Origin of the sequence: Erwinia sp. S43 (assembly GCF_016624745.1) — a bacterium.
In the GTDB taxonomy this organism is placed as follows: domain Bacteria; phylum Pseudomonadota; class Gammaproteobacteria; order Enterobacterales; family Enterobacteriaceae; genus Erwinia; species Erwinia coffeiphila.
Window position 1 is genome coordinate 1 of the sequence record NZ_JACVTX010000016.1, and the last position, 57,671, is coordinate 57,671.

48 protein-coding genes (1 of these 48 running past the window's edge) are annotated in these 57,671 nt (G+C 53.6%); 20 read left to right on the plus strand and 28 right to left on the minus strand.

Translation table 11 applies throughout. The annotated features are described in order from the left end of the window. Positions 1-455: 455 nt before the first annotated feature. The 16 genes from IBT47_RS17530 to IBT47_RS17605 form a co-directional block, all read right to left on the minus strand. Positions 456-1,217, minus strand: coding sequence for an amino acid ABC transporter ATP-binding protein (locus IBT47_RS17530; protein ID WP_105592870.1), 762 nt, complete (start codon positions 1,215-1,217; stop codon positions 456-458). A gap of 10 nt (positions 1,218-1,227) precedes the next feature. Next, entirely contained in the window at positions 1,228-2,328 is a 1,101-nt protein-coding gene (locus IBT47_RS17535; RefSeq protein WP_105592871.1) for an amino acid ABC transporter permease, read from the minus strand. 14 nt (positions 2,329-2,342) lie between these two features. Further along, positions 2,343-3,521 carry an amino acid ABC transporter permease gene (locus IBT47_RS17540; protein WP_105592872.1) on the minus strand — a complete coding sequence of 393 codons (1,179 nt, stop codon included), beginning with the start codon at positions 3,519-3,521 and terminating at the stop codon, positions 2,343-2,345. Positions 3,522-3,588: 67 nt separating this feature from the next. Continuing rightward, on the minus strand, positions 3,589-4,614 hold the full coding sequence (locus IBT47_RS17545) for an amino acid ABC transporter substrate-binding protein (RefSeq protein WP_105592873.1): 1,026 nt from the start codon (positions 4,612-4,614) through the stop codon (positions 3,589-3,591). 335 nt (positions 4,615-4,949) lie between these two features. Further along, positions 4,950-5,870, minus strand: a complete 921-nt coding sequence (gene lpxP / locus IBT47_RS17550) for a kdo(2)-lipid IV(A) palmitoleoyltransferase (RefSeq protein ID WP_105592874.1) — start codon at positions 5,868-5,870, stop codon at positions 4,950-4,952. A 438-nt stretch (positions 5,871-6,308) separates the two neighbouring features. After that, positions 6,309-6,605, minus strand: coding sequence for a DNA-binding transcriptional regulator Fis (gene fis, locus IBT47_RS17555; protein WP_000462905.1), 297 nt, complete (start codon positions 6,603-6,605; stop codon positions 6,309-6,311). Between the two features lie 25 nt (positions 6,606-6,630). Next, positions 6,631-7,596 (minus strand): tRNA dihydrouridine synthase DusB, encoded by a 966-nt coding sequence (dusB, locus tag IBT47_RS17560; RefSeq protein ID WP_105592875.1) that lies wholly within the window; start codon positions 7,594-7,596, stop codon positions 6,631-6,633. Between the two features lie 305 nt (positions 7,597-7,901). Next, a complete protein-coding gene (prmA, locus tag IBT47_RS17565; protein WP_200561796.1) occupies positions 7,902-8,783 on the minus strand; it encodes a 50S ribosomal protein L11 methyltransferase in 882 nt (293 codons plus the stop codon). 10 nt (positions 8,784-8,793) lie between these two features. Then, entirely contained in the window at positions 8,794-10,248 is a 1,455-nt protein-coding gene (gene panF, locus IBT47_RS17570) for a sodium/pantothenate symporter (protein WP_200561798.1), read from the minus strand. After that, positions 10,238-10,480, minus strand: coding sequence for a YhdT family protein (locus tag IBT47_RS17575; protein WP_200561800.1), 243 nt, complete (start codon positions 10,478-10,480; stop codon positions 10,238-10,240). Before IBT47_RS17575 ends, panF begins: the two co-directional genes overlap by 11 nt. A 140-nt stretch (positions 10,481-10,620) precedes the next feature. Continuing rightward, entirely contained in the window at positions 10,621-11,970 is a 1,350-nt protein-coding gene (gene accC, locus IBT47_RS17580; RefSeq protein WP_200561802.1) for an acetyl-CoA carboxylase biotin carboxylase subunit, read from the minus strand. An 11-nt stretch (positions 11,971-11,981) separates the two neighbouring features. Continuing rightward, a complete protein-coding gene (accB, locus tag IBT47_RS17585; RefSeq protein WP_200546516.1) occupies positions 11,982-12,458 on the minus strand; it encodes an acetyl-CoA carboxylase biotin carboxyl carrier protein in 477 nt (158 codons plus the stop codon). Between the two features lie 21 nt (positions 12,459-12,479). Beyond that, positions 12,480-12,932 carry a type II 3-dehydroquinate dehydratase gene (gene aroQ / locus IBT47_RS17590; RefSeq protein ID WP_105592881.1) on the minus strand — a complete coding sequence of 151 codons (453 nt, stop codon included), beginning with the start codon at positions 12,930-12,932 and terminating at the stop codon, positions 12,480-12,482. Positions 12,933-13,179: 247 nt separating this feature from the next. Next, entirely contained in the window at positions 13,180-13,782 is a 603-nt protein-coding gene (gene msrQ / locus IBT47_RS17595; protein ID WP_200561961.1) for a protein-methionine-sulfoxide reductase heme-binding subunit MsrQ, read from the minus strand. 3 nt (positions 13,783-13,785) lie between these two features. After that, positions 13,786-14,790: a protein-methionine-sulfoxide reductase catalytic subunit MsrP gene (gene msrP / locus IBT47_RS17600; protein WP_105592883.1), complete on the minus strand. Its 1,005-nt coding sequence runs from the start codon at positions 14,788-14,790 to the stop codon at positions 13,786-13,788. A 126-nt stretch (positions 14,791-14,916) separates the two neighbouring features. Next, positions 14,917-15,894 carry an MDR family oxidoreductase gene (locus tag IBT47_RS17605; RefSeq protein ID WP_200561804.1) on the minus strand — a complete coding sequence of 326 codons (978 nt, stop codon included), beginning with the start codon at positions 15,892-15,894 and terminating at the stop codon, positions 14,917-14,919. Positions 15,895-16,120: 226 nt separating this feature from the next. Here IBT47_RS17605 and csrD point away from each other — a divergent pair, with 226 nt between their 5' ends. From csrD to tldD, 8 genes are all read left to right on the plus strand, one after another. Next, complete coding sequence (csrD, locus tag IBT47_RS17610) at positions 16,121-18,070, plus strand: RNase E specificity factor CsrD (RefSeq protein WP_200561806.1); 1,950 nt, start codon at positions 16,121-16,123, stop codon at positions 18,068-18,070. 314 nt (positions 18,071-18,384) lie between these two features. Beyond that, a complete protein-coding gene (gene mreB, locus IBT47_RS17615; RefSeq protein WP_105592886.1) occupies positions 18,385-19,428 on the plus strand; it encodes a rod shape-determining protein MreB in 1,044 nt (347 codons plus the stop codon). A 70-nt stretch (positions 19,429-19,498) separates the two neighbouring features. Beyond that, entirely contained in the window at positions 19,499-20,551 is a 1,053-nt protein-coding gene (gene mreC / locus IBT47_RS17620; protein ID WP_234471967.1) for a rod shape-determining protein MreC, read from the plus strand. Then, positions 20,548-21,036, plus strand: coding sequence for a rod shape-determining protein MreD (mreD, locus tag IBT47_RS17625; RefSeq protein ID WP_105592888.1), 489 nt, complete (start codon positions 20,548-20,550; stop codon positions 21,034-21,036). Before mreC ends, mreD begins: the two co-directional genes overlap by 4 nt. Before the next feature lie 9 nt (positions 21,037-21,045). Next, positions 21,046-21,639 (plus strand): nucleoside triphosphate pyrophosphatase, encoded by a 594-nt coding sequence (locus IBT47_RS17630; protein ID WP_200546519.1) that lies wholly within the window; start codon positions 21,046-21,048, stop codon positions 21,637-21,639. Next, positions 21,629-23,098, plus strand: coding sequence for a ribonuclease G (gene rng, locus IBT47_RS17635; protein WP_105592890.1), 1,470 nt, complete (start codon positions 21,629-21,631; stop codon positions 23,096-23,098). The genes IBT47_RS17630 and rng overlap by 11 nt, the downstream gene beginning before the upstream one ends. 40 nt (positions 23,099-23,138) lie before the next feature. Then, on the plus strand, positions 23,139-26,933 hold the full coding sequence (gene yhdP / locus IBT47_RS17640; protein WP_200561808.1) for an AsmA2 domain-containing protein YhdP: 3,795 nt from the start codon (positions 23,139-23,141) through the stop codon (positions 26,931-26,933). A gap of 102 nt (positions 26,934-27,035) precedes the next feature. Beyond that, positions 27,036-28,481 carry a metalloprotease TldD gene (gene tldD, locus IBT47_RS17645; protein ID WP_200561810.1) on the plus strand — a complete coding sequence of 482 codons (1,446 nt, stop codon included), beginning with the start codon at positions 27,036-27,038 and terminating at the stop codon, positions 28,479-28,481. Positions 28,482-28,562: 81 nt separating this feature from the next. Here the strand turns inward: tldD and aaeR are convergent, their stop codons facing one another. Continuing rightward, positions 28,563-29,480 (minus strand): HTH-type transcriptional activator AaeR, encoded by a 918-nt coding sequence (gene aaeR / locus IBT47_RS17650; RefSeq protein WP_105592893.1) that lies wholly within the window; start codon positions 29,478-29,480, stop codon positions 28,563-28,565. 267 nt (positions 29,481-29,747) lie between these two features. Between aaeR and aaeX the strand changes: the two genes are divergently transcribed. The 4 genes from aaeX to IBT47_RS17670 all read left to right on the plus strand — a co-directional run bounded on the left by aaeX (position 29,748) and on the right by IBT47_RS17670 (position 33,491). After that, positions 29,748-29,951, plus strand: a complete 204-nt coding sequence (aaeX, locus tag IBT47_RS17655; protein ID WP_105592894.1) for a p-hydroxybenzoic acid efflux pump operon protein AaeX — start codon at positions 29,748-29,750, stop codon at positions 29,949-29,951. 7 nt (positions 29,952-29,958) lie between these two features. Then, on the plus strand, positions 29,959-30,891 hold the full coding sequence (aaeA, locus tag IBT47_RS17660) for a p-hydroxybenzoic acid efflux pump subunit AaeA (RefSeq protein ID WP_200561812.1): 933 nt from the start codon (positions 29,959-29,961) through the stop codon (positions 30,889-30,891). 13 nt (positions 30,892-30,904) lie between these two features. Further along, on the plus strand, positions 30,905-32,863 hold the full coding sequence (gene aaeB / locus IBT47_RS17665) for a p-hydroxybenzoic acid efflux pump subunit AaeB (RefSeq protein WP_370569484.1): 1,959 nt from the start codon (positions 30,905-30,907) through the stop codon (positions 32,861-32,863). A 358-nt stretch (positions 32,864-33,221) separates the two neighbouring features. Beyond that, a complete protein-coding gene (locus IBT47_RS17670) occupies positions 33,222-33,491 on the plus strand; it encodes a hypothetical protein (protein WP_200561814.1) in 270 nt (89 codons plus the stop codon). A 257-nt stretch (positions 33,492-33,748) separates the two neighbouring features. On the opposite strand, the gene yhcN (IBT47_RS17675) is transcribed toward IBT47_RS17670, so the two are convergent. From yhcN (IBT47_RS17675) to argR, 3 genes are all read right to left on the minus strand, one after another. After that, entirely contained in the window at positions 33,749-34,018 is a 270-nt protein-coding gene (gene yhcN / locus IBT47_RS17675) for a peroxide/acid stress response protein YhcN (protein WP_105592900.1), read from the minus strand. Positions 34,019-34,129: 111 nt separating this feature from the next. Next, positions 34,130-34,393 carry a peroxide/acid stress response protein YhcN gene (gene yhcN / locus IBT47_RS17680; RefSeq protein WP_200561816.1) on the minus strand — a complete coding sequence of 88 codons (264 nt, stop codon included), beginning with the start codon at positions 34,391-34,393 and terminating at the stop codon, positions 34,130-34,132. Positions 34,394-34,845: 452 nt separating this feature from the next. Further along, complete coding sequence (gene argR / locus IBT47_RS17685; RefSeq protein WP_105592902.1) at positions 34,846-35,316, minus strand: transcriptional regulator ArgR; 471 nt, start codon at positions 35,314-35,316, stop codon at positions 34,846-34,848. Positions 35,317-35,766: 450 nt separating this feature from the next. Between argR and mdh the strand changes: the two genes are divergently transcribed. Then, positions 35,767-36,702, plus strand: a complete 936-nt coding sequence (gene mdh, locus IBT47_RS17690; protein ID WP_200561818.1) for a malate dehydrogenase — start codon at positions 35,767-35,769, stop codon at positions 36,700-36,702. A gap of 48 nt (positions 36,703-36,750) precedes the next feature. Here the strand turns inward: mdh and degS are convergent, their stop codons facing one another. The 3 genes from degS to zapG all read right to left on the minus strand — a co-directional run bounded on the left by degS (position 36,751) and on the right by zapG (position 39,783). After that, on the minus strand, positions 36,751-37,806 hold the full coding sequence (gene degS / locus IBT47_RS17695; protein WP_200561820.1) for an outer membrane-stress sensor serine endopeptidase DegS: 1,056 nt from the start codon (positions 37,804-37,806) through the stop codon (positions 36,751-36,753). 81 nt (positions 37,807-37,887) lie between these two features. Then, complete coding sequence (gene degQ, locus IBT47_RS17700; RefSeq protein WP_200561822.1) at positions 37,888-39,261, minus strand: serine endoprotease DegQ; 1,374 nt, start codon at positions 39,259-39,261, stop codon at positions 37,888-37,890. Between the two features lie 120 nt (positions 39,262-39,381). Beyond that, entirely contained in the window at positions 39,382-39,783 is a 402-nt protein-coding gene (gene zapG, locus IBT47_RS17705; protein WP_105592906.1) for a Z-ring associated protein ZapG, read from the minus strand. 177 nt (positions 39,784-39,960) lie between these two features. On the opposite strand from zapG, the gene zapE reads away from it, so the two are divergent. From zapE to sspB, 5 genes are all read left to right on the plus strand, one after another. After that, positions 39,961-41,088, plus strand: coding sequence for a cell division protein ZapE (zapE, locus tag IBT47_RS17710; RefSeq protein ID WP_200561824.1), 1,128 nt, complete (start codon positions 39,961-39,963; stop codon positions 41,086-41,088). 243 nt (positions 41,089-41,331) lie between these two features. Continuing rightward, a complete protein-coding gene (gene rplM, locus IBT47_RS17715; RefSeq protein WP_105592908.1) occupies positions 41,332-41,760 on the plus strand; it encodes a 50S ribosomal protein L13 in 429 nt (142 codons plus the stop codon). Positions 41,761-41,775: 15 nt separating this feature from the next. Next, positions 41,776-42,168, plus strand: coding sequence for a 30S ribosomal protein S9 (rpsI, locus tag IBT47_RS17720; protein WP_056231096.1), 393 nt, complete (start codon positions 41,776-41,778; stop codon positions 42,166-42,168). A gap of 311 nt (positions 42,169-42,479) precedes the next feature. Beyond that, entirely contained in the window at positions 42,480-43,121 is a 642-nt protein-coding gene (gene sspA, locus IBT47_RS17725) for a stringent starvation protein SspA (RefSeq protein ID WP_200561826.1), read from the plus strand. A gap of 5 nt (positions 43,122-43,126) precedes the next feature. Continuing rightward, positions 43,127-43,621 (plus strand): ClpXP protease specificity-enhancing factor, encoded by a 495-nt coding sequence (sspB, locus tag IBT47_RS17730; RefSeq protein ID WP_200546533.1) that lies wholly within the window; start codon positions 43,127-43,129, stop codon positions 43,619-43,621. Positions 43,622-43,717: 96 nt separating this feature from the next. Here sspB and IBT47_RS17735 read toward each other — a convergent pair whose 3' ends face one another. Both IBT47_RS17735 and IBT47_RS17740 read right to left on the minus strand, forming a co-directional pair. After that, complete coding sequence (locus tag IBT47_RS17735) at positions 43,718-45,475, minus strand: sulfite reductase subunit alpha (protein ID WP_200561828.1); 1,758 nt, start codon at positions 45,473-45,475, stop codon at positions 43,718-43,720. Positions 45,476-45,580: 105 nt separating this feature from the next. Next, positions 45,581-51,103, minus strand: coding sequence for a glutamate synthase-related protein (locus IBT47_RS17740; protein WP_200561830.1), 5,523 nt, complete (start codon positions 51,101-51,103; stop codon positions 45,581-45,583). A gap of 1,134 nt (positions 51,104-52,237) precedes the next feature. Here IBT47_RS17740 and arcB point away from each other — a divergent pair. Together arcB and mtgA are read left to right on the plus strand one after the other, a co-directional pair. Beyond that, positions 52,238-54,580, plus strand: coding sequence for an aerobic respiration two-component sensor histidine kinase ArcB (gene arcB, locus IBT47_RS17745; RefSeq protein ID WP_200561832.1), 2,343 nt, complete (start codon positions 52,238-52,240; stop codon positions 54,578-54,580). Between the two features lie 808 nt (positions 54,581-55,388). After that, positions 55,389-56,081: a monofunctional biosynthetic peptidoglycan transglycosylase gene (mtgA, locus tag IBT47_RS17750; protein WP_370569915.1), complete on the plus strand. Its 693-nt coding sequence runs from the start codon at positions 55,389-55,391 to the stop codon at positions 56,079-56,081. Between the two features lie 25 nt (positions 56,082-56,106). On the opposite strand, the gene npr is transcribed toward mtgA, so the two are convergent. From npr to ptsN, 3 genes are all read right to left on the minus strand, one after another. Next, positions 56,107-56,379 carry a PTS phosphocarrier protein NPr gene (gene npr / locus IBT47_RS17755; RefSeq protein WP_105592915.1) on the minus strand — a complete coding sequence of 91 codons (273 nt, stop codon included), beginning with the start codon at positions 56,377-56,379 and terminating at the stop codon, positions 56,107-56,109. Beyond that, positions 56,376-57,230 carry an RNase adapter RapZ gene (rapZ, locus tag IBT47_RS17760; protein ID WP_105592916.1) on the minus strand — a complete coding sequence of 285 codons (855 nt, stop codon included), beginning with the start codon at positions 57,228-57,230 and terminating at the stop codon, positions 56,376-56,378. Before rapZ ends, npr begins: the two co-directional genes overlap by 4 nt. Before the next feature lie 61 nt (positions 57,231-57,291). Next, a protein-coding gene (gene ptsN, locus IBT47_RS17765; RefSeq protein ID WP_105592917.1) for a PTS IIA-like nitrogen regulatory protein PtsN crosses the window boundary here: on the minus strand, positions 57,292-57,671 show its 3' portion. Its footprint extends 97 nt past the window's final position; the window shows 380 of its 477 coding nt (coding positions 98-477); its start codon lies off the right edge, out of view; its stop codon occupies positions 57,292-57,294.

The following is a 57,671-nucleotide window of genomic DNA, read 5'->3' on the forward strand; positions in this document are numbered from 1 at the left end:
GTGGGGTCTCCCCATGCGAGAGTAGGGAACTGCCAGGCATCAAATAAAGCAAAAGGCCCAGTCGAAAGACTGGGCATTTTGCTTTATTTGTTATTTGTCGGTGAGCGCTTTTCAAAGTAGGACAATTTCGTCGGGAACGAATTTGCACAGCGCGAAGTTCTGCCTGGGGGCCGGGCAGGGAGCGCGGCATACAACTACCGGGCCATCAAATAGAGACGAAGCCCTCTGCGAAAGCAAAAATTGAACTGTTGAATCTGAATTGTGATGACCTGAGTCTGCTGAAGCAGCCGCTCTTACTGCATACCCAATATAATAAAAGGGCCACCCAACCGGGTGGCCCTTTTATTATGGCGATGATTCTATTTCTTAAAAGGCTATTGAAACTATCCCTTAAGTCATCATGGCGTTATACGGGCTAATTTAGAACGGCCCTAAAATAGACTAAAATAATAAAATCAGTGGATTACCTGTGAAAGGAATGCACGGGTTCTCTCAGATTTAGGATTAGAGAAAAACTCTTGTGGCGGTGCCTGTTCGACGATCTCACCGCGATCCATAAAGATCACCCGATCCGCAACGGTGCGAGCAAAGCCCATTTCATGGGTAACACACAGCATTGTCATCCCGTCTTCAGCCAGACCAATCATCGTGTCCAGCACCTCTTTCACCATTTCTGGGTCCAGTGCGGAAGTTGGTTCATCAAACAGCATGATCTTCGGCTTCATACACAGCGATCGCGCAATCGCTACGCGCTGCTGCTGACCACCCGACAGCTGACCGGGAAATTTATGCGCATGTTCAGCAATACGAACACGTTCCAGATAATGCATGGCCAGCTCTTCCGCCTCTTTCTTCGGTGTTTTACGAACCCAGATCGGTGCAAGCGTGCAGTTCTGCAGCACGCTAAGATGAGGGAATAAATTAAAATGCTGGAAAACCATGCCAACTTCAGTCCGAACACGCTCAATATTGCGGAGATCGTCGTTAAGCAGAGTTCCATCAACCACAATACGCCCCTGCTGATGTTCCTCCAGATGGTTGATACAGCGGATCGTGGTGGATTTACCGGATCCCGAAGGACCGCACAGAACGATTCGCTCGCGTGGTTTGACTGCCAGATTAATATTCTTCAGCACGTGGAACTGCCCGTACCATTTATTAACATTTTCGAGCGTAATCATCATCGCATCGTCAGAAGGGGTAATAATTTGAGTCATTTAATTAACCTCAGTGCGGCGTACGCCCGGTGTGAAAGCGCTTTTCCAGATGCTGGCTGTAGCGCGACATGCTAAAACAGAAAATCCAGTAGACCAGTGCAGCAAAAACGTATCCTTCGGTCGACATACCCAACCAGGTGGGGTCGACGGTCGCCTGCTGCACGCTACTAAACAGATCGAACAATCCGATGATGATCACCAGACTGGTATCTTTGAACAGGGCAATAATGGTATTTACCAGCCCCGGAATCACCAGTTTCAACGCCTGAGGCAGGATAACCAGCCCCTGCGTTTTCCAGTATCCCAGCCCCAGCGATTCTGCGGCTTCGTACTGACCCTTTGGCAGCGCCTGCAGGCCACCGCGAACCACTTCCGCCACATAGGCCGACTGAAACAGGATCACCCCAACCAGGGCACGGATAAGCTTATCAATGGTGCTGCCTTCCGCCATAAACAGCGGCAACATCACTGAGGACATAAACAGCACGGTGATGAGAGGAACTCCCCGCCAGAACTCAATAAACAGGATGCACAGCGTACGGACAACCGGCATGGTTGAGCGACGACCCAATGCCAGCAGGACCCCCAGCGGTAGCGCCCCTGCAATCCCCACTGACGCAATAATCAACGTCAGCGTCAATCCTCCCCACTGACGAGTTTCAACCCGATCCAGGCCGAAATAGCCACCATACATCAGCAGCCAGACGACTATCGGATAGGCAATTGCCCAGGCGGCAATATAGCGGCCTCTGCGCGGTAATCTGCTGACGAACATAGGCACGATCGATATCAGCCCGATAATAAGGGCCAGATTGATGCGCCAGCGCAGTTCATGCGGATACAGGCCATACATAAACTGGCCGAAGCGCGCATGGATAAATATCCAACACGCCCCTTCCTTAGTACAGTCTGCCCGGGTGGTGCCAAACCAGTTAGCCTGGAAGACCAGCCAGTTCAGGGCCGGTGGGATAACCGACCACATCACCCACAGACAAAACAGAGTCAGCAGCGAATTACTCCAGCTGGAAAACAGATTCTTCCTGGCCCAGGTCACCGCACGCGCAAGCGCGTTGTGAGCAGCGGGCGACGTTTCATGAGTGGCAACAGTCATAATTATCCGTTCTCTTAGCGCTCAATGAGGGCGATCTTGCGGTTATAAATATTCATGAGCAGCGATATCGACAGGCTGATAATGAGGTAAACCCCCATCGTAATGGCGATCGTTTCGATGGCCTGACCTGTCTGATTCAGTACCGTTCCGGCAAACAGCGACACCATATCCGGGTAGCCAATCGCCGCAGCCAGAGAAGAGTTCTTCACGATATTGAGGTACTGACTGGTCAACGGCGGAACGATGACCCGCATGGCCTGCGGAATAATTACCTGACGCAGTGTGACCGGGTTTGGCAGGCCCAGCGAACGTGCAGCTTCGTGCTGTCCATGGGGTACCGACTGAATACCCGAGCGGATAACTTCTGCGATAAAGGAAGAGGTGTAAATTGACAGTGCCAGCGTTAACGCCGCCAGTTCCGGTATCAGCACAAAACCACCGCGGAAGTTGAAGCCGCGCAGCTCAGGGACATCCCAGTGCATTGGACGGCCTGCAAACAGCGATGTCACAAGCGGAAACAGGATCAGCATAGCGATAGCGGCAGGCCAGGTACGGCGCAGTTGGCCGGTCTTCAGCTGATGCATTCTGTTGTAGCGGAAGAGAGCGACGGTGACCACGGCAGCCAGCAAAATCGCGATCAGGAACGGCCAAGTTCCCGGCGCATACTCAGGCCAGGGAATGTACAGTCCGCGATTGCTGACAAACGCGAGGTCGAAGGCGCTAAGTGCCTGGCGAGGGCCGGGTAAATTACGCAATACGGCAAAGTACCAGAAGAAAATCTGTAACAGCGGCGGGATATTGCGGAACGTCTCAATATAGATATTAGAGATTTTACGCAACAGCCAGTTGTCAGATAACCGCGCCAGTCCAATAAAGAAGCCGAGAAACGAGGCAAACACAATACAGAGTGCGGAAACCAGCAGCGTATTGGTCAGGCCGACCAGAAAAACGCGAGCATAGGTATCGCCTTCACTGTAATCAATCAGATGCTGAACAATACCAAAGCCTGCACTGCGTTCCAGGAAGCCAAAACCGGAGGTAATTCCCCGGCTTGCAAGGTTGATGATGGTGTTATGGATCAGGTAGCCAGCAACGATAAGTACCGCGGCGATCGCAGCGATCTGATAAAACCATGCGCGAACCGCAGGATTACTGAATGAAAAATCCCTTTTTACGGTTGGGCGTTGAGACATGTTGAAACCTCAGTAACGAAAATTCTGATGTGGGCACCGCTGGAGCGGTGCCCGGTATTCGGAGGAATTAACGTACTGGCGGTGCGTACTGAATGCCGCCATTGTTCCATAGCGCATTCTGACCACGGGCAATTTTCAGCTGGCTGTCTTTACCGACGTTACGGTCAAAGACTTCCTGATAGTTACCGACCTGCTTAACGATGTTGTAAGCCCATTTGTTGTCGAGCTTCAGATCTTTACCAAAATCACCTTCGGCACCCAGCAGGTGAGCCATATCAGGCGTCGTAGGCTTCGCAGCCATCTGGTCAACATTTTTAGAGGTGATACCCATCTCTTCGGCATTCAGCATGGCGAACAGTGACCATTTCACAATCGTGAACCAGTCATCATCGCCGCGGCGTACCACTGGTCCCAGAGGCTCTTTCGAGATGACTTCCGGAAGAACGATAAATTCATCAGGCTTGCCCAGCTTGATACGCAGGGCATACAGCTGGGACTGGTCGGAGGCCAGGGTATCGCAGCGGCCGGTATCCAGCGCCTTAGCGGATTCGTCTGAACGGTCAAAGGTGACCGGCGTGTACTGCATTTTGTTCGCTTTAAAGTAATCCGCCACGTTCAGTTCGGTATCGGTACCGGCCTGAATACAAACCGTTGCGCCATCCAGCTCTTTTGCGCTTTTCAGGCCTGCTTTCTGGTGGGTCAGGAAGCCGATGCCGTCGTAATAGTTAACGCCGGCGAAAATAAAGCCCATACCACCGTCGCGTGCAGAGGTCCAGGTGGTATTACGCGACAGAATATCAACCTCACCGGATTGCAGTGCGGTAAAACGCTCTTTCGCAGTCAGCGGGGTATATTTCACTTTTTCCGCATCACCAAACACCGCTGCGGCTGCAGCACGACATACATCCACATCAATACCGGTAAACTTGCCGCTGGCATCCGCATAGGAGAAGCCCGGCAAACCATCACTGATACCACATTGAATGAAGCCTTTCTTTTTAATGGCATCCAGAGTGGTGCCCGCGTGGGCCTGATTGGCAACGGCAAACAGTGTTGCAGCGGCAATCAACGTGGAGAGCATCATTTTTTTCATAAAGCATCCTGTGTGGCGGGATCATATTGTTATGTTTTAACGCACGCTTTGGTGCGCTTGCCTGTCTGGCTATTCACTGCTTTGCAAACACGGTGCCAGGTTTGCATTGCGCTGAATTCCTTGGAAAGCTTTACTAATAATCAGAAGGGAATTGAAAGTTTTATTAATATCGCGCACTGGGGCGGGGCAAAAATAGATGGCTTGGTCACAGATGGTGCAAACAGTTTCACTATATGGAAACGCTGTGAGAAAGGTAACAGTTTTGTAAGGGTTTTGTAGGGAAATAGATAAAAGCCAGCGAGGATACGCTGGCTTTCAGAATTCAGAGAGGGCTATTAGTAGAGAGAAGTCGCCCCTGCCGGGCGAGTTTTAAAGCGGCGATGCAGCCACATATACTGGTTTGGCGCGCGCATGATCTCGCGCTCAATCACGCGGTTCATATAGGCTGCTGCCTGCTGCTCGTCATCGATCGGATAATCTTTCAGTTCTGGCTGGATGACCAGTTCATAACCGCTGCCATCCTCTTTGCGGATCAGCACGACGGTCACCATCGCCGGTTTTGCCATACGGGCCAGCATCCATGTACCGCTGGTGGTGGCGGCCTGGGGGACGGCGAACAGCGGCGCAAACACGCTGCCTTTCGGGCCGTAATCCTGGTCTGGAGCAAACCAAACGGCTTCACCCTGTTTTAGGGCCTGGACCATGCCACGTAAATCACGGCGGTTGATCATCGCCTTGTTAGAACGCATACGTCCTTTGGTCTGAACCCATTCCATCAGCTTGTTATTGTGCGGGCGGTACATGGCCATCATCGGCTGGCAGAGGCCCATCGCCCGGCCACCCAGCTCAAGCGACATGAAGTGCACGCCAATCACTAAGGCGCCACGGCCCTCGCTCTGCGCGGCCTGAAGATTATGCAGGCCATTAACATTGAACCAGCGCTTAACGCGACGATCTGACCAAAACCATGCCATTCCAGTTTCAATCAACCCCATCCCAAGGGATTCAAAGTTTCCGACGATGCGGTGCTCCAACTGCTCCCGATCCATATCCGGGAAACAGAGTTCCAGGTTACGGCGGGCAATCGAGACGCGGCGCTTCATAAAGCGCATTGAAGTACGCCCCATCCAGCTGCCAAGTCGGTGTAATAACGGATACGGCAGCTGTACCAGCAAAAACAGTACGCTGACGCCAAACCAGGTAAGCCAGTAACGCGGGTGCAGATAGCCCCTCTGGAACTTAGGTGAATGCTTCATAATTACTCGTATAGCGTTAAGGGATGGTGAATCTGTATTGCATTAATGAAACGGCTTAGCTGCGGTACAGTAACTCAGACACCCGATCAGGACGATGGTTTAACCGGGTTCCGCTACCGGCAAAAACTTTACATTCGTGGGGCGTTACGCACTGCGGTCAGAAAGGTGAGGGCGGCGGGCCTGCGAAGGCATTTCCATTGGCGCTGAGTGTACACAGGTTACAGGCCATCCAGGAAGGGGGTAAGCCGAATAATCTGAGAAGAATTTCAAGAGCGAAAACCGTCAAGTCAGAGTCATTGAATTATCGAAATAAAATGCACTATCAGATTGACTCAATTTCTTCTGCCGAACGGAGCGTTTAAGCAATTTATCAGGCCATTAAAAAAGGCGCTTCCCATGCCGAGGAGCGCCTTTTATCAAACACATAACTGATTAGTATCAGTTCATGCCGTATTTTTTCAGTTTCTTACGCAGTGTTCCGCGGTTGATACCCATCATCAGGGCTGCACGGGTCTGGTTGCCACGGGTGTATTGCATCACCATGTCCAACAGAGGCTGTTCTACTTCAGCCAGTACCAGCTCATACAGGTCATTCACATCCTGACCATTCAGTTGAGCAAAATAGTTCTTCAGTGCCTGCTTGACCGAATCACGAAGTGGCTTTTGGGTCACCTGATCCTGTGAGTTCACGGTAGATACGGTCAGTACGTCAGAATTTACGCGTTGTTCGAACATAGTTCTGTCAGCTCTTTATTTCTAATTACGCAAGATTTTCGAAGTATGCCTCCAACGCCTCCAGCTGTTCGCTGGCATCCTCAATGGCGTTGAATGTGCGCCGAAACTGGTCGTTTGGGGCATGCTCCTGGAGATACCAGGAGACGTGCTTTCGGGCAATACGGTATCCTTTGCGGTGACCATAAAAGTCGTGCAGTTCCCGTAAGTGCTCGATGAGCAAGCGCTTTACTTCAGCCAGTGGCATCGGTGCCAGCAGCTCCCCAGTGTCCAGATAATGCTGGATTTCCCGGAAGATCCACGGTCTTCCCTGAGCCGCGCGTCCTATCATCAGGGCATCAGCCCCCGTATAGTCAAGCACAGCTCTGGCTTTATGCGGGTCAGTAATGTCTCCATTCGCGATAATCGGAATGGATACGTTCTGCTTAACTGTCCGAATGCTGTCGTACTCAGCTTCGCCGTTGAACAAACAGGCGCGTGTGCGTCCATGAATTGTCAGGGCCTGAATACCGCAGCGTTCAGCCAATTGGGCAATCTCTACGCAGTTGCGGTTGTCGCTGTCCCAGCCGGTGCGAATCTTTAACGTTACCGGTACGTCAACTGCATTGACCACCGCCGAGAGGATAGACTTCACCAGCTCAGGGTGCTGCAGCAGTGCCGAACCTGCCATTTTCCGATTCACTTTTTTGGCCGGACATCCCATGTTGATGTCAATGACCTGCGCACCTGATGCTGCATTGATACGCGCGGCTTGTGCCATCTCTTCCGGGTCACAACCTGCAATTTGCACGGTACGAATACCTGGCTCATCACTGTGTACCATACGCAACCGTGATTTATCGCTGGCCCAAACTTCAGGGTTAGACGACAACATCTCGGATACAGTCATTCCAGCGCCCATTGAATAGCAAAGGGTCCTGAACGGCCTGTCGGTGATCCCGGCCATCGGGGCTGCAATCAATCGATTACGAAGCTGGTGATTTCCTATGCGCATGAAAAAAAAGTGACCATAGTGTGTCCGCAAGGCGGCGTATATTACGCATTTTTTCAGGAAGATGAAAGGCCAAACTTTGAACAATCTAACGCTAGCGGTCAATGTCGTGCGTAGCTCAGCCCATGTTGTATATTTTAATTCATATAAAACAATAAATTAAAAAAATATGCTGAAATTGTGTACAAAGATTTTTCTTTTTTTGTGACCAATATAACAACATTTTTCACGTCAGATTGGGTGTTATTTGGCACATGTGACGCAAAGAACGCGCTGGCACAGTTCTAATGACCTGTACCAGCGAAATTTTAGTGGCGGATACCGGTAATACGGCACCACTCCTCTTTCTCGGCGACCGGGTCGAGGGTAAAGGTGTCTGCGTAGGCTTCACAGACGCTTTCTGCCTGGCTCGCCAGTACGCCGGAAAGTCCCAAATGACCACCACTTTTTGGTAACACGCTAATCAGCGGTGCCAGCTCGCGCAGCGGGCCTGCAAGAATATTGGCGACCACCACATCGGCACTCAGGTTGTCCGGCTGCTGGTGGGGCAGGTACAGCGACAGGCGTTCAGAAACACCGTTACGTTCAGCGTTGTCACGGCTTGCCTGAATGGCCTGAGGATCGATATCAATGCCAATCGCCTGTGCTGCACCCAGCTTCAGCGCCGCAATGGCCAGAATGCCGGAGCCGCAGCCAAAATCGATTACTGTTTTACCCACCAGGTCCAGGCCATCCAGCCATGCGAGGCAGAGCGCTGTGGTGGGATGGGTGCCGGTGCCAAAGGCTAGCCCCGGATCGAGCATCACGTTAACCGCCTCAGGATCGGGCACATCACGCCAGCTTGGGCAGATCCACAGACGCTGACCAAAACGCATCGGGTGGAAATTGTCCATCCACTCACGTTCCCAGTCCTTATCTTCGATCTGCTCGATCTTATGGTGGAAGCCCGATCCCAACAGCGGATGTTGTTCCAGTCCGGCGATCACGTCCGGCATCTCGGTTTCGGCGTCAAACAGGCCGATCACATCGGTGTCGCCCCACAGGCGGGTTTCGCCCGGCAGCGGTTCGAAAACCGGATTATCGTGCGTATCCTGGAAGGTTACCGATACCGCGCCATTTTCAATCAGTGCGTCACCGAGTTCTTCAGCCTGAGCGCCGGTCGTATTAATCTTCATCTGTATCCAGGGCATAGCAATTCTCTTATTCAAACAGGGTGGAGGTCTTCTGCGGTTCAGCGGCAGAGTGACCAAAACGGTTACCGGCAATAAATGCCAGCAGGCTGAGCAGCAGCGCGGGCACAATCGGGTGGAAACCCATCGGTTCAACGTGCAGGCTGGCCAGCAGTGTGTAGCAGGCAGCACCGCTAATCATGCTGCTCAGTGCACCGGCGGCATTCGCCTTTTCCCAGTACAGCCCCAGCACCAACGGCCAGAGGAACACGGCTTCAAGCCCCCCGAAGGCCAGCAAATTAAGCCAGATGATCATATCGGGCGGATTCCACGCCGCCAGCAGCAGCAGCAAACCCAACACCAGCGTTACCAGACTGGAGAAGCGTTTAAGCAGGCGCTCGTTCGCCATATGCTCAGGTCGTACACGCAGGTAGAGATCTTTCACGATCGTTGCCGATGATTGTAGCAGCTGGGCATTGATCGTTGACATGATCGCCGCCATCGGTGCGGCAAGAAAGATCCCGGCAGCCAGCGGCGGTAATACCTGGATCATTAGCGTTGGGATCACCTGGTCGGGGATCGCCAGATCCGGCAGCACAGCGCGGCCAAGTGCACCGGCCAGATGCATACCCAGCATCAGCACAACGACCACGATAGTACCGAGGACGATCGCCATATGTACCGCTTTGCTATCTTTATAAGAAATGCAGCGTACGGCGGTATGCGGCAGGCCAATCACGCCAAAACAGACCAGAACCGAGAAAGAGGCGAGGAACGTTGGCGTCAGAATATTATCCACACCGGAAGGCGTAATCAGCCGGGGATCGATTGCTTCCAGTTTGGCAACAGCACTGTGCATTCCACCTGCCGCGTGGATCACCGCATACAGCAGCAAAAACGTTCCCAGCAGCATCACCAGGCCCTGCATTGCATCGTTCAGCACGCTGGCGCGGAAGCCGCCAAAGGCGGTATACAGGGCAATACTGCCGCCGAAGATCAGCAGGCCGGTATCGTAAGGGATACCCGCTGCCGTCTCCAGCAGGCGCGCACCGCCGATAAACTGCACTGTCATCGCGCCGATAAAAGCAACCAGCAGACTCAGGCTCGCCAGCCATACCAGCAGCGGGCTGCGGTAGCGGGCATACAGCATATCGTTGAGCGTGACGGCGTTATAGCGACGGGCAAGAATCGCGAACTTTTTCCCCAATACGCCCAGCGCCAGCCAGACAGCGGGAACCTGTACCATCGACAGCAGCACCCAGCCGAGGCCGTATTTATAGGCGGCACCTGGCCCACCAATAAAGGAACTGGCGCTGATATAGGTGGTGGTCAGGGTCATTGCCAGTACAAAGCCGCCCATTGAACGGCTGCCGAGGAAATACTCGGTAAGGAAGCTGCCTTCACGGCGCTTGCGTATGGCAAACACCGACAGACCGGCGACCAGCAGTAAATAGCCAATCAGCGGTAAAATAATCTCAAGCTTCACTGTCATCCTCCAGAGGAATATCGCGGAAAACCACGCGAACCATCAGCCAGCAGAGAAATATAAACAGGCCGGGCACCAGCAGGCAGGAGAGCTCAAACCAGTGTGGCAGCCCGGTGATACCGGGCCTGTCGTCCCACAACCAGGCCGTCAGCACCCAGCAGGCAAGATAGGCTACAGCCAGCCAGAACGACCAGCGGGCCTCTTTATTTGCCTGTAGAAAACGCGTATCCATCCGTATCTCCTCAGAGTGACGGCAAAGGTTCATTTATGCAGGGATGGCAGAGTTAAGGCTCATGACCCGGCAATACCTTTAGAAGTGACTTACGGGGAAGGAGAATGGGCCTGACGATGCAGGCCCACGAGCAGGCAGGATTACTTCTCTTGCAGGCCGAGTTTTTTCTCCAGGTAGTGGATGTTGGTTCCACCGTGCTGGAAGTTCTCGTCAGACATGATTTTCATCTGCAGTTCGATATTGGTTTTGATCCCGTCAATAATCAGCTCCGCCAGCGCATTTTTCATGCGGGAGATAGCAACATCGCGGGTTTCACCGTAGGTGATCAGCTTACCAATCATTGAATCATAGTACGGCGGCACGCTGTAACCGGCGTAGATATGTGATTCCCAGCGCACGCCAAAACCACCAGGCGCATGGAAGCGGGTGATCTTGCCAGGGCTTGGCAGGAAGGTGTTCGGGTCTTCGGCGTTAATACGGCATTCCACCGCATGGCCGCGAACGGTCACTTCTTCCTGTTTGATTGACAGCGGTTGACCGGCAGCGATACGCAGCTGCTCTTTGATCAGATCCACGCCGGTGATCATTTCAGTAACCGGGTGCTCAACCTGAATACGGGTGTTCATTTCAATGAAGTAGAACTCACCGTTTTCAAACAGGAACTCGAAAGTACCCGCACCGCGATAGCCGATATCCACACAGGCTTTAGAGCAGCGCTCGCCGATATAGCGACGCAGTTCTTCAGTAATGCCCGGTGCTGGCGCTTCTTCCACCACTTTCTGGTGACGACGTTGCATGGAACAGTCGCGCTCGGCCAGATAGATAGCGTTGCCCTGACCATCGGCCATAACCTGGATTTCGATGTGGCGTGGATTTTCCAGGTACTTCTCCATGTACACCATGTCGTTGTTGAAAGCCGCTTTGGCTTCCGCTTTCGTCATAGTGATGGATTGCTCCAGATCTTTGTCGCTGCGCACAACGCGCATACCGCGACCGCCGCCGCCGCCGGAGGCTTTGATAATCACCGGATAACCAATGCGTTTTGCAAAGGCACGGTTTTTATCCATGTCCTCGGTCAGTGGACCGTCTGAACCTGGAACGGTAGGCACACCGGCTTTCTTCATCGCGGTGATAGCGGAAACTTTATCGCCCATCAGGCGGATGGTATCCGCTTTTGGTCCGATAAAGATAAAGCCAGAACGCTCAACCTGCTCGGCAAAGTCCGCGTTCTCGGACAGGAATCCGTAACCCGGGTGGATAGCCACTGCACCGGTGATTTCCGCCGCCGAGATCAGCGCCGGAATATTCAGATAGCTTTTTACCGACTGAGCCGGGCCGATGCAGACGGTTTCGTCTGCCAGCAGCACGTGCTTCAGGTCGCGATCCGCAGTGGAGTGCACGGCAACGGTTTTGATGCCCAGCTCTTTACAGGCACGCAGAATACGCAGCGCAATCTCACCACGGTTAGCAATTACAATTTTATCAAGCATGGTTCGCCTCGTTATTCGATGACTACCAGCGGCTCGTCAAATTCAACTGGCTGACCGCTTTCGACCAGGATCGCTTTCACTACGCCGGATTTATCGGCTTCGATCTGGTTCATCATTTTCATCGCTTCAACGATGCACAGAGTGTCGCCGGCGTTAACTTTCTGGCCAATTTCAATGAAGGCTTTCGCATCCGGGCTAGGAGTGCGGTAGAAGGTGCCTACCATTGGAGAGCGCACGATGTGGCCACTGATTTCAGCTGCAGCTGGTGCTTCCATAGCCGGTGCGCTGGCAGGAGCTACGGCGGCGGCCAGAGCGGGCTGTGGCTGCTGCATCATTGGTGCAGCGTAAGCCTGCTGCATCATTGGATAGCCAACGTTAGCCGGGGAACGGCTGATACGAACTGACTCTTCGCCTTCAGAGATTTCCAGTTCAGCGATACCTGATTCTTCAACCAGTTCGATCAGTTTTTTAATCTTACGAATATCCATAAGTGTGGTTCCGTACTCTGTTTAATTAGATGGTGACAGGCGTTTTACCGCTGTCTGTAAAGCCCAGGAATAACCGTCGACGCCAAGTCCACAGATCACGCCGGCAGAAATATCAGAAAGATATGAATGATGGCGAAAAGGCTCACGGGCATGCACATTTGACAGATGAACTTCGATAAACGGGATGCTAACTGCCAGCAGCGCATCACGCAGTGCTACGCTGGTATGGGTGAATGCCGCCGGGTTGATGACGATATAATCGACATTGCCTTTTGCCTCATGTATGCGATCAATCAACGCATGTTCCGCATTGGACTGGAGATGACTCAGGGTAACGTTCAGCGCTGCGGCCTGTGCCGTCAGATCGCTGACAATCTCGCCCAGCGTCGTGTGGCCATACTTTTCCGGCTCACGCGTACCCAGCAGATTCAGGTTGGGACCGTTCAAAAGGAGTACATGAAACTTATCCGTCATCTTGCTGCTATCTCCTGCGATAATTGAGGCATCGCACAAAATACATCGCCAAAGCCGGTTTGTCACCTCATTCAGATGAAATTTGATGTCGGCTGGCAAACGAAGTCGGGCATTATAACGATATCAACGCAATTAGCAGCTAAATACTGGTCTTATCAGCGAAGATAATCCACAGCGCCCGTGAAAAAGACGCTGAAGATTTATCCCGTTGTGACAGAGAACACGCTATCTGCGGGGGCAGAACCGGTTACCACGGCCACCACTTGCGGAATGTTTTATAACGGAATGCCAGCAGGATCGCGGCAAGTAACGCATAAATCCACGGCTGTGGCGAAAGCACTTTCACCGACCAAAGATAGTGAATGGGTGCCAGAATTGCCACCAGATAGACGGTGTAATGCAGCGTTTGCCAGCGTTTTCCTAATCGACGCTGGGCTTTCTGGAAGGAGGTAGCGGCCAGCAGCAGCAGAATAACCCAGCTGATCAAGCCGAAGGTCAGATATGGCCGGTAAATCAGTTCCGAACCCAGAAGCCCAATATTGTCGAGGCCCAGCTCCAGCAGCGAATAGCTGAGCAGATGCAGGGTCGCCCAGGCAAAGCACCAAAGCCCCAGCAATCGGCGTACGCGGATCAGCAGGGGCTGCTTTCCATAGCGAGCAACAGGTGTGACGGCCAGGCTGGCCAGCAGAAACTTCAGCGCCATTCTGCCGGTAAAATGCTGGATATCCTTCGCCGGATCGGCGCTGAACCAGCCCTGATCGATAGAGAGCAGGAGCCAGAGGAACGGCAGGAAGCCGGCCAGATGCAGCAGAACCTTCAGGACGGTTATTTGTTTCGCATTCAGGCGCATCACTTAAAAATTTTCCCGTAAATCAAGGCCACGGTAGAGCGAAGCCACCTGTTCGGCATAGCCGTTATACAACAGCGTCGGCTGGCGCTTAACATCAAGAATACCGCCTGATCCAATCACGCGCTCGCTGGCCTGCGACCAGCGTGGGTGATCGACGTGTGGATTCACGTTGGCATAGAACCCGTATTCGTTGGGTGCCAGCTGGTTCCAGGTTGTGGGCGGCATATCTTTGACCAGACTGATTTTTACGATGGATTTAATCCCTTTAAAGCCGTATTTCCAGGGTACGGTCAAACGGATCGGCGCGCCGTTTTGCGGCGGCAGCGCTTTGCCATAAACGCCGGTGGTCAGCAGGGTCAGGGGATGCATGGCTTCATCCAGCCGTAATCCTTCTACATAGGGATAATCCAGCCCGCCGCCGATAAAACGATCCTGCTGACCGGGCATTTCATCCGGGGCATAGACCGTCTGGAAGGCGACATAGCGTGCATTGCTGGTGGGTTCAGCGGCTTTTAGCAATTTACCCAGTTCGAAGCCAATCCACGGCACCACCATGGACCAGGCTTCAACGCAGCGCATGCGGTAGATTCGCTGCTCCAGTGGAAAGCGCTTAAAGATATCATCCATATCTAAAGTCAGTGGTTTCGCCACTTCACCGTCGATGGTGATTTTCCAGTCGGTGGTTTTTAGCGTGCCCGCATTGGCGGCAGGATCGGCTTTATCCAGCCCGAATTCGTAGAAGTTATTGTAGCCGGTAACCTTATCTTCCGGCGTTAGCGGCAAATCGGCCTGGTACTGCGCGGGTTTACTGAATTCCAGTGCCTTACCCGGCATCGCTTTTGGGCGATCGTTGCCTTTAAACCATGAAAGCACATCGGCTCTGGCAGCACCGGGTAGGGTGAAAGCCGCAGCCCCAAGTCCTAAGGTTTTTAACAGCGTGCGCCGGCGGGTATTAAACACGCTCTCCGGCGTGACGTCGTTTTCAGACAGTGTGTTTACGGTTTTCATGGGGAATTCTCGACAAAGACTGTGGATATTAGAGCATGGCCTGGCGAAGAATTTTCAGCGAGCATTCAGGTAAAATGGAGCATTTGCGGTTAAATCAGCCCCGGCAAATAAACCGGGGCGAAAGGATTAGCGAACCCGTACCAGCGTCCGGCCGGTTATCTGATTATTTAACAATTTTTCTGCGGCTTCAGGGGCCTGTGACAGCGAAATCTCCGTAGTGGCCTGTTGATAGAACGAGGTAGGTAAAACCTTGACCAGGCGTTTCCAGGCTGCAATACGTCGTACGGTCGGGGCCATCACTGAATCGACCCCCTGCAGGCGCACATTACGTAAAATAAACGGCATTACGCTGGTGGGCAGATCGAAGCCACCGGCAAGGCCGCAGGCGGCTACCACGCCGCCCCAGGAGGTTTGCGCCAGTACGCTGGCCAGCACCTGACCACCTGCGGCATCGATTGCCCCTGCCCAGCGCTGTTTTTCCAGCGGGCGGGAGGCTTCGCTGAACTCACTGCGTGGCAATATGTGGGTGGCGCCCAGCTGTTGTAAATAGTCGTGGGTAGATTCACGCCCGCTGACGGCAGTCACTCGGTAACCCAGCGCGTGCAGCAGTGCAATTGCCGTGCTGCCCACGCCGCCGCTGGCTGCGGTTACCAGTATCTCTCCGCTTTCCGGAGTCACTCCACCTTCTTCAAGCGCCATGACACAAAGCATGGCAGTCAGCCCGGCGGTGCCGATAATCATTGCCTGGCGAGCCTCCAGGCCTTCAGGTAGCGCAACCAGCCAGTCCGCTTTCACCCGCGCCTGTTCGGCCAGGCCGCCCCAGTGGTTCTCGCCAACGCCCCAGCCGGTGAGTACCACCGACTGGCCGCTGTGAAAGCGCGGATCGCTGCTGGTGTATACTTTTCCGGCAAAATCAATGCCGGGAACCATCGGGAACTGGCGAATAATCTTTCCCTTGCCGGTAATCGCCAGCGCATCCTTATAGTTAATGCCTGACCACTCAATATCCACGGTAACGTCGCCGGGAGGGAGATCGCTGCTGTCAACCTGCTGGATGGAGGCCAGTGTCTTGCCGTCTACCTGTTCGAGAACCAGTGCCTGCATGTGAATCTCCTGAAATCGCGTGTTCAATGAAAAAAGTACCTGGGACGACTATACTCGCAGAAACCTCTGATTATCTGACACCAGACAAGCAAACGGCATCCGGGTTATGGTATTTTTCCATTCCGTGTTACTCAGGCTAGGGTGCCTGCTTTCCACCTGCCATTAATCTACGAGCGTACATTACCGTTAATGGCGTATCTGTCACCGCAGTTGAATGGGCACAAGGATGCGATTAACCACCAAACTTTCTGCGATTATCACACTGCTCTGTACATTAGGAATGTTGCTAATGCTGGTGGGCTGTGTGCTGAGCTTCTTCTATATTAGCAACCAGAGAGCAGAATTTCGGGTTGAACGGATGGCTGACGATGTCGATCTCGCCTTGTTAACCCAGTCTCCGCAGCAGATCTCTCCCTGGCTCCATCAGGTCATGAACCCCTTACAGATTGAGCGCATTGAGCTGAATGACGGCAACAGCACCCTGTTGCAGGTCACCCGCCATCAGCAGTCACTGCTTGATGATGAACCGAACCGCTTTCGTCAGACCGATATTCATCTTCGCCAGCATCCGCATTTAACTTTGCGCATCATGTGGATCGATCCGACCAAAACGTGGTTCAGCTCGATGATTGGAGCCTCAACACTATTGGCTATCGTTGCCGTGGTGGCGATCATGACATTTTTGCTGGTGCAGGCCCATCGCTGGCTTTACCGGCAGTTGAAAGGCCTGGAAAAGCTGGAGGTGCGTGCAGAAGCCATCATCAAAGGTGAGCGCGCCAGTGTACGCCCAGGGTCGATACATGAATGGCCGGCAAAAGCGAGTAGCGCAATTGATTTGCTGCTGGCGGATCTGAAAGAGGCGGGAGAGCAGCATTACCGCGTCGACACGCTGATCCGCACCTTCGCCGCTCAGGACCCGCGCACCGGGTTAAATAATCGCCTGTTTTTTGATAATCAATTGACCACGTTACTGGAAGATCCTGAGGCGGTTGGCACGCACGGGATGGTAATGATGATCCGCCTGCCGGATTTTGACACGCTGCGCGAGCGCTGGGGGCATACCGAGGTTCAGGACTATCTGTTTGCGCTGGTCAATCTGCTGTCGACCTTCGTTTTACGTTACCCCGGCGCGCTGTTGGCGCGTTACTTCCGCAGCGACTTTGCCGTGCTGTTGCCGCACCGCAGCGTCAAAGATGCCGATGGCATTGCGTCACAGCTGATTAAGGCGGTGGATACGCTGCCGCCAACGCGCATGCTGGATCGGGAGGATATGATCCATATCGGTATCAGCGGCTGGCGCAGCGGGCAGACTACGCAGCAGGTAATGGAGAATGCCGAACTGGCCACTCGTCAGGCAACGTTACAAGGTGGAAACGGCTGGTCGGTCGGTGAAGGTGCACTTCAGGATCTGGGGCGGGGCAGCGTGAAATGGCGCACGCTACTGGAAAATACCGTTAATCGTGGCGGCCCTCGTCTGTATCAGAAACCGGCGGTAACCAGCGAAGGCAAGGTTCATCACCGTGAGATGATGCCGCGCATATTTGACGGTGAAAAAGAGCTGCTGGCGGCGGAATACCTGCCGCTGGCGCAGCAGCTTGGACTGGCAGAGCGCTACGACCGCCAGATGGTGACGCGGATATTGACGCTGGTCGACCTGTGGCCCGAAGAGACGCTGGCGATTCCCCTGACTCTGGACTCCCTGCTGCAGCGCAGTTTCCTCAACTGGCTGCGCGATAGTTTGCTGCAATGCACTAAATCACAAAGAAAACGTATTTTATTTGAACTTGCAGAAGCGGATGTGTGTCAACACTTCAACCGATTAGACCCGGTGTTTCGTTTGATCTATGGTTTTGGCTGCCGCGTGGCCATCAACCAGGCAGGGTTAACCGTGGTTAGCACCGCTTATATACGGCAGTTTCAGGTGGAGCTGATTAAGCTGCATCCGGGGCTGGTGCGTAATATCGAGCGGCGCACGGAAAATCAGCTGTTTGTACAGAGCCTGATTGAGAGCTGCAAGCACACATCAACACGGGTTTTTGCCGCCGGAGTGCGTTTTAAAGAGGAGTGGCAAACTCTGGTTGAGCTGGGCGTTACCGGTGGTCAGGGGGACTTTTTTGCATCCTCTCAGCCGGTCAACAGCAACGTGAAAAAATATTCGCAAAGATATCGAGTTTAGCCTGCCGTTAGCCGGGTTTTCACGTAGAATAGCCGCGCGGTGTGGTTCGAAGCGGCTTCCTTGCCAGCCGAAGCGAAACTAAAATGTTAAATATTATGTATGTTATGTCCGCTTTATCCGTCTAAACCCCAGGGCAGGATGCCGCGTTATCAGCATTTTTTGCAGAAGATGCTGCTGAAGGTTGTGACACCGGCGCGAGATAGCATGATTTTTCACCGAAGTAGACTGTTTTTGCGCCTTGTCGCTGCTTCGTGTGGTTGGTAAAGTAAGCGGATTTTATTTTCCGCCCCCAGCTTGCAGGATTATCCTTTAGTATGTTTAAAAAATTTCGTGGCATGTTTTCCAACGACTTGTCCATCGACCTGGGTACCGCCAATACCCTGATCTACGTGAAAGGACAGGGCATCGTTCTTAATGAGCCCTCCGTCGTTGCTATTCGTCAGGATCGTGCCGGTTCTCCTAAGAGCGTGGCGGCAGTAGGTCATGATGCAAAACAAATGCTGGGCCGTACGCCTGGCAATATCGCGGCTATTCGTCCAATGAAAGACGGCGTTATCGCTGACTTCTTCGTGACCGAAAAAATGCTGCAACACTTTATTAAACAGGTACACAGCAACAGCTTTATGCGCCCAAGTCCGCGCGTGCTGGTTTGTGTTCCTGTGGGCGCAACGCAGGTTGAACGTCGTGCTATCCGTGAATCTGCCCAGGGGGCAGGCGCGCGTGAAGTGTTCCTGATTGAGGAACCAATGGCGGCGGCAATCGGTGCTGGTCTGCCGGTATCTGAAGCGACCGGTTCGATGGTGGTGGATATCGGTGGCGGTACAACAGAAGTTGCCGTGATTTCCCTCAACGGTGTGGTTTATTCCTCTTCCGTACGTATTGGTGGTGACCGCTTCGATGAAGCCATCATTAATTATGTGCGTCGTAACTACGGTTCACTGATCGGTGAAGCAACCGCAGAACGCATCAAGCACGGTATCGGCTCGGCGTACCCGGGTGATGAAGTGCATGAAATGGAAGTGCGTGGCCGTAACCTGGCTGAAGGGGTTCCACGTGGTTTCACGCTGAACTCAAACGAGATCCTGGAAGCGCTGCAGGAGCCTTTGACCGGTATCGTGAGCGCCGTTATGGTTGCACTGGAACAGTGCCCACCAGAGCTGGCATCTGACATCTCCGAACGCGGCATGGTACTGACCGGTGGTGGTGCGCTGCTGCGTAACCTGGACCGCCTGCTTATGGAAGAGACCGGCATTCCGGTAGTCGTTGCAGAAGATCCGCTGACCTGCGTAGCACGCGGTGGTGGTAAAGCGTTGGAAATGATTGACATGCACGGCGGCGATTTGTTCAGCGAAGAATAATTTGCCTGAAGGGAGTGGCGGGGCGCTGCCCGCACTCCTTTTTCATGTTGTCGAGGAAAACGCCGATTTTATGAAGCCGATGTTCAGCAGGGGGCCTTCCCTGCAGTTACGCTTATTTTTAGCGGTTATAGTGGCAATAGGCGTTATTGTTGCCGATAGTCGTATGGGGGCTTTCACCCAAATACGCACCTATATGGATACCGCCGTTAGTCCATTCTACTTTCTGGCCAATGGGCCGCGTCAAATTCTGGACGATGTTTCTGAAACATTGGCCTCCCGCCAGCAGGTCGAGCTGGAAAATAAAGCCTTACGTCGTGAACTGATCCTGAAGAACAGCGAACTGCTGATGCTGGGACAATTCAAACAGGAAAATGCCCGCCTGCGCGAACTGCTGGGTTCGCCGTTGCGTCAGGATGAACACAAGATGGTGACCCAGGTCATCTCTACTGGCAGCGATCCTTATACCGATCAGGTAGTGATTGATAAAGGCAGCGTAAACGGTGTTTACGAAGGGCAGCCTGTTATCAGCGATAAGGGCGTCGTCGGACAGGTGGTTGCCGTCGGTAAAATCACCAGCCGCGTGCTGCTGATTTGCGATGCTTCCCATGCACTGCCGATCCAGGTACTGCGCAACGATATCCGCGTGATCGCGGCGGGCAACGGCTGCACGGAAGATTTGCAGCTTGAGCATCTGCCGGGCAACACCGATATTCGTGTGGGTGACGTGCTTGTAACGTCGGGCCTCGGTGGACGTTTCCCTGAAGGCTATCCTGTCGGCGTTGTGTCGTCGGTGAAAGTGGATACGCAGCGTGCCTATACGGTGATTCAGGCGCGTCCAACCGCCGGACTGCAGCGTTTGCGCTATCTGCTACTGCTGTGGGGGGCCGATCGTAACGGCACCATGCCAATGGCACCTGATGAAGTTCACCGCGTGGCAAACGAACGTCTGATGCAGATGATGCCTCAGGTACTGCCGCCGGTAAGCGAGATGGGGCCTCCGGCTCCGCCTGCTGTTAGTGACAGTGGTAGCACCGCGCCCGGCACGGCTGCCGTGACGGAACCCGCGCCAGCTCAGGCTGCGCCGGTTCGCCGCCAGTCACCGGTGCGTGGAGGTCAGCCTTGAGTAGCTATCGCAGTCATGGCCGTTGGGTCATCTGGCTCTCATTCCTCGTTGCGTTGGTATTGCAAATCATGCCCTGGCCGGAACAGATTTATATGTTCCGGCCATCCTGGCTGCTGCTGATCTTAATTTACTGGGTGCTGGCGCTGCCGCATCGGGTAAATGTCGGTACGGGATTCGTGATGGGATCTATAATGGACCTCATCTCTGGTTCAACGCTGGGCGTACGCGCGCTGGCATTGAGCATTATCGCGTATCTGGTGGCGTTTAAATTCCAGCTGTTCCGCAATCTGGCGCTGTGGCAGCAGGCACTGATGGTGATGGTGCTGTCGCTGGCGATGGATGTGATCGTCTTCTGGGCCGAATTCTTGGTAATCAACGTTTCGTTCAGACCAGAAATTTTCTGGAGCAGCGTCATCGACGGCATACTCTGGCCCTGGTTGTTCTTACTGATGAGAAAAATTCGCCGCCAGTTTGCCGTACAATAAAGGACAATTATGGTATCCCTGTATCTGGCTTCTGGTTCTCCCCGTCGTCGTGAACTACTGACTCAGCTTGGTTTATCATTTGAGCGCATCTCTACTGAGGTAGAAGAGCAGCGCCGCGATGGTGAACAGGCCGAACACTACGTCCGTCGGCTGGCGCTGGAAAAAGCGCAGGCCGGCGTGGCCGTTGCCCGCCAGGATCTGCCCGTACTTGGGGCCGATACCATAGTCGTATTACATAATGAAGTGCTGGAAAAACCAGCCGATAAAGATGCCGCAGCCGCGATGCTGGCAAAGCTCTCCGGCCAGACCCATCAGGTGATGACTGCCGTAGCGTTTGCCGACAGCCAGCGGTCGCTTGATTGCCTTGTTGTCACCGATGTGACGTTTCGCTCACTGACACCAGATGATATCAGGAACTATATCGCCAGCGGCGAGCCGATGGACAAAGCCGGTGCGTATGGTATTCAGGGACTGGGTGGAAACTTTGTCAGAAAAATTAACGGAAGTTATTACGCAGTGGTGGGATTGCCTCTGGTTGAAACAGCCGAGCTGTTCAGCAGCTTCCTGGCGCTGCGTGAAGTGAGAGGACAAGATGACAGCTGAACTGCTGGTTAATATTACGCCGTCGGAAACCCGCGTAGCCTACATCGATGGCGGCATTTTGCAGGAAATTCATATCGAGCGCGAAGCGCGCCGTGGCATCGTCGGTAATATTTATAAAGGCCGCGTCAGCCGGGTACTGCCTGGGATGCAGGCGGCGTTTGTGGATATCGGTCTGGAGAAGGCCGCTTTTCTTCATGCTTCCGACATCATGCCGCACACCGAATGCGTCGCGGGCGATGAACAGAAAAACTTCTCGGTGCGGGATATCTCCGAGCTGGTTCGTCAGGGGCAGGATCTGATGGTGCAGGTGGTGAAAGATCCGCTGGGCACCAAAGGCGCACGTCTGACCACCGACATTACGCTGCCATCACGCTATCTGGTGTTTATGCCGGGTGCCTCCCACGTCGGCGTTTCACAGCGCATTGACAGCGAAGCCGAACGCGACCGCCTGAAAGCGGTGGTCTCCGGCTACTGCGATGAGCTGGGCGGCTATATTATCCGCACCGCGGCGGAAGGCGTGGGTGAAGAAGAGCTGGCCTCGGATGCTGCGTTTCTCAAGCGCCTGTGGACCAAGGTGATTGAGCGCAAGAAGCGTAATCAAACCCGCTACCGTCTGTACGGCGAGGTGGCGCTTTCACAGCGTATTCTGCGCGACTTTGCCGGCGCGGCGCTGGATCGCATTCGTATCGACTCACGTCAAACTTTCGAACACCTGGTGGAATTCACCAGCGAGTACATCCCGGAAATGACCGCGAAGCTGGAGCTGTATACCGGCAAGCAGCCGATATTCGACCTGTTCGACGTGGAAAATGAAATTCAGCGCTCGCTGGACCGTAAGGTTGAGCTGAAATCCGGTGGTTACCTGATTATCGATCAGACCGAGGCGATGACCACCATCGACATCAATACCGGTGCGTTCGTTGGCCATCGTAATCTTGAAGAAACCATCTTCAATACGAATATCGAGGCCACACAGGCCATCGCCCGGCAGCTGCGGCTGCGTAATCTCGGCGGCATTATTATTATCGACTTTATCGATATGAGTAATGAAGACCACCGCCGCCGGGTGCTGCACTCGCTGGAACAGGCGCTGAGCAAAGATCGGGTGAAGACCGGCATTAACGGTTTCTCTCAGCTCGGCCTGGTGGAAATGACGCGCAAGCGCACCCGCGAAAGTATTGAGCACGTGCTGTGTCAGGACTGCCCGGTATGTAAAGGCCGCGGCACGCTGAAAACGGTAGAAACCGTGTGTTATGAAATTATGCGTGAGATTGTTCGTGTGCATCATGCCTATGACTCCGATCGCTTCCTTGTCTACGCTTCCCCGGCGGTCGGTGAGGCGCTGAAAAGCGATGAATCGCATGCGCTGGCAGAAGTGGAAATCTTCGTCGGCAAGCAGGTTAAAGTACAGATTGAGCCGCTCTATACGCAGGAACAGTTTGACGTAGTGATGATGTAGAGTAAAAACTGTTACCCCGGAACGAAACAAGGAGAGGCATGTGAGGCAACTGCCGAGGATTTTGCTACTGACTGGCGCAACGTTAGTTGTGGTTATTGCGCTGCTGGTTAGTGGCTTACGCCTGGTGATGCCGCATATGAATACCTGGCGCGAGCCGATTCTTGAGCGCGTATCGGCCGCGGCAGGCGGTAAGGTAACGTCCAGTTCGCTGTCTGGAAATTGGGAATCTTTCGGTCCGCGCCTGGAAATTAAGGATATTCAGGCGGCGCTGTCTGACGGCGGCAGCGTCAGCATTCAGCGCGTCACGCTGGCACTGGATGTCTGGCAGTCACTGCTGCATCTGCGCTGGCAGTTTCGCGATCTGACCTTCTGGCAGCTTAATCTGGTTACCAACACCCCGCTAACCGGCGGCGGCGGTCAAACCGATTTACAGGCCGATCGCCTCAACAACCTGTTCCTGCGGCAGTTCGATCACTTCGACCTGCGCGACAGTGAAATCAGCTTCGTTACCCCTTCCGGGCAACGTGCCCAACTGGCAATTCCTCAGCTCACCTGGCTTAACGAAAGTAACCGCCACCGGGCAGAGGGGCTGGTCAGCCTTTCCAGCTTTACTGGCCAGCACGGCGAGGTGCAGGTTCGCCTCGATCTGAGTGACAGCAACGGTTATCTCGATACCGGCCGCGTGTGGATGCAGGCCGATGATGTGGATGTGAAGCCGTGGCTGGGGCAGTGGATGCGCGATAATACCAGCCTGGAAAGCGCAAAATTCAGCCTTGCCGCATGGATGGAAGTGAAAAACGGTGAGGTCTGGGGTGGCGATGTCTGGCTGAAGCGAGGCGGAGCAAAGTGGGAGGGTTCCGATCGGCCGCACCACCTGCGCGTGGATAACCTGACTGCGCATATCAGCCGCTTTAACCGCGGCTGGCTGCTTAACATCCCGCAAACGCGCTTTATCACCGATGACAATCCGTGGCCAAAGGGTCAGCTTTCCATGCTCTGGCTGCCGCAAAGCAGCGAACTGCCGGGGCCGGATAAGCAGGCGGAACTGCGCGTGCGCGCCACGCATCTGGATTTAGGTTCGCTTGACCCGCTGGTTCCGCTATTTGCCAAACTTTCGCCGGAACTGCTGGAAAACTGGCGCGCGCTGCAGCCGCGCGGCGAGATACAGTCGCTGGCCGCCGATGTACCGCTGAACCAGCCCGAACTGACCCGTTTCCAGGCACGCTGGCAAAACCTCAGCTGGCAGCAGTGGAAGCTGCTGCCGGGCATGGAGCACCTTAACGGTTCGCTTTCCGGCAGCGCGGCGGATGGTCAGCTGGTGTTTGCCGTACAGCAGGCGACACTACCCTACGGCGATATGTTCCGCGCTCCGCTGGAAATCAGCCGGGCTTCGGGTGCGCTGAACTGGCAGCATAATGCCGACGGACTGACGCTGTCCGGTGAGCAGCTTGACGTACAGGCCCGTTCGCTCTGGTCCCGCGGTGATTTCCATTACCAACAGCAGAAAGGTCAGTCCCCGCGCCTGGACATCCTGGCCGGTATCAAGCTGACGGATGCCGCCGATGCCTGGCGCTACTTCCCTGAACCGCTAATGGGCACGTCACTGACCAACTACCTCAGCGGCGCGCTAAAAGGCGGGCAGGTGGATAACGCCACGCTGATCTTCGCCGGTGACCCGCATCAGTTCCCGTTTAAACATAACGAAGGCATGTTTGAGGTGGCGGTACCGCTGCGAAAAGCCACCTACGAATTCGAACCCGGCTGGCCGCTGCTGGAAAACCTGGCTATCGATCTCGATTTTGTGAATAACGGCCTGTGGATGAAGGCTGAAGAAACAAAGCTGGGTGAGGTGCAGGGGCGTAACATCTCGGCGGTCATTCCTGATTATCTGGAAGAGAAACTGCTGATTGACGGTGAAATTAGCGGCGGCGGTGACCAGGTTCGCGACTATTTCAACGATTCGCCGTTGAAGTCATCGCTGGGTGCTGCGCTTGATGAACTACAGGTTGGCGGCAATGTGAGCGGTAACTTACATATTGATATCCCGCTGGATGGCAGGCAGGTCCGCGCGACCGGTGACGTTAACTTTAAAAACAACTCTCTGCATATCAAACCGCTGGAAACCACGTTTGAGCAGCTTTCCGGGCGACTCACCTATGATAACGGCGATTTGAAAAGTGACCAGATGCATGCCCGCTGGTTCGGTCAGCCGTTGGCGGTCAGTTTTAGTACGCTGGAAGGTGAGAAAGATTATCAGATTGGTGTAGATCTGCAGGCAGACTGGCAGCCCGGTGAGATCAATGTGATACCGGCAGCGGTAAGGTCGCAGCTGGCGGGGAATCTGCCATGGCAGGGTAAAGTTCAAATCACGCTACCGCACGGCGGTGGTGCAAATTATCAAGTTGATATCGACAGCGACCTGAAAAATGTAAGTAGTCACTTACCTGCACCGTTGGATCTCAGTAAGCCTGCAAATACGCCAGTCAAACTGACGGCGAAAGGTAATCTTAATAGCTTCGATCTCAGTGGCTCGGTCGGCAGTCGTCATCGTTTTAACAGCCGCTGGCTGCTGGGCAAACAGCTGCGCATCGATCGCGGTATTTGGGAGAATGATGCGAAACGCACGCCGCCGCTGCCGGAAACTCAGGGTATGGTGCTGAATCTGCCGCCGCTTGATGGTAGCGCGTGGATGGGGCTTATGGCCGCTGCCGGTTCTGAGAACGAAAAGGCGGGCAGCAGCGCGTTACCGGGCGATATCCGGCTGCATACGCCCGCTCTGACGCTGGCGGGGCAGCGATGGCAGGATCTCAACGTTACGCTAAGTCAGGATGTTGCTGGCGACACGACGGTCGCGGCGAAGGGGAAAGAAGTGGAGGGGACGCTGATGGTGAAGCGCTCGGCCCCCTGGATCGCTCAGCTCAAATATCTCTATTATAACCCGCAGTGGCAGACCTCGGGCGGCGGTGCTCCACTGCCGGCCGATGCTTCCAGCATCGACTTCAGCCGCTGGCCAGCACTGAATCTGAACTGCGCCGAGTGCTGGCTGCGCGGGCAAAAATTTGGCCGCATGCAGGCTTCTCTGACGCCGACGGGCGACACGCTGAAGCTGGAGAACGGGCTGATTGACAGCGGTAATGCACGCCTGACGGTTAACGGTGAGTGGGTAAATCGTCCTGATGGTCAGCGCACCTCATTGAAAGGTGTCCTGAGCGGCAAAAAAATCAACGAGGCGACCAACTGGTTCGGCATTAGCAGCCCGCTGCGCGATGCGCCGTTTAACGTCGACTACGATCTGCACTGGCGTTCTGCGCCGTGGCAGCCTTCGGAAGAAACGTTGAGCGGGGTGCTGAAATCGCATCTTGGCGCGGGGCAGATTACCGACGTCTCAACCGGGCGTGCCGGTCAGCTGCTGCGGCTGGTCAGCTTCGATGCGCTGATCCGCAAGCTGCGTTTTGATTTCAGCGACACCTTTGGTCAGGGCTTCTGGTTTGATTCGATCAACGGCACCGCCTGGATAGAAAATGGCGTGATGCACACGGATAACCTGCTGGTGGATGGGCTGGAAGCGGACATTGCCATGAAGGGCAAAATGGATCTCGTAAGACGGCAGATTGATATGGAAGCAGTGGTCGCGCCGGAGATTTCTACGACGGTCGGGGTTGGTGTGGCCTTTGCCGTTAACCCGGTTGTGGGTGCTGCCGTGTTTGCCGCCAGCAAGGTGCTGGGGCCGCTGTGGAATAAAATTTCAGTACTGCGCTATCACATCACCGGGCCAATTGATAAGCCTGAAATCAATGAGGTACTGCGCAAGCCGCGAGAAAACGACGATAAGTGAATTTGACGTGGCTATGGAATTGCCTCACGCTGTAAACATAGCGAACCTAAATGAATATTGAGGGCCAGTCGCATCTGGCTCATCCATACTGAGTGAGAATTCATGAGTCTGAATTTGGTGAGTGAGCAGCTACTGGCTGCCAATAACATTAGTCATAACGATCTGTTTGCCATTCTCGGCCAGCTCTCCGAGCGTAAGCTGGATTATGCCGACCTCTATTTCCAGTCCAGCTATCATGAATCCTGGGTGCTGGAAGACCGCATCATTAAAGATGGCTCCTACAATATCGATCAGGGTGTGGGCGTGCGCGCGGTAAGCGGCGAGAAAACCGGTTTTGCCTATGCCGATCAGATCACCTTGAATGCGCTGCACCAGAGCGCAGCGGCGGCCAGAAGCATCGTGCGTGAACAGGGCAACGGTCAGTCGCACACCCTGGGCGCGGTGCTGCATCGCCCGCTGTATCCGGCGCTCGATCCGCTGCAAAGCCTGACCCGCGAAGAAAAAATTGCCCTGCTGCACCGTGTTGACAGTGCCGCGCGTGCTGCAGATAAGCGCGTTCAGGAAGTTTCTGCCAGCCTGACCGGCGTTTACGAACTGGTGCTGGTGGCGGCCACGGATGGAACGTTGGCGGCGGATGTCCGTCCGCTGGTTCGTCTGTCCGTCAGCGTACAGGTTGAGGATAACGGCAAGCGCGAGCGTGGTTCCAGCGGCGGCGGCGGTCGTCATGGTTATGAGTTCTTCCTGGCGAATGAAGACGGTGAAGTTCGTGCCGACGCCTGGGCGCGTGAGGCGGTCCGTATGGCGCTGGTGAATCTGAACGCCGTAGCGGCCCCGGCAGGCTCCGTACCTGTGGTACTGGGCGCAGGCTGGCCGGGCGTGCTGCTGCATGAAGCGGTGGGTCACGGCCTGGAAGGCGACTTCAACCGTCGTGGTACTTCGGTATTCAGCGGTCAGATGGGGGAGCTGGTGGCTTCCGAACTCTGTACCGTAGTGGATGACGGCACCATTGAAGGGCTACGTGGTTCGCTGGCCGTTGATGATGAAGGTGTTCCGGGACAGTACAACGTACTGATTGAAAACGGTATTCTGAAAGGCTACATGCAGGATAAGCTCAATGCGCGTCTGATGGGCGTTAAGCCAACCGGTAACGGCCGCCGTGAGTCCTACGCGCACCTGCCGATGCCACGGATGACCAACACCTATATGCTGGCCGGTAAATCGACGCCGTCAGACATTATTGCCAGCGTTGAATATGGCCTGTACGCGCCGAACTTCGGCGGTGGTCAGGTGGATATCACCTCCGGTAAGTTTGTGTTCTCAACCTCAGAAGCCTATCTGATTGAGAACGGCAAAGTGACTAAACCGGTGAAGGGGGCAACCCTGATCGGTTCCGGCATTGAGGCGATGCAGCAGATTTCGATGGTCGGTAACGATCTGGCGCTGGATAAAGGCGTTGGCGTCTGCGGTAAAGAAGGGCAAAGTCTGCCGGTCGGCGTCGGCCAGCCAACGCTGAAGCTGGATAAAATCACGGTAGGCGGCACGGCGTAATTCAACGCTGGTTTTCTCGCAACGTTCAGTTATTTAAATCGGGCGATCGCACAGGCGGCCGCCCGATTTTTTATTTCCCCGCTACACCTTTCGGAATTCCCGGTAGATTTCATCGACCTTATCGAAGTAACTGATAAGGTAGTTAATACATACCTGAACTTTGAGCGGCAGCTTGTCTTTTTGCGTATAGAGCGCATAGACCGGGCGCGGCATCGAATGATAGTGGGTAAACAGGATCTCAACCTCACCGGCGTTAATCTCTTCAATCACCCACATCAGCGGCACGTAGGCGATACCGGTCCCGGCTTTCAGCCAGCGAATTAACGTCTGAGCATCATTGGTGGCAAAACGCCCCTGCGGCGATAAGCGAACAGATTTACCTTCCGGTGAAGTCAGTTCAAAATCATTGTCAGTGCGCACGCTGTATTCAAGCCATGAAAAGTTACTGATATCCTCTGGATTTTCCGGCGTACCGTGCTGTGCCAGATAGCTTTTTGCTGCACAGACCACCATCGGCATCGATCCCAGGCGTTTGGAAAACAGACCGGAATCCTGAAGAGCACCCACACGCAGGACCAGATCCAGACCATCGGCGATCAGGTCAGGGGCCGGAATACCGGTGACCAGATTAATTGTCAGGCCGGGATATTCTTTCAGCATCTCCACCGTCATCGGGGCCAGCAGGTTTTGCGACATGGTGGAAGAGCTGCCGATGCGCAGCGTACCGATGGGCGTATTATTAAATGCCCACAGCTGTTCATGAACCTGCTGAACTTCAGACAGCATTCTCCGACAGCCCTGAAAATAGATCTTCCCTGCTTCGGTCAGCCCGATACTGCGCGTACTACGATTAAGCAATTTAACCTGCAGCTCATCTTCCAGCCGGGCGACAATCTGGCTGACCGCAGAAACGCTGAGCTGTAGCTGCTGTGCTGCGGCGGTGAACGAGCCCAGTTCCACCACTTTGGCGAAAACGGACATGCCTTTCAGTCTTTCCATTATTAACCCTGGCTTAAAAGTGATTTAGATCACATTTAGTAGATAACTTATAGTCAAGCGCGTTACTATAGCAGTGCCGGACTACCGTTCTGAAGTCCTACTCCCTATTTTAAAGCTCACTTTATAAGCTACTATTCTGTGAGTATCGGTTGTGATCCGGGCCCGACTTCGTGGCCATCATCAGCCTGAACTTTAAACTGCCCTGAAACAGGTGGGAGATCGTTATTGCGTCTTCGTATTCCGGCACTGTTTTTACAAGGATAAGAGATGAGTGTGCTTCCTGTTATCGTGGTTTTCGGGCTTTCTTTTCCGCCCATTTTCTTTGAAATCGTCGTGTCATTGATGCTGTTCTGGCTGGTTCGTCGCCTGCTTATGCCGACCGGACTCTATGACAGGGTCTGGCATCCAGCGCTGTTTAACACCGCGCTTTACTGCTGTCTGTTCTACCTTGTATCCCGCTTGTTCGTCTGAGGTCATCGTGAAAGCACTAATAAGAAAAATTTCCCGTTTCGCCATCACCCTGATTTTGGTGGCGATCGCGGTGGTTCTGATTTTCCGCGTTTGGGTGTTTTACACCGAATCCCCGTGGACCCGCGATGCAAAGTTTACCGCCGATGTGGTCGCGATTGCACCCGATGTGAGTGGCCTGATAACCGATGTGCGTGTGCGTGATAACCAGCTGGTTGAGAAAGGCCAGGTGCTGTTCGTGATTGACCAGCCGCGCTATCAAAAAGCGCTGGACGAGGCTAATGCCGACGTTGCCTACTACCAGGCCATTCTGGATGAGAAGCGTCGCGAAGCGTCTCGTCGCAACCGGCTGGGCGTTTCCGCCATGTCGCGTGAGGCTATCGATCAAGCCAACAATGATTACCAGACCACGGAGCATCAGCTGGCGAAATCCATCGCCACGCGCGATCTGGCGAAACTGGATCTGGAACGTACCGTAGTGAAGGCACCCTCGGCCGGGTGGATCACCAACCTGAACGTCTATGCCGGTGAGTTTATTACCCGGGGTTCCACGTCGGTGGCGCTGGTCAAACAGAATTCGTTCTATGTACTGGCCTTTATGGAAGAGACTAAGCTGGATGGTATTCGTCCTGGCTATCGTGTTGAGATCACGCCGCTTGGCAGCAACCAGGTCATTCTTGGCACCGTTGACAGCATGGCCGCCGGGGTGACGAACAGCAGCAGTACCGTTGACAGCAAAGGCATGGCGACCGTCGATTCGAATCTGGAGTGGGTACGTCTGGCACAACGTGTGCCTGTGCGTATTCGCCTGGACAAGCAGCCGGGCAACCTGTTCCCGTCAGGCACCACGGCGACCGTTGTGGTAACCGGTGCGCAGGATCGCCAGGAAAAAGACATCTCCCCGCTGATGAAACTGATGCATCGCCTGCGCGAGTTTGGCTAAGGTGGAGTAAATGATGCAGTGGTATCGTCTGCGATTTCCCATCAAGCTGACTTTTGCCATCATTCTGGCGCTGTTTGTGGGCTTTGAATTCAATCTTGAAACTCCGCGCTGGTCGGTGATGACCGCCGCGATTGTTGCCGGCGGTACGGCCTTTGCCGCTGGGGGCGATCCCTTCTCCGGGGCGCTGCGCTATCGCGGCATGCTGCGTATTGTCGGGACCTTTATCGGCTGTATCGCGGCACTGACCATCATGATTGCCACCATCCGCGCGCCGCTGCTTATGCTGCTGCTGTGCTGCCTGTGGGCCGGCGTATGCGTGTGGCTGTCATCGCTGATCAAGCTTGAGAACTCCTATGCCTTAGGCCTGGCCGGTTATACCGCGTTGATTATCGTGGTCAGCGTTGATTCCAGCGGTTCGCTGCTGCTTGCGCCGCAGTTTGCCGTAGAGCGCTGTAGCGAAATCATTATTGGTATTGTTTGCGCCATTCTCGCCGATATGCTGTTTTCGCCGCGATCCATCAAGCAGGATATCGACCGCGAGGCCGATGCACTTCTGCTGGAGCAGTATCGGTTGATGCAGCTTTGCGTCGCCCATGCCGATAAGGATGAAGTGGATAAAACCTGGGCTGGACTGGTACGTCGAACCACCGCTCTGAAGGGAATGCGTTCGCTGTTGATGATGGAATCGGGTGGCTGGCCGAAGGTGGAGCGCCGAATGGCGGTGCTGAACACGCTTTCACTGACGCTGATTACCCAGGCCTGTGAAACGTTCCTGATCCAGAACTCCCGCCCGGAATATGTGCCGCCACAGTTTCTGCTGCTGTTTGAAAAGCCGGTTGAAAGCACGGCAGACATCCATAAGCGGATGAAAATCATGCGCCGGATTATCACCGTCAGCGGCAGCAAAAATACACCGGCAACGATTCGCAGCTGGGTCGCTGCGGCCAGCCGCTATTTGCTGTTGCTGAAGGGTATCCACACCAACAGCAGCATCAGCCGTATCGAAGAAGAGGTGCTGAATGCCGAGCCGGTCGTCAGAATGCGTTCGGCAGAATCCCGGCACGCTATTATCAACGGTGTTCGTACTTTCGTTGCCACGGCCGTGGGTTCTATATTCTGGCTGTGGACCGGCTGGGCCTCCGGCAGCGGGGCGATGATTATGCTGGCGGTCATTACCGCTCTGGCTATGCGTATGCCAAACCCGTTGATGATGGCCAAGGATTTCCTCTACGGGATGATTTTTGCCGTTCCGCTTGGTGCGCTGTATTACATGGTGATCATGCCCGCGACGCAGCAAAGTATGCTGCTGCTGTGTATTGCTCTTGGCGTGATGGCATTTGTGGCCGGTATCTTTATTCAGCGGCGTCAGATCGGCACGCTGGGCGCGCTGGTTGGCACAATTAACATTTTGACGCTGGATAACCCGATGACCTTCCACGTCAGTACTTTCCTTGACGGTGCGCTGGGGCAGGCCATTGGCTGTTTTGTGGCACTGTTGGTGATTCTGCTTATTCGCGACAGCTCTAAGGCGCGTATAGGTCGCACGCTGCTGAATCGCTTTATGTATGCGGCGGTGTCAGCGATGACCACCAATACGGCCAGGCGGCGGGAAAACCATCTGCCTGCGCTGTATCAGCAGCTGTTCATGCTGCTGAATATCTTCCCGGGCGATATTGATAAATTCCGCCTGGCGCTGACGCTGATTATTGGCCATCAACGGCTGCGCGATGCGGATATTCCGATTAATGACGACCTGTCTGCCTTCCATAAACAGCTGCGCCACACCGCTGACCGGGTTATTTCGGCGAGTAGTGATGCGAAGCGGCGTCACTATTTCACCCGTCTGCTGTCCGAGTTTGATATTTACCAGCAAAAGCTGGCGCTGTATGAGGCACCGATCAGCGTGACTGAACCGGTTGCCCGGCTTGCCCAAATGCTGAAAAAATACCAGAACACCCTGATCCAGATTTGATCCTTTCGCCGGTAGTGCAGACTACCGGCATCTTCGCCGTACTTTTTCCCATCACGATGCCACACCGTCACAAAACAGCATGGTTTTGCCATCTATACTTGTTCATATAACCGTAATTGAACCGGGACCGGCCAAAAAAGATCTCCTTTTTTAAGGAAAAGTGGCCTGTACAGCCGGGATACTTTGCTGCGGAAAGAGATGTAAACCCGCGTGTTGGGAATGCCATCCGGCACCTTCCATAGGCCTAAAACGTTTTATCTGTGGAGTAAAAGGTCGATGCCTGGCCTGCATATTGGTGGACTGTAACCCGGCGGGCGGCACACCGTCGTCCGGCAGTTTTTTCAGCGGAGCAGCCTTAATGAGAAAAGAGATTTTTGACTTTAACGAGATTGTCGATCGCGCGCATTTTTACCGCCAGTTCAGCGAGCGCTTCGCTCTGGAGCCACACGGTATTACCGATCTCGACAGTTTATGGGATGTGCTGATCGCGGTGAAGATGCCGCTACCGCTGGAAATTGAGTTTATCAATCTGGGGAGTGGGCAGAAGCGGCGCTATGGAGCGCTGATCCTGCTATTTGATGAAGCTGAAGAGGAGCTGGAGGGCCAGCTCCACTTCAATGTCAGATAGTCTTTATCAAAAAGGGCCCCGGCGAACGGGGCCAAAGAGTTCGTCATAGTGGGCTATCAACGAATAGCCGCCGACGAGGAATAACTAATAAATCTCAGCGGTTACCTGCCTGTCATACGGACTTGCATTTCTACTACTTGGTAAGCGCTGGCACCAGCATATCGGCTTTCTGTTACCGCATCTGGTGCATAGCGGGTACAGCTAAATGAGAGGGGTGTGGAAATCACCACCGGATGCCGGGCATCCGGTGCGATGACTTATTTGTACAGTTCAGCAGTCGCGTGGTAGTTGCCATCGTTATGCGCTTCGATCACGCGATAAGAGGTTGCACCTTGCTGGTCAGCTTTATCTGACAATTGCTGGCGGATATCACTTGGCGCCGCATCGATGCCGCTGACGCTGATGGTGCCGACAGATTGCAGATTCTGTTGAGCAACCTGATCGTTAGTCACCAGTTGTGCAGCGCTGGCACCGAATGAAAGAACAGAAGCAAGACCTAAGGCAGCGATAGTAAATGTAGTTTTCATGATATTGACTCCAGATAAGGTTTTTCGGTAACCGAAAGGGCTAAAAAGCATTTATTATTCTTGGGGTTACCGTACTAATTTTTTGACACTGAATAACTTTTTAAACCGGTATTATTTGTAAATCTCGGCGGTGGCATGCCAGTTACCGTTCTGATAACTCTCGATAACGCGGTATGCACTGGCGCCTTTCTCCGTCGCTTTGCTATCCAGCGCCTGGCGGATATCCATTGGTGAACCGGCGATGCCGCTGACGCTGACCACACCGATTGACTGGAGATTCTGCGCCTGAGTGGCGTTAACAGATTCGGCGGCAAATGTACCGAATGACAGAGCAGAGAGTACGCTTAGAGCGGCAATGGTAGTTTTTACGTTCATGATTTTATTCCTCGTCAACTGTTTTTATCTTTTTAGTTACTGTGATTCTCATCACGGAAATAAGTATAGATCTGATAACGGAAAATATTAATAGCAGGCTAATAATATTTTTCTGGGATTTATTGCAACTGTGTGCGGTTTTAATAACCACTAGTTATAAGAAGTGCTTATATTTTGCTCTGGCTTTGTTAAATTCACGTAAAAACATCAACCTGGATGACTTTAACTATTTGTGCGGTTATTTGCGGGCGATCACACAGGTGAAATAAATAGTGCTTTGCCAGACAGGCTGTTTTCTCGCGAAAAGCCAGTGATATGTGCTAATAGACGGGGGCGGTGGCTCGACAACTGAGGTAAGAGCTGCCTTGCGACAGCTCATAAATGCCCCGGTAACAGGTGTTAGCACGAGGTTAAGCAATGGGGCATAACAAGACTGCTTATAACTCTTTCCTTTAAAGCTCCTGCTCGAACAGGACCAGGATTGCATCATGCAGTTGCTTGACGGTAAAGGCGCGGGCAGGGGTAATAAAGATGGTATCGTCCCCGGCGATAGTACCAAGGATACCTTCGGCTTTTCCCAGTGAGTCGAGAAGGCGGGCAATCAGCTGAGCGGCTCCCGGACTGGTATGGATCACCACCAGGGCATCATTGAAGTCGACATCCAGCACCAGGTTTTTCAGCGGGCTGGTGGTGGTGGGAACGCCAAGTTCAGCCGGCAGGCAGTACACCATTTCCATTTTCGCATTACGGGTGCGAACCGCGCCAAACTTAGTCAGCATCCGCGAGACTTTTGACTGATTGATATTCTCGAAGCCTTCTTCCTGCAGTGCATTGACGATTTCGCCCTGCGAGCTGAATTTTTCTTCTTTCAGTAAGGCCTTGAACGCCTTAATCAGTTCTTCTTGCTTTGATGGGTTACGCATAGGTTACCGATAAAAAGGAAGTGAATGGGGGAACCCCAAGCGGGATAGTACATTATTATGCAATTAAATGAATTTTTATGCAAACTTGAATTGTGGTGCGAGGTGAAAGCCTGGCAGGGAGCCGAAGTCTAACAAACTTTGGCACTGAAAAGAAATCTAACGGGCCGGTACTACTTTGCGCAATAAGTGAACAATTTGTTATAAAATTGATGTTGTTCGGATAAGTGCTATAGGTGTAAGGTACGCCGGATCACGATGTCTGCATGTTGCAACGACTGGCGACCAGCGATAACAGGATGTAATGCGGGCATATCTTCAGCATTTGCTGCTTTTTAGTGCTTAAGCACGCAAAACCGTAAACCCGCTATCGTCATTATCCCGCAGGTCGTCTAAGGTCGTAAGCAGATGGATTTCCCGGCATAACATGCTCAAAATAATAAGGAGTTTAGGATGAAAGTTGCAGTTCTCGGTGCAGCGGGTGGTATCGGTCAGGCTCTGGCCCTCCTACTGAAAACCCAGCTTCCGGCTGGTTCAGAACTCTCTCTCTATGATATCGCCCCCGTCACTCCGGGTGTTGCGGTAGACCTTAGCCATATCCCTACAGCAGTCAAAATTGAAGGCTTCAGCGGTGAAGATGCGACCCCGGCTTTGCAGGGCGCTGATGTGGTTCTGATTTCCGCTGGCGTAGCGCGTAAACCGGGTATGGACCGTTCCGACCTGTTTAACGTCAATGCGGGCATTGTACGCAACCTGATTGAACAGGTTGCTGCGACCGCGCCGAAAGCGCTGATTGGCATCATTACTAACCCGGTTAATACCACGGTCGCCATTGCAGCTGAAGTACTGAAAAAAGCCGGTGTGTATGACAAAAACAAACTGTTCGGCGTGACCACGCTGGATATTATTCGCGCCAACACCTTTGTGGCTGCGCTGAAAGGCAAACAGCCGCAGGATCTGAACGTTCCGGTAGTGGGCGGTCACTCTGGTGTTACCATCCTGCCTCTGCTGTCGCAGATTGAAGGCGTCAGCTTTACCGAGCAGGAGGCGGCGGATCTGACTAAACGCATTCAAAATGCCGGTACTGAGGTTGTTGAAGCGAAGGCGGGTGGCGGGTCGGCGACGCTCTCAATGGGCCAGGCTGCGGCGCGTTTCGGACTGTCGCTGGTGCGCGCTCTGAAAGGGGAAAACAATGTTGTCGAATGTGCCTATGTTGAAGGCAGCGGCGAATACGCCCGTTTCTTCTCACAGCCGCTGCTGTTGGGAAAAAACGGTATTGTTGAACGTCGTCCGATTGGTAAACTGAGCGTGTTTGAGCAGCAGTCGCTTGATCAGATGCTGGACACGCTGAAAAAAGATATCGCTTTGGGCGAAGATTTTATTAAGTAAGTCTGCATTTCGCCCCGTCTCCAGACGGGGCGATACAGCCACTTTTCCCTACTGACTTTTGTTCTCTTCCGGGTATTCCAGTACCGTGACCGGTAGCGTCATCTTCTTATCGTTACGCAGGATCTCAACCTCTATGACTGTTCCAGGACGGATCTCCGCGACCTGATCCATGGTTTCCATTGCGGAAACGGCGGGAACATTATTCACCCGCGTAATCACATCGTGGATCTGCAAGCCGGCTTTTTGCGCCGGGCCGGTAGGGTTCATACCGGTGATGACAATGCCCTGCGGATGCTCCAGCGTGGTATTCTGGCCGGTAAAGCGCGGGATTTCTTCCCCGGTGATACCGATATATCCGCGGATCACTCGTCCGTCGCGGATCAGCTTATCCATAATTTTGGTGGCCAGCCGTGTCGGGATAGCAAAACCCAGCCCTTCCGGCGTTTCGCCATCGCTGCTCTTATCGAATGAAAGCGTGTTAATTCCCATCAGTTCGCCCAGCGAGTTAATTAGCGCACCGCCGGAGTTACCGCGGTTAATCGAGGCGTCCGTTTGCAGGAAGTCCTGATGGCGTGATGGGCTCAGCCCCACGCGGCCGGTTGCACCAATAATGCCCTGAGTGACCGTCTGACCGATGTTATAAGGATTACCAATCGCCATCACCAGATCGCCGATATGCGCCACGCGTTTCGGGTTGATCGGGATGACCGGCAGATTCGATGCGGTAATTTTCAGTACGGCAAGATCGGTCAGCGAATCTGACCCCACCAGCATTGCTTCAAAGTAACGACCATCCTGCAGGCGCACGATAATCTGGTTGGCATCGTTGATGACGTGTTTGTTCGTCAAAATATAGCCGCGAGGGTCCATGATGACGCCGGAACCCAGGACATCAGAAGAGTTGCTGGCGCTGCGGTTATAAACGTAAACCACCGCCGGCGCCGCACGCCGTACGGCATCGTTGTAGCTGACCGGTTCCTGGTCGGCGTTGTTGCCAGGCTGGGACAGCAGATCGCCGCCGAACTTAAGGCCCGGAACGGCTACCAGAAGAATACCCGCCACAATCAGGCCGAATATCACGGAACGTAAAAGTTTAAGAAACATGGTTTTAAGCGGTGAATGAATGAACTAAATGCAGGATAACATGAGTTGCGCGGGCACAGTAGCCTGTGCCCGCGAAGGGGACTACTGAAGCAGTAAATAGATGCTGTCGCTACCGCGAATAATATTCAGCGCCAGTAGCGGAGGTTTGCCCTCCAGCAGCTTGCGCAGTTCAGCCAGATTCTGAACCGGGGTGCGATTCAGGCCGACAATGACATCATCTTTCTGCAGGCCCGCGATTGCTGCGGGAGTGCCTTTCTCAACATTATCCACTTTGACACCTTTGGTGCCATCGACAGCCGCTCCGTCGCTGAGCGTTGAGCCCTGAAGGGCCGGGGCCAGCTGTTCTGCACTCACGGTACTCTGGCTGCTGTTATCCAACTTAACGCTGACAGTCGCCGGTTTTCCTTCGTGCAGCAGGCCAACTTTTACCTCCTGTCCCGGTGCGGTGGTGCCGATTTTCACCCGCAGTTCGGCAAAATTATTAACCGGTTTGCCGTCCACGCTGATGATAATGTCACCGGCTTTGATGCCCGCTTTTGCCGCTGCCGAACCTGCCAGAACTTCGTTGACGAAGGCCCCACGCTGGACGTCAACGTTAAAGGCTTTGGCCATATCGGCGGTCATTTCCGTGCCTTTAATGCCGAGCTGTCCACGTTTTACTTCGCCAAATTTAATCAGCTGCTGGGCAAGATTCATCGCCATATTGCTCGGAATCGCAAAACCGATGCCGATGTTGCCGCCCGCGGAGGAGAGAATTGCGGTATTCAGGCCAATCAGCTCACCGTTCAGGTTAACCAGCGCGCCGCCGGAATTACCGCGGTTAATCGCCGCATCGGTCTGGATAAAGTTTTCCAGACCTTCCAGATTCAGGCCGCTGCGCCCCAGGGCTGAGACAATACCGGAGGTTGCCGTCTGACCCAGGCCAAACGGATTCCCGATGGCGACGGTAAAGTCACCGACTTTTAGCTGGTCCGAGTCGGCAATGCTGACCTGGGTCAGCTTCGTGGCACCGTTCAGTTGAATAAGCGCCACGTCAGTTTGCTCATCGTCACCAATCAGTTTGGCGTCAAATTCACGCCCGTCGCTGAGCTGGACTTTAATTTTGTCTGCGCCGTTCACCACATGGTAGTTGGTCAGCACATAGCCTTTCGCCGCATCGATGATGACACCGGAGGCCAGGCCTTCAAAAGGCTGCTTTGGTCCGTCATCCTGTTCGCCGTCCTGGCCCAGAAAACGTTTCAACTGTTCAGGGATCTGCTGTTCCTGCTTCTGTGTGCCTTCCACGTAGACACTGACCACGGCTGGTAACACTTTTTCCAGCATAGGGGCCAGGCTGGGCAACGGTTGCCCTTCAACTTGCGAAGGGAGAGAAGCCTGGGCCGAAGGAGTCATCATAGCCAGATTAAGGCCGAGACTGAGTGCTAATGCGCTTAACAGAAATGACGTTTTTTTCATCGTTACGACGCTCTCGCTACCGGAGAAGTGATATGAATACCCTGCACATGCAGGCTCTGAGATGTGACTGACAGCGATACTTGCAACGAAACGGGGTGCCAGGCACCCCATAAGAATGGCTTATTTTCCTGCGGGGCGTTCACCACGCAGCAGGCCGGAAGCGCTGTCCGGGTAGTCCCGCGGCATCTGTACCGGGGCCTGGTCGTTATCGGCTTCTGACTCAGTTAGCTGATAAGCAAAGGGATTTTTCTCTCCCGGCAGGTTCGGTAACAGGTCATTAGACCCTTTTGCCATATGTTGGTACAGCTGGCGATAATCGCGGGCCATATTGTCCAGCAGCTCAGCGCTGTGGGCAAAATGGTTGGTCAGCTCTTCACGGTATTCCGCCAGCTCAGCTTTGCTTTTTTCCAGTTCATACTGCAACGAGCGCTGCTCACGCAGTTTCTTGTTGCCAAAACGCATTGCAACCGCGCCGATAATAATCCCAACAACTAACCCAATGAGCGCGTATTCCCAGGTCATAATAACTCCCGTTTTGTCTTCGTTGTTCCGTAGGGTCTTTCCATTCACTACTAGCCACTATAACCGCTAATGTTATGGAAGTGGAATCCTGTGGCCGCTTCGCTTAGTGTAGAACGACTTTTTTTTCGACGATCAACCCCCCGGCACGGCCATTTTTTCAGGGAATGTGACTAAATTATGCAAAAGATGTCCCCTCTGGCGCTCTATGAGCAGGCGCTGGAAAACGGCGAGTATCAGCCTGATGAAGTACAGCGCGCAGCAATCACCCAGCTTGACGGCATATGGCAGGCGTTAAGCGGTTCTCGTCCCGCTCCCGCCGCGAGCAGCGGTGGGTTGTTTGGCAAATTAAATAAGCTGTTAGGCAAAGGGAAAACCGACCCTCAGCCCCCGGCGCGTGGCCTGTATATGTGGGGTGGCGTTGGGCGTGGAAAGACCTGGCTGATGGACATGTTTTTTCAGGCAATTCCTGGTGAGCGCAAACAGCGTCTGCATTTTCATCGTTTTATGCTGCGCGTGCATGAAGAGCTGACCGAGCTGCAGGGGAAAAGCGACCCGCTGCAAACCGTCGCCGACCGCTTCAAAGCAGAGACGGATCTACTGTGTTTTGATGAATTTTTTGTCTCCGATATCACTGATGCAATGTTACTGGGCACGCTGATGGAAGCGCTGTTCAGCCGTGGCATTACCCTGGTTGCAACGTCTAACATTCCCCCGGACGATCTCTATCGTAACGGTTTGCAACGCGCACGTTTTTTGCCAGCAATCGAAATGATTAAGCAGCATTGCGACATTATGAACGTTGATGCCGGGATTGATTATCGCCTGCGCACGCTGACTTCTGCCCATTTATGGATGACGCCGCTGGACGCCTCCACTTCAAAAGAGATGGAACGGATGTTTGTCGCGCTGGCCGGTAAACCCCGTGAAGCGCATGCACCGTTGGAAATCAACCATCGGCAGCTCCCTACGCTCGGCATGGAGGAAGGCGTACTCGCAATGAGTTTCCTCACCCTGTGTGGTGAAGGGCGAAGCCAGCACGACTATATTGAGCTATCTCGCCGTTTTCACAGCGTATTGCTGTATGATGTGCCGGTGATGATTTACAAAACCGAAGATCAGGCCCGGCGTTTTCTGGCGCTGGTGGATGAGTTTTACGAGCGTCACGTGAAGCTGGTGGTTTCGGCGGAAACATCACTGTATGAAATTTATCAGGGCACGCGGCTGAAGTTTGAGTATCAGCGCTGTGTTTCCCGCTTGCAGGAAATGCAGAGTGAAGAATACCTGCGCCTGCAGCATCTGCCCTGAGTAAAAAAGGGCGTGGCGGAACGGCAATTTTATCGTAGAAAGTGTTCGATTTTTATGGGCGACTTCTCTATAATCTTGCGACCCCACGTTACAACAAAGGTTTTTTTCCCAAAACTCTTTGTGTTCCAGTAACTCTATCCGAAGGGGTGGGCTTACTGGTCAAGATGGTCGTGTGAGCTCCAACCGTTTATTCAAGCGTTTGGGATTTCACCAACGTGTAACTTAATTTGGGTAAGCTTTTAGATGAAAACTTTTACAGCTAAACCAGAAACCGTCCAACGTGACTGGTATGTTGTTGACGCAACAGGCAAAACTTTAGGTCGTTTAGCGACTGAACTTGCTCGTCGTCTGCGCGGTAAGCACAAAGCGGAATACACTCCGCACGTAGATACTGGTGATTACATTATCGTTCTGAACGCTGAGAAAGTTGCCGTAACTGGTAACAAGCGTACCGATAAAGTGTATTACCATCACACCGGCCACATCGGTGGTATCAAGCAAGCGACCTTCGAAGAGATGATTGCTCGCCGTCCTGAGCGTGTGATTGAAATCGCGGTTAAAGGCATGCTGCCAAAGGGCCCGCTGGGTCGTGCTATGTACCGTAAACTGAAAGTTTACGCGGGCAACGAGCACAACCATGCGGCACAGCAACCGCAAGTTCTTGACATTTAATCGGGATTACAGGCAATGGCTGAGAATCAAAACTACGGCACTGGTCGCCGCAAAAGCTCTACCGCTCGCGTATTTATCAAGCCGGGCAGTGGTAACATCGTAATCAACCAGCGTTCTCTGGAACAGTACTTCGGTCGTGAAACTGCCCGCATGGTAGTTCGTCAGCCGCTGGAACTGCTGGACATGGTTGGTAAATTCGATCTGTACATCACCGTTAAAGGTGGTGGTATCTCTGGTCAGGCTGGTGCGATCCGTCACGGTATCACCCGCGCTCTGATGGAGTTCGATGAGTCTCTGCGTGGCGAACTGCGTAAAGCAGGCTTCGTTACTCGTGATGCTCGTCAGGTTGAACGTAAGAAAGTCGGCCTGCGTAAAGCACGTCGTCGTCCACAGTTCTCCAAACGTTAATTTATTCTGCTTCGGCAGAGTCAGTTATCGAAAACCCGGTGCTCAGCGCCGGGTTTTTTATTTTCTGCTGGTGCAAAAAGCGCGAAAGTTATCTTGCTTTATCACTTTTCCCTCGTAAATCGGCATTCGTCTCCGCACAAGCTGACTAAAATCTGGTAGACTATGTGTCACTTTGTGCCCATTGGCCAGTCAACAATGACGTGCAGCTCCCGCTTACGGCTGGAGTGGCCAATCATCGGGCTAATGGCAATAACGAGTCGCCGCGTGGATGGCTATTCGCAGTAATTTTCTGGATAAACTTGGAGGTTTACATGGCTGTCGCTGCCAACAAACGTTCGGTAATGACGCTGTTTTCTGGTCCGACTGACATTTTTAGCCATCAGGTTCGTATCGTACTGGCTGAGAAAGGTGTAAGCGTCGAGATCGAGCAGGTTGAAATGGATAATCTGCCCCAGGATCTGATCGACCTCAACCCGTACCGTACCGTGCCGACACTCGTTGATCGTGAGCTGACGCTGTATGAATCTCGTATCATCATGGAGTATCTGGATGAGCGTTTCCCGCATCCTCCATTGATGCCGGTGTATCCGGTCGCACGTGGTGAAAGTCGTCTGATGATGCACCGCGTTGAGCAAGACTGGTACAGCCTGATGCGTAAAGTTGAGAACGGCACGGCGCAGGAAGCCGAAGCGGCTCGCAAACAGCTGCGTGAAGAGCTGCTGGCGATTGCCCCACTGTTCTCTCGCACGCCGTTCTTTATGAGCGAAGAATTCAGCCTGGTTGACTGCTATCTGGCTCCGCTGCTGTGGCGTCTGCCGCAGCTGGGTATTGATCTGAACGGTGCCGGTTCGAAAGAGCTGAAGGGCTATATGACTCGCGTCTTTGAGCGTGATTCATTCCTTGCTTCCCTGACCGAAGCCGAGCGTGAAATGCGCCTGCAAACGCGGGGCTGATTACGATGGAAATGTCGCAACTTACCGCACGTCGTCCTTATCTGTTGCGCGCTTTCTATGAGTGGTTGCTTGAGAACCAGCTCACCCCGCATCTGGTCGTCGATATCAATTTGCCGGGTGTGATGGTCCCTCTGGAATATGCGCGGGATGGTCAGATCGTACTGAATATCGCGCCGCGTGCCGTGGGGAATCTGGAGCTGGGCAATGATGAAGTTCGTTTCAATGCTCGCTTTGGTGGCGTTCCGCGTCAGGTGAACGTGCCGCTGGCAGCGGTGCTGGCGATCTACGCCAGGGAAAACGGCGCCGGTACAATGTTCGAACCGGAGCCAGCCTACGACGGTGCCGGGGAGTTTGATGCTTCAACCGAACAGGATGAAGCACCGGAAACCCTGATGTCGGTGATCGATGGCGATCGTCCGGATGATGAAAATGACGATCACACGCCAGACGATGAGCCGCCGCCGCGCGGTGGCCGCCCGGCATTACGCGTTGTGAAGTAAGCCATTAATAAGCAGCATAGAAAAACGGGCCAATTGGCCCGTTTTTTTTAACTGCATATCGTCAATGGATGCGGGCTGGCCGCATCCAAAGGATGATTAATATACGTCGCGCAGGTAGCGTTTCTCTTTCTTCAACTGATCGATGTAGTCAGCTGCGCGTTCGGCAGACATACCGCCAAACTGAGAAACGATTTCATACAGTGCTTTATCCACGTCTTTCGCCATGCGTGATGCATCGCCGCACACGTAGAAGTAAGCCCCTTCCTGCAGCCACGCAAACAGTTCAGCGCCCTGTTCCAGCATACGGTTCTGCACGTAAATCTTTTTCGACTGATCGCGTGAGAAGGCCAGATCCAGATGAGTCAGCAGACCGCTTTCCTGCCAGCCGTTAAGCTCATCCTGGTAAATAAAGTCGTGTTCCTGGTGCTGATCGCCGAAGAACAGCCAGTTTTTACCGCTGGCGCCGGTTGCCTGACGCTCCTGAAGGAAGGCGCGGAACGGTGCAATACCGGTGCCCGGGCCGATCATGATCAGCGGTGCGTTACCGTTTGACGGTACGCGGAAAGCTTTGTTAGGCGAAATAAAGATTGCCGGCTTGCCGCCGCGACCAACGCGTTCTGCCAGATAGGTTGAGCAAACGCCGTTACGCGCACGTCCCGCGCTGTGATAGCGCACGGAAGCAATAGTCAGGTGTACCTGATTTGGGTGCGCCTTCGAGCTGGACGAGATGGAGTAAGCGCGGTGCTGCAACGGACGCAGCAGCGTAACAAACTCAGCGGTAGTCAACGTGCGGGTCAGATCCAGCTGCAGCAGATCCAGGGTGTCTTTACCCCACAACCAGACGCCAAGCGCATCTTTATCGTCGTGCTGAAGCACGTGACGCAGCTCCTGGTTAGTGGTGTTCTGGCCTACCCATTCGATCAGCTTGCGTGAAGGCTCGGAGATTTCGAACTGATAGGTCAGCAGATCGCCCAGGCTGCGGTCAAAGCCAGGAACCGGGCTCTGATAATCGGATTTGAGCTGCGTCAGCAGCAGATCGACCAGGACCGGATCGTTGACCGGGATCACCCCGAGCGCATCGCCAGCTTCATATTTCAGACCGCTGTCGGTCAGATCGAATTCAAAGTGGCGAATGTCTTTACCGGACGCTTCGCCGGACAGGCGCTTGTTGGTCACCAGGGCGGCGGCATACGGGTTGTTTTTGTTGCTGCCTGGGATCACCGGCGCTTCCGGCAGGTTCTCCAGCGCTGCGCCGGTGCTGCCCGCACTGGCGGCGAACTGCGGCATTGAGTTAGCAATCCACTCACCGGCAGGTTCTTCGTAATCAATGTCACAGTCAATGCGGTCGAATACGCGCTTCGCACCCAACTGCTCAAGACGCATATCGAAGAATTTACCCGCCTGGCAGAAACCGTCGTAGCCGGTGTCACCGATGGCGAGGATAGCAAAGTGCATCTGCTCCAGACGCGGTGCGGTGCTGGCGGAAAGCGCCTGCCAGAACAGCTCGGCGTTATCCGGCATTTCACCTTCACCGTAGGTAGAGGTGATAATCAGCACGTGGCGCATGGTGGCGAATACATCGATATCGACTTCACCCAGCCCCTGAACTACCGGTACCAGACCTTTGGCACGTGCGGCTTTCGCGGCGCTCTGCGCTAACGCCTCAGCGTTACCGGTCTGTGAACCAAACAGGATATGCAGCTGGGTGGTGGTTGCCGCGCCCGCGCTTGCTCCCGCCTGCGGTTTGTCTTCCAGCACCAGCAGACGTGAATGTAACCCGGCGAGGAAGCCTGCCAGCCAGAATTTCTGCTCACCATTAAATGGTGCATCTTCAGGAATATAAGGAATTTTCATGGGTTTTCTATACTCAATCCCGTTTCGTCATGTTCAGTAACCTGCATTCCGGCGCGGCATCCCGTGGGATATCGCGCCGGTTAACGCGGTTGATTCAGGCTGTTATCAGGCCAGTTTGCCTACCGCAGCGGCTAACTCCGGCAGCGCGGCGCGGGCAAACAGTTCCTCAAAGTCAGGCAATCCACCCAGCACCTGACGGTTGCTGGCATCCTGATAGATGATCCAGCCGTAGGTCGCCAGACTATCCATTGAGCGGATGTTACGCTGAGTCAGCGCTGCCTTGTAGTCCGCCATACGTTTGGCAGCGATCAGGCAGGACAGCTCTTCGTCGTTGTAGTTCTCAATTGCTGCGCGAGCGTGACGCTGCAGCTTAGAGATCAGGGCAAAGTCTTCTGTCATCAGCAGGTTACGTACCGCTTTTTCAACGGCGGCATCATCTACCGCAGTGCCTTTCGGCAGGCGGGAGAGTGCTAACTGCTGGGCAGAACTCAGTACGGTGTAGTTATTCAACAACACCAGCATTTCCGGCGTATCGGTGGCACCGTAGGCCGGTACTGCACCGTTAGCGATCGGCTTACCTTCACGCCATGCAGCTTTGAATTTCGCTACCTGATGGCCGGCCAGAGCGGTAGACAGCTCTTCCAGCAGATCCTTACGGGTTTTCGCTTTCAGGATCTCAGCGCTGTCCTGATACAGCAGCAGGGAGCGCGGCATCACGTAGACAAAGTTCTGGCACTCGGTTTCCCAGTGGTCCAGCAGCCAGGCGGCGCGAGGTGAGTTCGTTGCCTCCAGATGCCAGGTCAGCATGGTGAACACCGCCTGTTTGTGTACGCGGGCCATTTCATTGTCTTCGGCGATAGAGCCGAACAGCACGGAATCACCGGCAGCATGGCTGGCGAGCGATCCGTACGGATCGTACTGGTAGGCAAAGCCGCCGCTCATCCCGTTACCGAAACCTTTACCGAACGTACCGAGGTTCAGAACGGCACCGTTGGTCATATATTCGCAGCAGAAATCACCGACGCCTTCCACAACGGCGGTCGCACCGGAGTTACGTACCGCGAAGCGGTCACCGGCCTGGCCCTGAACGAACAGACGGCCACCGGTGGCACCGAACAGCGCGAAGTTACCGATCAGCACGTTGCCTTCAGCATCTTCAGAGCCGCCGCCAGGTGAAACAACGATAATCTCGCCGCCGCACTGGCCTTTACCCACACCGTCGTTACAGGTGCCGGAATGCGTCATCTGCATCCCGTCGTTGCAGAATACGCCATAAGACTGACCGGCAGAGCCTGAGGTGAAGATGTTGACCGTGCCCGGCGCCAGGTAGCGGCGGCCGCGATCGTCGAGCAGCGCCGGGATATCTGCCAGCTGTTCCGCGTTCAGCGTGTGGTTCAGCATACGCTCGATATCGATGGCCAGCTGGCCGCCGACGCTCTTGTTACGGTTGTTCAGCGTGATGCCATTGCCCAGACGGATATCAGTGCTTCCCTGAACCACCAGCGAGTCGTTCAGCAGCTCCACCCAGTCGTTATCAAGGGCGAAATCTTTTTCCAGATAAACCGGCTTGGCGATCTTCACTTCCGGTACCACGGTGAGCATGGCACGCAAATCGAGTTTGCAGACTTCCAGCGGGTGATCCATCAGGTGCAGCAGGTCAGAGCGCCCGCGCGCTTCGCGCAGAGAGCGTAATCCCAGACGAGACAGCATCTCACGAACTTCATGCGCAACGTTGATGAAATACTGTGCCAGCTGGCGCGGATCGCCATCGAAGGCTTCGGCATTGGTGGTCAGGCCGGCCGGGCACTTCACGTTACAGTTTTTCGCCATCACGCACTTCAGCATCATCAGCGCAGTAGTACCAAATTCGAAGCTGTCGCCGCCGAGCAGGGCCGATTTCACCACGTCGCTGCCGGTCTGCTGTGCGCCGGAGCAGCGCAGCAGTACTTTTTCGCGCAGGCCGTTGGCGCAGAGTGCCTGGTGCACTTCGGCAATACCGATTTCGGCAACGCGACCGGTGTATTTCAAACTGGTCACCGAGGCTGCACCGGTTCCGCCCGTGTTACCCGCCACGTTGATCACATCGGCACCGGCTTTCGCCACGCCGACCGCGATAGTGCCGATCCCTTCAGAGGAAACCAGCTTAACGATGACGCGAACGCGCGCCGCCTTACAGTCGTGGATCAGCTGTGCCAGATCCTCGATGGAGTAGGTATCGTGGTGCGGAGGAGGGGATACCAGCTCCACGCCCGGCGTACCGCCACGAGCAGCGGCGATCTCAACCGTCACTTTCGGCGCAGGCAGCTGACCGCCTTCACCCGGTTTTGCACCCTGACCGATTTTGATTTCCAGCTCTTCCAGCATCGGATCGGCCAGATAAGCCGCCCAGACGCCAAAACGACCGGATGCCAGCTGTTTAATGCGAGAGGCACGGATGGTGCCGTGGCGCGAATAGTGCTCGCCGCCTTCACCGCAGTTGCTCATGCCGCCAACCATGTTGGTGCCGTGGGCCACCGCTTCGTGAGCCGGAGCAACCAGCGCACCGTGGCTCATCGCACCGGAGGCGAACGTGCGGGTGATCTCGCAGGCCGGCTGCACTTCGCTCAGCGGCAGGGAAGGCTGAGTGGCGAAAATACGTGACAGATAGTCAGCCGCTTTGCCCTGTGCGGTGATCTGCAGGCCGTCAGCGGTAATTTCAGTGTGCTCAATTTCATCCAGGAAGCGGTTTTTCAGCGCAGTTGCCAGCACCAGCAGACGCTCATGTTCCGGCTTCAGGCCTTCAATCGCATCGGTCAGTCGCAGGGTAAACTGGCCTGCGCTTCCGGCTTCACAGGTCAGCCCGCGCACGGCGAAGCTGTTGTTGACCAGCGAATAACGTCCCAGCTTACGGCTGAATTCAGCCAGGCTGTCAACGTGGGTCAGATCGCACGGGAAGGCGAGGATATCGCGCAGCGCGGCCGGGCGACGTTTGCGCTCTTCGTGCATCAGGCTGGAGAACTGACGGTAATCCGGCGTGATAGTAAAGGCGTTAATGACGTCATCAGGGATGCGCTCAAAGCTGCTGTCAGCAAAGGACTTCGCTTTGATATTGAAAGCGTTGTCCAGTTTGGCCAGCGTCAGCAGGCGAATAAACTGATCTTCCCCACGCTGCTTATCTGCGAAGCGGATAGGCTGCTCGGTCATGTCGATAAAGGTACGTACGGCGATGGTTCCGTAAGAGTGACCGGCACCTTCTGCACGTTCTTTAAACAGGCCCAGCAGCGGAACTTCAGCTTCTCCCTGAATTTTCAGGGCGCTCTGATGCCAGTCCACCGCCATCTGCGCGATAGAGGCAAAGCCTGCGCCACCCACCGGGGTTTTAATGTTCGGGAAGTATTTCTTCAGTACGCGATCTTCCGTATCGAGGAAGTTTGGCTCGAAGAATTCACCGCAGCTGTAGCTTTCGACGGTACACAGGCCCACTTTGCCCATGGTTTTCATCAGCGCTTTTTCTGCGGCCTTGGCATAGCGCTTAAAGGCTTTATTGCCTTCTTCGCCTTCACCATATTTCTCTTCGGCACGCATCTGCACGCCCAGCGGATAGATTGCTGAGGCACCAAAGCCCAGCGCAGCGGCAATGTGGTGCGAAGAAATACTCTGACCGCTTTCAACCACCAGCGAAACATCAAGACGCAGACCTTCCTGAACGAGGCGCTGGTTGATGGCGGACACCACCAGCAGCATCGGTATCGCGGCTTGAGTAGAGGAGATGTGGCGGTCAGTCAGTACTGCGATTCCGCCCTGTTCACGAGCAAAATCAACCACCTGCTGAGCAAGATCGTCAATCGCCTGCTCCAGCGCATCGGCATTTTTCTGGCGGCTTTCTGCATCGCTACCCAGCACCGGTGCATAGAGCATCTCAAAACGGGCATACGGTGCCACATCCTGCTCGCGCAGCTGCAGCATATCCAGGTGGGTCAGGATCGGCGTTGGCACGATGATCTGGCGACCTTTACTGCGGCCCAGATGCGGCTTAGCACCCAGCGCCACGCGCAGCGTCATGCCGTCAACTTCACGAATGGAGTCTAACGGTGGGTTCGTCACCTGCGCGAAGCGCTGGGAGAAGTAGTGCGCCATACCGCCTTCATGATCGGATAAGGCGTTGATCGCGTTGCCATAACCCATGGCTGAAATTTTTTCTGCCCCGGTGCTCAGCATCGGGTCCATCATGAATTTGAAGCTTTCCTGGTTGTAATAGTAAGCCACAAATCGCTGATAGGTTTTCAGGTCGCCGCTGTAACGCAGCGGGGAGCCCTGTTTTTCTGCCGGGATCACCGGCAGTTCTTGCAGAGTAATACGAGCCTGGGCAACCAGCGCCGGGTAGTCTTTCTCCGCAGCGAGTTTTTCCAGCGCTTCTACGGTGGTGTAGCTGCGTTTTTCGCTGTGATCGTAGTACAGCATTCCGCCCGCTTCGATACGGCCGCGGCGCAGCACGCTTTCCGGTGGGAAGGCGATCTGGCCAGCTTCGGACATTGCACCGATGTATTCCGCGGTTTCCACTGAGCGCAGCGGACGCAGGCCCAGACGGTCAAGGCGGGCACCGATGATTTCACCGTTACCAAAGATCAGTGCTGCCGGGCCGTCATTCTTCTCTTCATAAAGGGAGAAGTATTCGAGCATGGCGCGAACGTTATCGGAAAGAGAATCATCGTTTTCCCAGGCCGGTGGCATCATGGAAACTACGGCGTTAATCAGGTCGAGGTTATCTTCCATCAGGCGGCTGTGGATGCTCTGGTCCAGACGCGAGCTGTCCGACTGCCCTTTAGGACGCACGATTTTCTTGCCGCGAGCCGAAGCCAGCGCGGATTCCGCAATGCGGTTTTTACGGTCGGTATTCAGCTCACCGTTGTGCGCCATCAAACGGAACGGCTGCGCCATCGTCGTATGCGGATCGGTGTTGGTTGAAAAACGGGTATGGAAGAACAGACCGCGAACGCGATGATCGGGATCGGTCAGATCTTTGAAGTAAGGGATCACTTCATTGGAATTCAGGCGCGCTTTAAATACCTGGGTGCGCGAGGAGAGTGACAGCGGGTAGAGGCCGCCAAACTCACTTTCGGTAAAGGCGCGGGCTTCGATATCCAGCAGGGCACGATAGATGCGTTTTTCGAAATCGTTTTGATTATCGATATCCTGAGGAATAGTGAAGATCCACTGTGCGATAGGCAGCTGTGAGACAATGGCTGCCGGACGCAGTACGTCAGTGTCCAGCGGCATATCACGTTTTAAAATCACCGACAGGCCGTAAGCCGCAAGGGTTTCCTCAACCAGACGCTCGGCATTTGCGCGCAGCGCACTGTCTTTCGGTACAAAGAAATTGCCTACGCCAAAACGACCCGATTCAAGCTGTTGACCGGTAATTTTGCGGAAGAAATGCAGAGAGATGTCGACGTTGACGCCCGCGCCGTCGCCCACGCCTTCAGCGGACATACCGCCGCGATGAGGAACGGTACACAGGGCACTGTGTGCCATCTGGAGGACCTCATGAGTTTGCTCGCCGTCCTTACGTGTAATGAAACCCACGCCACAGCTATCACTCTCTTTTGTTGGATCATACAAGCCATAGGGATAAGGTTTTGAGTCAGACATCGAGGGCCTCCTTAACTTCTTTTGTACATTACCTATATTGTTCAGGCACAGAACGCAGCTGAGCGGTCACCTCAGGGTCTGTATCAATTTTCTTTGCCGCTAAAACGCGGACACCATGACTCCGAGCATTCCATCCTGAGACATAAGCGCATCGTCCGTGAATGAAAAACTCTCTAGATTCCTGGTCTCATTAAATGGAGATATCCGGTATCACGAGGGAGTCGTCTAACTGCATATGTATGCCGAGACACTGGCCCGTAAGCAAAGCTTCCAGCGGATTCCCAACTTATCGGGAAAGCGTACAGAGGTCAAATACCGATCTTTCTTATGCCTTTTTATGAGTTTTCATTGTTAAGGTGATGATAAATAATGAAATATTGTCATATTTTACCCCTGTGGATGGGGGGGCGTCGTGTAAAGAAGTGTGAGCTGTCTCACTATAGTGCAGCGAGCAAATCGCTGCACCATGCTGGAATCATGTCTGGTTGCAGCATAATATGCTGAATGAGGGGTAATACCCACATCAACGCACTGTTTTTAATCAGTGGGGATATTTGAATTAAACAGGGGGGGTTATTAGCAAAATTAATCACCCAGGGTATGACTAGAATTTCGGATTTTATGAATGATTATTCGTTTGGATGTAACCAAGGAATAGTGAGCGATCTGCATCATCACTATGAATTATATTGGCGAAGCGGGTTGCTCTGGATTTTGAGCGGCTTTATAGATTATGCAGTTATAAAATTTAGTCAATATATACGACGACAACTTTTTGCTCTGAAGGCAAAATAATTAAAATTTCTCGCAAAGGCCGCGCCAGTACAGGCTGTAAGGCGAATCTCAGCGGCAGAATCTAAACTTCATCAGGCGATGAAAATTCCATAATAATACCTTTCAAGATATAGAGTGTGCTGCACTAATATCGTGCAATAGTTTCATTAATAAAAAACAAATGAACTATAACTGTGCAATGTATGTATTGATTAACATTTGATGAACTATAACTGTGCAAATGCCCTGATCTTCATTGTGCGTTGCACCATTTTTGTGCGTTTTCCTCATCGCGTTAACCTGTGGGACTTTTATCCGATTCCGGTATGATTGTGTGATTCAGACCGGAAAGGACCCTACATGAAACAAATTCGATTATTAGCCCAGTACTACGTTGATTTGATGGTTAAGCTGGGGCTTGTGCGCTTCTCTTTGCTGTTGGCCTCCGCCCTGGTGGTACTGGCAATGATTGTCCAGATGGCCGTGACCATGGTGCTGCGCGGGCATGTGGAAAGCATCGACGTGGTGCGTTCGGTGTTTTTCGGCCTGCTGATTACGCCCTGGGCGGTATATTTCCTTTCGGTCGTTGTTGAGCAGCTGGAAGAGTCACGCCAGCGACTGGCGCGGCTGGTCGATAAGCTTGAGGAGATGCGCAATCGCGACCTTGAGCTGAATCAGCAAATGAAGGAAAACATCACACAGCTCAATCAGGAAATTGCCGATCGTATTAAGGCGGAAGAAGCGCGTCTGCAGGTGATGACCCGGCTGAAAGAGGAAATGGCACGTCGTGAGCAGGCGCAAATCGAACTGGAGCAGCAGTCGACCTTTCTGCGCTCATTTCTGGATGCTTCGCCGGACCTGGTCTTCTATCGTAATGCCGATCAGCAGTTCTCTGGCTGTAATCGGGCTATGGAGCTGCTGACGGGGAAAAGCGAGAAGCAGCTTATAGGATTAACCCCGAATGACGTCTACGACGACGATGCGGCGCTAAAGGTGCTGGAAACGGATGAGAAAGTCTTCCGTCATAACGTTTCTCTGACCTACGAGCAGTGGCTACAGTATCCCGATGGCCGTAAAGCCTGTTTTGAGATCCGCAAGGTTCCTTATTACGATCGCGTGGGGAAACGCAGCGGCCTGATGGGCTTCGGACGCGATATAACGGAGCGTAAGCGTTACCAGGACGCGTTAGAGAATGCCAGTAGGGAAAAGACGACCTTTATCTCTACGATCAGTCACGAGCTTCGTACGCCGCTTAACGGCATTGTCGGACTAAGTCGCATTCTGCTGGACACCCATCTAAACCAGGAACAGCTCAAGTACCTTAAAACTATTCATGTCTCCGCCATCACTCTTGGCAATATCTTCAACGATGTGATTGAGATGGACAAAATCGAGCGCCGGAAGGTGCAGCTGGATAATCAGCCACTCGATTTCACCGGGCTGCTTGCCGATCTGGAAAACCTGTCTGGCCTGCTGGCTGAACCTAAAGGACTGAAATTTATTCTGCAGCCTGAGCTACCGCTGCCGCACAAAATTGTGGCGGACGGGACGCGGTTACGGCAGATCCTGTGGAATTTGATCGGCAACGCGGTGAAGTTCACCCAGCGCGGCGAGATAGTCGTCCGGGTAGGTTACCGTGGCGAAGACCATCTCTATTTCGAAGTGGAAGATTCTGGAATGGGCATCCCGCAGGATGAACAGGATAAAATCTTTGCCATGTACTATCAGGTTAAAGATCAGCGCGGAGGTAAGCCGGCAACCGGCACTGGCATCGGACTGGCGGTTTCTCGTCGCCTGGCGCAGGCCATGGGTGGGGATATCAGTGTGCGTAGCGCACAGGGGCAGGGTTCATGCTTTACGCTGACGCTGAGCGCGCCCCGGGTTGCGGAAGAGGTTGAGGATGAACAACCTGAAGACGACCTTCCTCTGCCTGCGCTGCATGTGCTATTGGTGGAAGATATTGAGCTTAACGTGGTGGTGGCGAGGTCGGTGCTGGAGAAGCTGGGTAACAGCGTCGAGGTGGCGATGACCGGGCAGGAAGCGTTGGATATGTTCGATCCGGATGAATTCGATCTGGTTCTGCTGGACATCCAACTGCCGGATATGACCGGACTGGATGTGGCACGTGGCATTCATCAGCGCCACGCAGGGAAACAGTTACCGCCTCTGGTGGCATTAACGGCCAACGTGCTGAAGGATAAACGGGAATATCTGGATGCGGGAATGGATGATGTGTTGAGCAAACCTCTTGCAGTGCCCGCTCTCACAGCGATGATTAAGAAGTACTGGAACTACCAAAGCGAGGAACAGGTGATGCCTGCGCAGGAGATCAATATGGATGAGAAAAAACTGGCACTGCTGGATGTGGTGATGCTGGAGCAGTATATCGAACTGGTTGGACCGAAGTTGATTCATCAAAGTCTGGAAATGTTTGAACAGATGATGCCTGGGTATCTGGATGTCCTGGATTCCAACATGATGGCCCGCGACCAGAAAGGCATTGCGGAAGAAGGGCATAAGATCAAAGGCGCTGCAGGTTCGGTTGGGTTGGTACATTTGCAGCAGATCGCGAAACAGATCCAAAGCCCTGAACTACCCGCCTGGTGGGACAATGTACAGGAGTGGATTGATGAGCTTAAACAGGAATGGCGTAACGACGTGAATGTGTTGCGTGAATGGGTTAAGGTTTCTGAAAAAAAATGACCCCGACCTAGGCCGGGGTGCGCGAATACTGCGCCAACACCAGGGAAAATGGAAACCCACGCTATTCTGATATGAATCGTCGGGAGCGCAGGCCGGGTATTGGGTAGAACTCTCAGCCACTACCTTAGCAAATCTAACATCACATGTTACCAGATTCATTAAAATGTGTGATGTTGAGCAGTGTTTGTAAATAGAAGACATCAAATTACTTTCTCAGTCAAGCAGGTAATTCATTTTGCTTTTTTTATGATGGATTATTGTACGATTGTTGTATTTTATTCATGGAAATTCTTGACGGGTTACGTTGTCGGATTGGATTGTCCCGGCCCCGCAGCTGAAATGCGATTTCAGCATTTTTAATGCGTTTAATATACTGTTTGTACTGCGTTTTTTGTGGTTTTTGCTGAATTCTTCCGAAACGTTTTGGTTTCTGCTAGCACAAACAGGCTTCAGAGCGTCATTCGGCGAAAAAATGCTGACACAGTTCAGCAAGATAAATCTCACGATTTAATAGAAAACAGTGCCAACAAGATGTTATTTCGTTTCATTTATCGATGGTTTTCTATTTCGAGTTTTGTGATTTCGAAATGTACCCAGTGAAATTTATAAGCAATGTAAATCAATTTGAAAATGTTTTTTCGCCCTGAATAGTGGCACCCTAAAATGTATTAAACTATGGCGCGTTATGGAACCGATTCCTGGGAAAGCAGCTCATGGTAGGGACCTGACCAAAATAATTAGCTTTGTCTGAAGATGATGATAATGGAGTCGACGAATGAGCCGTAACCGACGTCCGGGATGGGTATGGATGAAAAAGGCCGTGTTGCGTTTGCTGATGGGGATTGTCGGCCTTTGGCTGCTCGGTATAGTGCTCTTCGCCTTTATCCCTGTACCTTTCTCCGCAGTTATGGTTGAAAGGCAGCTTGGCTCCTGGCTACAGGGTAATTTTAGCTATGTTGCCCATTCTGACTGGGTCGGGCGCGATGAAATATCTACATGGATGGCGCTGGCCGTTATTGCTTCTGAAGATCAAAAATTCCCCACGCACTGGGGTTTTGATGTCGATGCCATTCAGTCTGTGCTTGATAGCAACGGCGAAAACTCTCGTATGCGCGGTGCTTCCACATTGTCTCAGCAAACCGCTAAGAATTTGTTTCTCTGGGATGGGCGTAGTTGGGTGAGAAAGGGACTGGAAGCCGGGCTGACTGTCGGTATTGAAACCGTGTGGACTAAACGGCGTATTCTTACCGTTTATCTTAATATCGCTGAGTTTGGTGACGGTGTGTTTGGTGTGGAAGAGGCGGCGCAGCGCTACTTTAATAAGCCCGCCAGCCGGTTAACCATGCCCGAAGCGGCGCTGCTGGCGGCCGTTTTGCCGAATCCAATACGTTTTAAAGCCGCAGCACCTTCAGGTTATGTTCGCCAGCGTCAGCAATGGATAATGCGACAGATGCGTCAGTTGGGTGGTGAAACTTTTCTTTCCAGAAATCATCTTAATTAACTGGAAATTATCACAACCCAGGCCATTACTCTTCGTCAAATCCGGCATCGAACAGTTCAATAACTGCCGCCAGCGCTTCCGCTTCCTGCGGTCCGCTGGCCTCAATTTCGATATGACCGCCCTTGGCGGAATCCAGCATCAGTAGCGCAATAACACTGCTGGCTTCGGCCTCCGTACCACTTTCGTTTCTCAGCAGTACTTCAGCGTCAAAGCTCTGCACCAGTTCAAAAAGCTTCATTGCCGGACGAGCGTGCATGCCCAGCTTATTCCTGATTTCCACGGTTTGTTTAACGGTCATGATTTACGTTTTTCCAGCGTACGGTGACGGGACTGCACGTTTTTACCACGCGAACGGAAGTAGTCGGCTAATTGCTCAGCGATATATACCGAACGGTGTTTACCGCCGGTACAGCCAATCGCCACGGTCAGGTAGCTGCGATTGTTGGTTTCCAGCATTGGCAGCCACAGTTCCAGATAGCTGCGCGTCTGATAGATAAAATTATGCACTTCGGTATGGCGGTCGAGGAAGGCCGCTACCGGGCGATCGAGACCGGTCATCGGACGCAGTTTGGGGTCCCAGTGCGGGTTTGGTAGAAAGCGGACATCGAAGACATAATCGGCATCAATTGGGATTCCGTGCTTAAAGCCGAATGACTCAAATACCATTGTCAGCTCGCGCTCGCGCTTGCCTAACAGTCGGGTCCTCAACATCTCGGCCAGCTCATGAACTGACATTTCCGAAGTGTCGATAATCAAATCGGCACGGGAACGCAGCGGCTCCAGCAGATCGCTTTCTTCATCAATAGCGCTCTCCAGCGACAGGTTTTTGCTGGAGAGGGGATGCAGGCGACGAGTGTCGCTGTAGCGACGGATTAACGTGTTGCGATCGGCATCCAGGAACAGAAGCTGCGGCGAAAAGCAGTCGGGCAGATTGTTGAGTGCGGTTTCGAAAACTTCGGGGGATTCCGGCATATTACGAACGTCAATACTGACCGCCGCAGACATATTGCGTTCAGAGAGCGAATTAGCAAGATCGGGAAGCAGCACCACGGGGAGGTTGTCCACGCAGTAGAATCCCATATCCTCCAGCGCACGTAACGCCACGGATTTACCTGAACCGGAACGACCGCTGACGATCATCAGCACCATTAACTCTTCCCCCAATTTAACCTGTTACCACGGATGTCGTGGTGAATATACAACGGCTGGCTTAATCGTGATCTTCCGTGATGATCTCGTACAGCTCTTCATCGCTCTGGGCCGCGCGCAGACGTCGGCAAACGGTTTTATCTGCCAGACGTTTGGCTACCAGTGAAAGCGTATGCAGGTGAGTTTTACATTGGTCTGCCGGGACCAACAGGGCGAACAACAGATCCACTGGCTGATTATCAATGGCGTCAAAGGCAATCGGCTGATCCAGGTGGATAAATACACCAACCGCCCGCAGCGTATCTTCGAGTAATTTACCGTGCGGGATGGCGATCCCGTTACCGATACCCGTACTGCCCATTCTTTCGCGCGTCAGAATTGCTTCGAAAATAGTCTGATGCGGAAGGTTTAGCTGTTTGGCCGCCAGTTCGCTGATAATTT

Coding starts and splice junctions, on each gene's coding strand:
- rng (WP_105592890.1), top strand. CDS start 21,629: ATGACAGCTGAACTGCTGGTTAATATTACGCCGTCGGAAACCCGCGTA.
- IBT47_RS17735 (WP_200561828.1), bottom strand. CDS start 45,475: ATGAAAATTCCTTATATTCCTGAAGATGCACCATTTAATGGTGAGCAG.
- mdh (WP_200561818.1), top strand. CDS start 35,767: ATGAAAGTTGCAGTTCTCGGTGCAGCGGGTGGTATCGGTCAGGCTCTG.
- zapG (WP_105592906.1), bottom strand. CDS start 39,783: ATGACCTGGGAATACGCGCTCATTGGGTTAGTTGTTGGGATTATTATC.
- IBT47_RS17530 (WP_105592870.1), bottom strand. CDS start 1,217: ATGACTCAAATTATTACCCCTTCTGACGATGCGATGATGATTACGCTC.
- argR (WP_105592902.1), bottom strand. CDS start 35,316: ATGCGTAACCCATCAAAGCAAGAAGAACTGATTAAGGCGTTCAAGGCC.
- csrD (WP_200561806.1), top strand. CDS start 16,121: ATGCGATTAACCACCAAACTTTCTGCGATTATCACACTGCTCTGTACA.
- arcB (WP_200561832.1), top strand. CDS start 52,238: ATGAAACAAATTCGATTATTAGCCCAGTACTACGTTGATTTGATGGTT.
- mtgA (WP_370569915.1), top strand. CDS start 55,389: ATGAAAAAGGCCGTGTTGCGTTTGCTGATGGGGATTGTCGGCCTTTGG.
- IBT47_RS17535 (WP_105592871.1), bottom strand. CDS start 2,328: ATGACTGTTGCCACTCATGAAACGTCGCCCGCTGCTCACAACGCGCTT.
- IBT47_RS17605 (WP_200561804.1), bottom strand. CDS start 15,894: ATGCAGGCACTGGTTCTCGAACAGGTAGACGGCAAGACACTGGCCTCC.
- rapZ (WP_105592916.1), bottom strand. CDS start 57,230: ATGGTGCTGATGATCGTCAGCGGTCGTTCCGGTTCAGGTAAATCCGTG.
- yhcN (WP_105592900.1), bottom strand. CDS start 34,018: ATGAAAACTACATTTACTATCGCTGCCTTAGGTCTTGCTTCTGTTCTT.
- aaeR (WP_105592893.1), bottom strand. CDS start 29,480: ATGGAAAGACTGAAAGGCATGTCCGTTTTCGCCAAAGTGGTGGAACTG.
- msrQ (WP_200561961.1), bottom strand. CDS start 13,782: ATGCGCCTGAATGCGAAACAAATAACCGTCCTGAAGGTTCTGCTGCAT.
- msrP (WP_105592883.1), bottom strand. CDS start 14,790: ATGAAAACCGTAAACACACTGTCTGAAAACGACGTCACGCCGGAGAGC.
- lpxP (WP_105592874.1), bottom strand. CDS start 5,870: ATGAAGCATTCACCTAAGTTCCAGAGGGGCTATCTGCACCCGCGTTAC.
- aaeB (WP_370569484.1), top strand. CDS start 30,905: ATGCAGTGGTATCGTCTGCGATTTCCCATCAAGCTGACTTTTGCCATC.
- rplM (WP_105592908.1), top strand. CDS start 41,332: ATGAAAACTTTTACAGCTAAACCAGAAACCGTCCAACGTGACTGGTAT.
- mreC (WP_234471967.1), top strand. CDS start 19,499: ATGAAGCCGATGTTCAGCAGGGGGCCTTCCCTGCAGTTACGCTTATTT.
- yhcN (WP_200561816.1), bottom strand. CDS start 34,393: ATGAACGTAAAAACTACCATTGCCGCTCTAAGCGTACTCTCTGCTCTG.
- zapE (WP_200561824.1), top strand. CDS start 39,961: ATGCAAAAGATGTCCCCTCTGGCGCTCTATGAGCAGGCGCTGGAAAAC.
- dusB (WP_105592875.1), bottom strand. CDS start 7,596: ATGCGCATAGGAAATCACCAGCTTCGTAATCGATTGATTGCAGCCCCG.
- IBT47_RS17545 (WP_105592873.1), bottom strand. CDS start 4,614: ATGAAAAAAATGATGCTCTCCACGTTGATTGCCGCTGCAACACTGTTT.
- sspA (WP_200561826.1), top strand. CDS start 42,480: ATGGCTGTCGCTGCCAACAAACGTTCGGTAATGACGCTGTTTTCTGGT.
- degS (WP_200561820.1), bottom strand. CDS start 37,806: ATGTTTCTTAAACTTTTACGTTCCGTGATATTCGGCCTGATTGTGGCG.
- IBT47_RS17575 (WP_200561800.1), bottom strand. CDS start 10,480: ATGGATACGCGTTTTCTACAGGCAAATAAAGAGGCCCGCTGGTCGTTC.
- rpsI (WP_056231096.1), top strand. CDS start 41,776: ATGGCTGAGAATCAAAACTACGGCACTGGTCGCCGCAAAAGCTCTACC.
- accC (WP_200561802.1), bottom strand. CDS start 11,970: ATGCTTGATAAAATTGTAATTGCTAACCGTGGTGAGATTGCGCTGCGT.
- IBT47_RS17740 (WP_200561830.1), bottom strand. CDS start 51,103: ATGTCTGACTCAAAACCTTATCCCTATGGCTTGTATGATCCAACAAAA.
- degQ (WP_200561822.1), bottom strand. CDS start 39,261: ATGAAAAAAACGTCATTTCTGTTAAGCGCATTAGCACTCAGTCTCGGC.
- fis (WP_000462905.1), bottom strand. CDS start 6,605: ATGTTCGAACAACGCGTAAATTCTGACGTACTGACCGTATCTACCGTG.
- aroQ (WP_105592881.1), bottom strand. CDS start 12,932: ATGACGGATAAGTTTCATGTACTCCTTTTGAACGGTCCCAACCTGAAT.
- prmA (WP_200561796.1), bottom strand. CDS start 8,783: ATGCCCTGGATACAGATGAAGATTAATACGACCGGCGCTCAGGCTGAA.
- tldD (WP_200561810.1), top strand. CDS start 27,036: ATGAGTCTGAATTTGGTGAGTGAGCAGCTACTGGCTGCCAATAACATT.
- sspB (WP_200546533.1), top strand. CDS start 43,127: ATGGAAATGTCGCAACTTACCGCACGTCGTCCTTATCTGTTGCGCGCT.
- mreB (WP_105592886.1), top strand. CDS start 18,385: ATGTTTAAAAAATTTCGTGGCATGTTTTCCAACGACTTGTCCATCGAC.
- aaeX (WP_105592894.1), top strand. CDS start 29,748: ATGAGTGTGCTTCCTGTTATCGTGGTTTTCGGGCTTTCTTTTCCGCCC.
- IBT47_RS17540 (WP_105592872.1), bottom strand. CDS start 3,521: ATGTCTCAACGCCCAACCGTAAAAAGGGATTTTTCATTCAGTAATCCT.
- npr (WP_105592915.1), bottom strand. CDS start 56,379: ATGACCGTTAAACAAACCGTGGAAATCAGGAATAAGCTGGGCATGCAC.
- accB (WP_200546516.1), bottom strand. CDS start 12,458: ATGGATATTCGTAAGATTAAAAAACTGATCGAACTGGTTGAAGAATCA.
- IBT47_RS17670 (WP_200561814.1), top strand. CDS start 33,222: ATGAGAAAAGAGATTTTTGACTTTAACGAGATTGTCGATCGCGCGCAT.
- IBT47_RS17630 (WP_200546519.1), top strand. CDS start 21,046: ATGGTATCCCTGTATCTGGCTTCTGGTTCTCCCCGTCGTCGTGAACTA.